The sequence below is a fragment of the Streptomyces sp. NPDC058534 genome, from assembly GCF_042717365.1.
Lineage (GTDB): Bacteria > Actinomycetota > Actinomycetes > Streptomycetales > Streptomycetaceae > Streptomyces.
This window is the reverse complement of the sequence record NZ_JBHXNW010000002.1, coordinates 69,541-127,211: the sequence shown is the minus strand read 5'-3', so window position 1 is coordinate 127,211 and position 57,671 is coordinate 69,541. Positions and strand designations below refer to the sequence as shown.

General features: G+C 72.0%; 45 protein-coding genes and 2 pseudogenes (1 of these 47 running past the window's edge). 23 read left to right on the top strand and 24 right to left on the bottom strand.

The window, feature by feature from the left end; genetic code table 11:
* From ACFWR9_RS01590 to ACFWR9_RS01580, 3 genes are all read right to left on the bottom strand, one after another.
* Window positions 1-119: the beginning of a (2Fe-2S)-binding protein gene (locus tag ACFWR9_RS01590; RefSeq protein ID WP_383833786.1), read on the bottom strand. 181 nt of this gene lie to the left of the window's left edge; only the first 119 of its 300 coding nucleotides appear in the window; it begins with the start codon at window positions 117-119; the stop codon falls past the left edge of the window.
* On the bottom strand, window positions 116-1,264 hold the full coding sequence (locus ACFWR9_RS01585) for an NAD(P)/FAD-dependent oxidoreductase (protein WP_383833783.1): 1,149 nt from the start codon (window positions 1,262-1,264) through the stop codon (window positions 116-118). The genes ACFWR9_RS01590 and ACFWR9_RS01585 overlap by 4 nt, the downstream gene beginning before the upstream one ends.
* A gap of 62 nt (window positions 1,265-1,326) precedes the next feature.
* Entirely contained in the window at window positions 1,327-1,989 is a 663-nt protein-coding gene (locus tag ACFWR9_RS01580; RefSeq protein ID WP_383833781.1) for a hypothetical protein, read from the bottom strand.
* Between the two features lie 231 nt (window positions 1,990-2,220).
* On the opposite strand from ACFWR9_RS01580, the gene ACFWR9_RS01575 reads away from it, so the two are divergent.
* The 3 genes from ACFWR9_RS01575 (at window position 2,221) to ACFWR9_RS01565 (ending at window position 3,827) form a co-directional block, all read left to right on the top strand.
* Complete coding sequence (locus tag ACFWR9_RS01575; protein ID WP_383833778.1) at window positions 2,221-2,877, top strand: helix-turn-helix domain-containing protein; 657 nt, start codon at window positions 2,221-2,223, stop codon at window positions 2,875-2,877.
* Window positions 2,878-2,920: 43 nt separating this feature from the next.
* The gene (locus ACFWR9_RS01570; RefSeq protein ID WP_383833996.1) at window positions 2,921-3,460 is read left to right on the top strand and encodes a toxin-antitoxin system, toxin component; all 540 of its coding nucleotides are present in this window, start codon (window positions 2,921-2,923) and stop codon (window positions 3,458-3,460) included.
* Between the two features lie 127 nt (window positions 3,461-3,587).
* The gene (locus ACFWR9_RS01565) at window positions 3,588-3,827 is read left to right on the top strand and encodes a hypothetical protein (protein WP_383833775.1); all 240 of its coding nucleotides are present in this window, start codon (window positions 3,588-3,590) and stop codon (window positions 3,825-3,827) included.
* 272 nt (window positions 3,828-4,099) lie between these two features.
* Here ACFWR9_RS01565 and ACFWR9_RS01560 read toward each other — a convergent pair whose 3' ends face one another.
* Together ACFWR9_RS01560 and ACFWR9_RS01555 are read right to left on the bottom strand one after the other, a co-directional pair.
* Complete coding sequence (locus tag ACFWR9_RS01560; RefSeq protein ID WP_383833994.1) at window positions 4,100-4,780, bottom strand: 4'-phosphopantetheinyl transferase; 681 nt, start codon at window positions 4,778-4,780, stop codon at window positions 4,100-4,102.
* Window positions 4,781-4,788: 8 nt separating this feature from the next.
* Window positions 4,789-5,658, bottom strand: a complete 870-nt coding sequence (locus tag ACFWR9_RS01555) for a metallophosphoesterase family protein (RefSeq protein ID WP_383833772.1) — start codon at window positions 5,656-5,658, stop codon at window positions 4,789-4,791.
* 272 nt (window positions 5,659-5,930) lie between these two features.
* On the opposite strand from ACFWR9_RS01555, the gene ACFWR9_RS01550 reads away from it, so the two are divergent.
* Window positions 5,931-7,094 carry an ATP-grasp domain-containing protein gene (locus ACFWR9_RS01550; protein WP_383833769.1) on the top strand — a complete coding sequence of 388 codons (1,164 nt, stop codon included), beginning with the start codon at window positions 5,931-5,933 and terminating at the stop codon, window positions 7,092-7,094.
* Between the two features lie 25 nt (window positions 7,095-7,119).
* Here the strand turns inward: ACFWR9_RS01550 and ACFWR9_RS01545 are convergent, their stop codons facing one another.
* The gene (locus tag ACFWR9_RS01545) at window positions 7,120-8,457 is read right to left on the bottom strand and encodes a 6-phospho-beta-glucosidase (RefSeq protein ID WP_383833766.1); all 1,338 of its coding nucleotides are present in this window, start codon (window positions 8,455-8,457) and stop codon (window positions 7,120-7,122) included.
* A 748-nt stretch (window positions 8,458-9,205) separates the two neighbouring features.
* Here ACFWR9_RS01545 and ACFWR9_RS01540 point away from each other — a divergent pair.
* Complete coding sequence (locus ACFWR9_RS01540; protein ID WP_383833763.1) at window positions 9,206-10,039, top strand: IclR family transcriptional regulator; 834 nt, start codon at window positions 9,206-9,208, stop codon at window positions 10,037-10,039.
* A gap of 289 nt (window positions 10,040-10,328) precedes the next feature.
* On the opposite strand, the gene ACFWR9_RS01535 is transcribed toward ACFWR9_RS01540, so the two are convergent.
* The gene (locus tag ACFWR9_RS01535; protein ID WP_383833760.1) at window positions 10,329-11,249 is read right to left on the bottom strand and encodes an AraC family transcriptional regulator; all 921 of its coding nucleotides are present in this window, start codon (window positions 11,247-11,249) and stop codon (window positions 10,329-10,331) included.
* A gap of 166 nt (window positions 11,250-11,415) precedes the next feature.
* Between ACFWR9_RS01535 and ACFWR9_RS01530 the strand changes: the two are divergent.
* From ACFWR9_RS01530 to ACFWR9_RS01500, 7 genes and pseudogenes are all read left to right on the top strand, one after another.
* Window positions 11,416-12,596: pseudogene (locus ACFWR9_RS01530) on the top strand (transketolase C-terminal domain-containing protein).
* Window positions 12,597-12,648: 52 nt separating this feature from the next.
* Window positions 12,649-13,818: a transaldolase gene (tal, locus tag ACFWR9_RS01525; RefSeq protein WP_383833757.1), complete on the top strand. Its 1,170-nt coding sequence runs from the start codon at window positions 12,649-12,651 to the stop codon at window positions 13,816-13,818.
* Window positions 13,815-15,593: a glucose-6-phosphate dehydrogenase gene (gene zwf, locus ACFWR9_RS01520; protein ID WP_383833754.1), complete on the top strand. Its 1,779-nt coding sequence runs from the start codon at window positions 13,815-13,817 to the stop codon at window positions 15,591-15,593. The genes tal and zwf overlap by 4 nt, the downstream gene beginning before the upstream one ends.
* A complete protein-coding gene (gene opcA / locus ACFWR9_RS01515) occupies window positions 15,590-16,525 on the top strand; it encodes a glucose-6-phosphate dehydrogenase assembly protein OpcA (protein ID WP_383833751.1) in 936 nt (311 codons plus the stop codon). The genes zwf and opcA overlap by 4 nt, the downstream gene beginning before the upstream one ends.
* The gene (gene pgi / locus ACFWR9_RS01510) at window positions 16,518-18,194 is read left to right on the top strand and encodes a glucose-6-phosphate isomerase (protein ID WP_383833748.1); all 1,677 of its coding nucleotides are present in this window, start codon (window positions 16,518-16,520) and stop codon (window positions 18,192-18,194) included. Before opcA ends, pgi begins: the two co-directional genes overlap by 8 nt.
* Window position 18,195: 1 nt before the next feature.
* Window positions 18,196-19,077, top strand: coding sequence for a phosphogluconate dehydrogenase (NAD(+)-dependent, decarboxylating) (gnd, locus tag ACFWR9_RS01505; protein ID WP_383833745.1), 882 nt, complete (start codon window positions 18,196-18,198; stop codon window positions 19,075-19,077).
* Between the two features lie 57 nt (window positions 19,078-19,134).
* The gene (locus ACFWR9_RS01500; RefSeq protein ID WP_383833742.1) at window positions 19,135-20,595 is read left to right on the top strand and encodes a membrane-associated oxidoreductase; all 1,461 of its coding nucleotides are present in this window, start codon (window positions 19,135-19,137) and stop codon (window positions 20,593-20,595) included.
* Here the strand turns inward: ACFWR9_RS01500 and ACFWR9_RS01495 are convergent.
* Window positions 20,582-22,423, bottom strand: a complete 1,842-nt coding sequence (locus tag ACFWR9_RS01495) for a TIM barrel protein (protein WP_383833739.1) — start codon at window positions 22,421-22,423, stop codon at window positions 20,582-20,584. The two genes, ACFWR9_RS01500 and ACFWR9_RS01495, sit on opposite strands and share 14 nt — an antisense overlap.
* Window positions 22,424-22,437: 14 nt before the next feature.
* On the bottom strand, window positions 22,438-23,316 hold the full coding sequence (locus tag ACFWR9_RS01490; protein WP_383833737.1) for a shikimate dehydrogenase: 879 nt from the start codon (window positions 23,314-23,316) through the stop codon (window positions 22,438-22,440).
* A 186-nt stretch (window positions 23,317-23,502) separates the two neighbouring features.
* Here ACFWR9_RS01490 and ACFWR9_RS01485 point away from each other — a divergent pair, with 186 nt between their 5' ends.
* The 3 genes from ACFWR9_RS01485 to ACFWR9_RS01475 all read left to right on the top strand — a co-directional run bounded on the left by ACFWR9_RS01485 (window position 23,503) and on the right by ACFWR9_RS01475 (window position 27,063).
* Complete coding sequence (locus ACFWR9_RS01485; RefSeq protein ID WP_383833734.1) at window positions 23,503-24,168, top strand: TetR/AcrR family transcriptional regulator; 666 nt, start codon at window positions 23,503-23,505, stop codon at window positions 24,166-24,168.
* Between the two features lie 216 nt (window positions 24,169-24,384).
* Window positions 24,385-25,743 carry an MFS transporter gene (locus ACFWR9_RS01480; RefSeq protein ID WP_383833731.1) on the top strand — a complete coding sequence of 453 codons (1,359 nt, stop codon included), beginning with the start codon at window positions 24,385-24,387 and terminating at the stop codon, window positions 25,741-25,743.
* Between the two features lie 90 nt (window positions 25,744-25,833).
* A complete protein-coding gene (locus tag ACFWR9_RS01475) occupies window positions 25,834-27,063 on the top strand; it encodes a serine hydrolase domain-containing protein (RefSeq protein WP_383833991.1) in 1,230 nt (409 codons plus the stop codon).
* A gap of 14 nt (window positions 27,064-27,077) precedes the next feature.
* Here the strand turns inward: ACFWR9_RS01475 and ribA are convergent, their stop codons facing one another.
* The gene (ribA, locus tag ACFWR9_RS01470) at window positions 27,078-27,740 is read right to left on the bottom strand and encodes a GTP cyclohydrolase II (RefSeq protein ID WP_376348120.1); all 663 of its coding nucleotides are present in this window, start codon (window positions 27,738-27,740) and stop codon (window positions 27,078-27,080) included.
* 65 nt (window positions 27,741-27,805) lie between these two features.
* Here ribA and ACFWR9_RS01465 point away from each other — a divergent pair, with 65 nt between their 5' ends.
* Window positions 27,806-28,561 (top strand): creatininase family protein, encoded by a 756-nt coding sequence (locus ACFWR9_RS01465; RefSeq protein WP_383833728.1) that lies wholly within the window; start codon window positions 27,806-27,808, stop codon window positions 28,559-28,561.
* 56 nt (window positions 28,562-28,617) lie between these two features.
* Here ACFWR9_RS01465 and ACFWR9_RS01460 read toward each other — a convergent pair.
* From ACFWR9_RS01460 to ACFWR9_RS01440, 5 genes and pseudogenes are all read right to left on the bottom strand, one after another.
* Window positions 28,618-29,568 (bottom strand): annotated as a pseudogene (locus ACFWR9_RS01460) (lysylphosphatidylglycerol synthase transmembrane domain-containing protein); the annotation flags it as partial.
* The gene (locus tag ACFWR9_RS01455; protein ID WP_383833726.1) at window positions 29,565-30,557 is read right to left on the bottom strand and encodes an SAM-dependent methyltransferase; all 993 of its coding nucleotides are present in this window, start codon (window positions 30,555-30,557) and stop codon (window positions 29,565-29,567) included. The gene ACFWR9_RS01455 and the pseudogene ACFWR9_RS01460, both read right to left, overlap by 4 nt.
* A complete protein-coding gene (locus ACFWR9_RS01450; protein WP_383833723.1) occupies window positions 30,554-31,771 on the bottom strand; it encodes a glycosyltransferase family 4 protein in 1,218 nt (405 codons plus the stop codon). The genes ACFWR9_RS01455 and ACFWR9_RS01450 overlap by 4 nt, the downstream gene beginning before the upstream one ends.
* Window positions 31,768-32,166, bottom strand: a complete 399-nt coding sequence (locus ACFWR9_RS01445) for a 6-pyruvoyl tetrahydropterin synthase family protein (protein WP_383833720.1) — start codon at window positions 32,164-32,166, stop codon at window positions 31,768-31,770. The genes ACFWR9_RS01450 and ACFWR9_RS01445 overlap by 4 nt, the downstream gene beginning before the upstream one ends.
* 145 nt (window positions 32,167-32,311) lie before the next feature.
* Window positions 32,312-33,304 carry a zinc-binding alcohol dehydrogenase gene (locus ACFWR9_RS01440; RefSeq protein WP_383833717.1) on the bottom strand — a complete coding sequence of 331 codons (993 nt, stop codon included), beginning with the start codon at window positions 33,302-33,304 and terminating at the stop codon, window positions 32,312-32,314.
* Between the two features lie 354 nt (window positions 33,305-33,658).
* Between ACFWR9_RS01440 and ACFWR9_RS01435 the strand changes: the two genes are divergently transcribed.
* The gene (locus ACFWR9_RS01435; protein ID WP_383833714.1) at window positions 33,659-34,369 is read left to right on the top strand and encodes a CDP-alcohol phosphatidyltransferase family protein; all 711 of its coding nucleotides are present in this window, start codon (window positions 33,659-33,661) and stop codon (window positions 34,367-34,369) included.
* Window positions 34,370-34,434: 65 nt separating this feature from the next.
* Here the strand turns inward: ACFWR9_RS01435 and ACFWR9_RS01430 are convergent, their stop codons facing one another.
* The 7 genes from ACFWR9_RS01430 to ACFWR9_RS01400 all read right to left on the bottom strand — a co-directional run bounded on the left by ACFWR9_RS01430 (window position 34,435) and on the right by ACFWR9_RS01400 (window position 42,039).
* Window positions 34,435-35,733: an MFS transporter gene (locus ACFWR9_RS01430; protein WP_383833711.1), complete on the bottom strand. Its 1,299-nt coding sequence runs from the start codon at window positions 35,731-35,733 to the stop codon at window positions 34,435-34,437.
* Window positions 35,730-37,523: an ABC transporter permease subunit gene (locus ACFWR9_RS01425; protein WP_383833709.1), complete on the bottom strand. Its 1,794-nt coding sequence runs from the start codon at window positions 37,521-37,523 to the stop codon at window positions 35,730-35,732. Before ACFWR9_RS01425 ends, ACFWR9_RS01430 begins: the two co-directional genes overlap by 4 nt.
* Window positions 37,524-37,526: 3 nt before the next feature.
* The gene (locus ACFWR9_RS01420) at window positions 37,527-39,035 is read right to left on the bottom strand and encodes an ABC transporter substrate-binding protein (protein WP_383833706.1); all 1,509 of its coding nucleotides are present in this window, start codon (window positions 39,033-39,035) and stop codon (window positions 37,527-37,529) included.
* Between the two features lie 85 nt (window positions 39,036-39,120).
* Window positions 39,121-39,681 (bottom strand): GNAT family N-acetyltransferase, encoded by a 561-nt coding sequence (locus ACFWR9_RS01415; protein WP_383833703.1) that lies wholly within the window; start codon window positions 39,679-39,681, stop codon window positions 39,121-39,123.
* A 47-nt stretch (window positions 39,682-39,728) separates the two neighbouring features.
* On the bottom strand, window positions 39,729-40,004 hold the full coding sequence (locus ACFWR9_RS01410; protein WP_383833700.1) for a hypothetical protein: 276 nt from the start codon (window positions 40,002-40,004) through the stop codon (window positions 39,729-39,731).
* A gap of 49 nt (window positions 40,005-40,053) precedes the next feature.
* Window positions 40,054-40,689: a hypothetical protein gene (locus ACFWR9_RS01405; RefSeq protein WP_383833697.1), complete on the bottom strand. Its 636-nt coding sequence runs from the start codon at window positions 40,687-40,689 to the stop codon at window positions 40,054-40,056.
* Window positions 40,690-40,812: 123 nt separating this feature from the next.
* Window positions 40,813-42,039, bottom strand: coding sequence for a hypothetical protein (locus ACFWR9_RS01400; RefSeq protein WP_383833694.1), 1,227 nt, complete (start codon window positions 42,037-42,039; stop codon window positions 40,813-40,815).
* 175 nt (window positions 42,040-42,214) lie between these two features.
* Between ACFWR9_RS01400 and ACFWR9_RS01395 the strand changes: the two genes are divergently transcribed.
* The 4 genes from ACFWR9_RS01395 to ACFWR9_RS01380 all read left to right on the top strand — a co-directional run bounded on the left by ACFWR9_RS01395 (window position 42,215) and on the right by ACFWR9_RS01380 (window position 54,007).
* A complete protein-coding gene (locus ACFWR9_RS01395) occupies window positions 42,215-44,428 on the top strand; it encodes an N-6 DNA methylase (RefSeq protein WP_383833691.1) in 2,214 nt (737 codons plus the stop codon).
* A gap of 206 nt (window positions 44,429-44,634) precedes the next feature.
* On the top strand, window positions 44,635-45,876 hold the full coding sequence (locus ACFWR9_RS01390; RefSeq protein WP_383833688.1) for a protein kinase: 1,242 nt from the start codon (window positions 44,635-44,637) through the stop codon (window positions 45,874-45,876).
* Between the two features lie 141 nt (window positions 45,877-46,017).
* The gene (locus ACFWR9_RS01385; RefSeq protein WP_383833685.1) at window positions 46,018-48,909 is read left to right on the top strand and encodes a DEAD/DEAH box helicase; all 2,892 of its coding nucleotides are present in this window, start codon (window positions 46,018-46,020) and stop codon (window positions 48,907-48,909) included.
* 22 nt (window positions 48,910-48,931) lie between these two features.
* The gene (locus tag ACFWR9_RS01380; protein WP_383833682.1) at window positions 48,932-54,007 is read left to right on the top strand and encodes a class I SAM-dependent DNA methyltransferase; all 5,076 of its coding nucleotides are present in this window, start codon (window positions 48,932-48,934) and stop codon (window positions 54,005-54,007) included.
* Window positions 54,008-54,104: 97 nt separating this feature from the next.
* Here the strand turns inward: ACFWR9_RS01380 and ACFWR9_RS01375 are convergent, their stop codons facing one another.
* Both ACFWR9_RS01375 and ACFWR9_RS01370 read right to left on the bottom strand, forming a co-directional pair.
* Entirely contained in the window at window positions 54,105-54,311 is a 207-nt protein-coding gene (locus ACFWR9_RS01375) for a DUF397 domain-containing protein (RefSeq protein ID WP_383833679.1), read from the bottom strand.
* On the bottom strand, window positions 54,308-55,123 hold the full coding sequence (locus tag ACFWR9_RS01370) for a Scr1 family TA system antitoxin-like transcriptional regulator (protein WP_383833676.1): 816 nt from the start codon (window positions 55,121-55,123) through the stop codon (window positions 54,308-54,310). Before ACFWR9_RS01370 ends, ACFWR9_RS01375 begins: the two co-directional genes overlap by 4 nt.
* A gap of 567 nt (window positions 55,124-55,690) precedes the next feature.
* On the opposite strand from ACFWR9_RS01370, the gene ACFWR9_RS01365 reads away from it, so the two are divergent.
* Both ACFWR9_RS01365 and ACFWR9_RS01360 read left to right on the top strand, forming a co-directional pair.
* Window positions 55,691-56,812, top strand: coding sequence for a hypothetical protein (locus ACFWR9_RS01365; protein WP_383833673.1), 1,122 nt, complete (start codon window positions 55,691-55,693; stop codon window positions 56,810-56,812).
* A 220-nt stretch (window positions 56,813-57,032) separates the two neighbouring features.
* The gene (locus ACFWR9_RS01360; protein WP_383833670.1) at window positions 57,033-57,509 is read left to right on the top strand and encodes an ATP-binding protein; all 477 of its coding nucleotides are present in this window, start codon (window positions 57,033-57,035) and stop codon (window positions 57,507-57,509) included.
* Window positions 57,510-57,671: the final 162 nt, after the last annotated feature.

Here is a 57,671-nt window from a genome sequence, read left to right as displayed (position 1 = left end):
CCGGCCGCCCACAGCGCGGCGGCGACCGTCCGGCCGGGCAGCGCCTCGGTCCGCCTGCCGTCGACGGTGACCGTGAAGGGGGGCGCGGGCCGCGCCCGGACCAGCCGCAGCGGATTCACCGGACCTCCTCGGGAAAACGGTCGGGACGGAACGGGGCGAGATCGAAGGCGGGCCGCACGCCGCTCAGCAGCCCGGCGATCAGGTGCCCGGTGCCGGTGGACAGGCCGATTCCGGCGCCCTCGTGCCCGCACGCGTGGTAGAGGCCGGGCACCCTGGGGTCCGGGCCGATCGCCGGCAGGTGGTCGGGCAGGTACGGCCGGAACCCGGCGTACGCGCGCAGGGCCCGTACCTGTGCGAGGAAGGGGAACAGCCGGGTCGCGCCGGAGGCCAGGGCCCGCAGCGCCGGGAGGGAGAGGGAGCGGTCGAAGCCGACCCGTTCCCGGCTGGCGCCGACAAGGACCGGCCCGGCGGCGGTCCCCTCGACCACCGGCGAGGTCTGCAGCGCCGCCGAGTCGCTGGCGACGTCGGCGACGTAGTCCGCGGCGTACACCTTGTGCCGTACGCGGGGCGGCAGCGGTTCGGTGACGAGGACGTAGCCGCGCCGGGGCAGGACCGGAAGCCGTACGCCCGCCAGCGCGGCCACTTCGCCGCCCCACGGCCCGGCCGCGTTGACGACCGCCGGGGCGTGCAGCTCGCCCCGGTCGGTGCGCACCCCGCGCACCGCGCCGCCCGGGGCGCGCAGGAAGCCGGTCACCGTAAGGCCGGTGTGCAGCCGGGCACCGGACGCGCGCAGCAGGTGGGCGGCGGCCAGGGCGGGCATGACCTGGGCGTCCTGCGGATAGTGCACGGCGCCGGCCAGGCCGGGGGCGAGATGGGGTTCGAGGTCGTGCAGCCGGTCGGCGGGCACGGACACCGCCTCCACCCCGGCCGCCCGCTGGCCCGCGGCGAACGTCTCCAGGCCGGTCAGCGCCTCGGGAGTGGCGACGACGACACCGCCCTTGGGCTCGTACTCGACCTCCCGGCCCAGGTCCCCGGCGAGCGCGGTCCACAGGCGGGCGGAGAGCAGGGCGAGGTCCAGCTCGGGGCCGGGCTCCTTGTCGGAGACGAGGAGGTTGCCCTCCCCCGCTCCGGTGGTGCCGCCGGCCACATGGCCACGGTCCACCACGATCACGTCGAGCCCTTCACGGGCGGCGTACAGGGCGCAGGCCGCGCCCACCATCCCGGCTCCGACCACTACGACATCGCAGGTCAGCGACTCCTTCACGGCAGTACTATGTCACACACCACAGCGTCTGGGAACAGTGCCGCGGGCAGCCGTGCCGCCGTTCACTCGGCGACGGGGACGACCCTCAGGTGGGAGACGGCGGCGCGGCGGGCACGCGGCGGGCGGTGCGGGGTGCGGCGCGGCTCGCGCAGGACGAGCGTCAGCCGGGTGTAGCCCAACTCCTCCAGCGCCGGGGGCGTCTCGACGACGACCCGGCACTCGGTGGTGCCGCGGCGCGGGTCGGGGTGGTGCAGCGGGCGTACGGCACCGTCGTGTTCGACGGCCCGGGCGCCGACGGCGCGGATCCAGTGGGGCAGCCCCTGGCGGTAGGCGGCCTCCATGATCGGGTCCTGGGCGATGTCGCGGCGCACCGCCTGGAGGCCCGGGTCGTGGCCGTACCGCTCCAGGGCGGCGGCGAAGTGCGCCAGCATGGGCAGGCACCAGCTCGACTCGTGCTCGCCGAGGACCTCGGCGGCGTCCGGATGGAACAGTACGAAGCGCAGGAAGTTGTCGTCCGGCATGGCCGTCGGGTGCGGTCCGGCGCCCCGGAAGAGTGTCCGGAAGGCGCCGTTCGCCAGCACCACGTCCCAGCGGTGGTCGACGACGAGAGAAGGGAAGGGCACGGCCTCCAGGAGGGCGGTGTAGTCCTGGAGATACGCCTGGGTCTCGGGGGTCGCGGGGCCGGGCGGCGGCGCCGGCCGCTGCCCTCCTGCCTGAAATGCCATCGGGAGGTCACCCCTCTTGCCTATGCGGCCTTCTCGCGGCGTCCCGATCCTGGCGCCCCGACGCGAGGCGTGTCAACTATCGTGGCATTTCGTGCCTGTTGACGACTGAAATAGGCCACAGTTGTGGCGAGACCTGGATGTGAGTTCGAGCGGCAGGCTACTCTCCGGGAGTTCACGGCAACCGCTTGTGAGAAGCCTGTGAGGCCTGTGAGAGACATAGGGGAGCTGTCGGTGACGGATGGCTTCGAGGATCCGGGCGCCATGTCGGCCACCGCGCCGGCCGCCGTCGTCGCCCGGGTCGCCGCGCTCGCGGAGCGGCTCGGTGTGCCGCACGCCGAGGTCTTCGACGTCAGCCGGCTGTCCGCGGCCTCCGGCGTCCCCGAGCCCGTGGTCGGCGCCCTGCTCGGCGGGCGGCCGGCGGGCGAGCCCGATGTGCAGACGCGGTTCCTGCAGCGCGTCGACCTGCTGCGCCGCACCCGGCTGAAGCCGAACGGCCGCAAGTACACCCAGCAGGAGATCGCCGACGGCGCCGGCATGTCGCGGCAGCAGGCGGGCGCGCTCATCAACGGCGACCGGCGGCCGACCATGGAGCACTGCGACGCCATCCAGCGCTTCTTCCGGGTGCACGCCGGGTTCCTCACGGCCGAGGACCCCGAGGCGCTCGTGGGCGCCCTTCAGCGCACCGAGCAGGAGTTGCTCCAGCAGCTCGCCGACCGGGAGCGGAGGGCGGCGGCCGTCGCCGGCGACCCGCTGGAGCGGCTGCTGCAGGACCACGGGGTGCGCGGCATCGCCTGGCGCGCCGCCCAACTGCCCACCGACCAGCACCGCGACAAGGTCGCCGAGTGGCTGGACATGCTCCTGGAGAGCGTCAAACGGCCCGAGTCGTGAGCCTGTCGTGAGCGTGGGGAGAACCGTGGGGATCGGCAAGGAGATGCGCCGTCTGTGCGGCGAGTTGGTCGAGGAGCTGGCCCTCCCCGCACCGGCGCGGCCCACCGAGCTGTACGCGGCCCTGTGCGAGGCGATGAGCCGGCGGCGGGGCCGTCCCGTGGTGTTCCGCATGGCCGCCTTTCCCCCCGGGACCGCCAGCGGACTGTGGCTCGACATGGCCGACCGGGACCTGGTCGTCGTCGAGGAACGCACGGCGCCGGGACACCAGTTGGTGATCCTGGGACACGAGCTGTGGCACATGAAGGCCGGGCACGGCGGACACCACGTCGAGGGGGCCACGGTGGCGGCCCGGCTGCTGGACGGGGACGGCGCGGACCGGGGCGAGGACGCGCTGCGCGCCACCGTGCGCGCGGTCGCCGCGCGCTCCCACTTCGACCTCGCCGAGGAGAAGGAGGCGGAGGCCTTCGGTCTGCTGCTGGCCAGCAAGTGCCGGACGTGGCTGGCGGGTTCGGCGCTGCGCGGTCCGGTGCAGCGGGACCATCTGGCGGGGCGGATCGGCGCGTCACTCGGCTACCTGGGCTGACGGCCCCCAGCGGCCGGTGCCGGGGGCGCGGGGCGCGGGATTGTCAGTGGTGGACGGCAAGCTGGAAGGGTGCCGCCGCCGTGCGGGGGCGCCTGACCGCTGACGTCGTTGTGGGGAGAGCCGGCCGATGACCACCGCCACCGTACTGACCGACCGCGAGCGCACCGCCGTTCAGGCCTATCTGCGCCTCCTGCACACGGTGCGGGCCGGCTTCGACACCGCGTCGGGACCGCCCGGCGCCGGCCGCCCGCCGATCGTCCCGCCCTCGGTACTCGCCGAGGCGGACCGGGCGCTGGAGGCGGCGGGACTGACGGGGAACGAGGAGGAGTTCCTCCGGCTGGTGCGCGGCTGGCGCCCGCGCTCATGACGACCCTGGGGCCCTTGGGCGCCCTCCCGGATCTCGGCAGTCTGGACACGCCGGGCGCGCGGGCCCCGGACGTGCGGGGCCTCGGGCGCGGGGCCTCGGACACGCGGACTCGGGCGCCTCTGAAGCCCCGGGCCCCACGGCGGGTGGAGCCTTGACGCCTCGGAGCCTGGGCGAGAGGAGCCTGGACGCCTCGGGGCCCAAGCGGGCTGAGCCTCGGGCCCCAGTGGCCCCGGCATCCGGGCCTCGGCCCGGGATCCCGGGCGGCCCGCGCCTCAGGCGTGTGGCACCGTGACCGCCGTGGCGACCAAGCCGTCGCGGGCGTTCCAGCGGCCGTCGAAGTGGGTCACGCGCCGTCCGCCCACGGTCGGGCCCGGCACGAGGAGGGCGGCACGCAGGGTGCCGCGGCGCGGATCGACCGGGTCCACCGTGAGCTCGATGTCCGCCTCCGAGAAGTCCAGCCACCGCCCGGTGAGGGGGAACCACGCCTTGTAGACCGACTCCTTGGCGCTGAACAGCAGCCGGTCCCAGTGGACGCCGGGCCGCCGCTCGGCAAGCAGCCGCAGCCGCTCCAGTTCGGCGGGCAGCGCCACGCTCTCCAGGACGCCCTCCGGGAGCGGTCCGTCGGGTTCGGCGTCGATGCCGAGGGAGGCCAGGTCGGTGAGACGGACGAGGGCGGCGGCGCAGTAGCCGTCGCAGTGGGTCATGCTCCCGGTCAGCCCGGCCGGCCAGCGCGGCGCGCCGCGTTCCCCGGTCAGCACGGGCTGCGGGGGCACGCCCAGCTTCTCCATGGCCCGGCGCGCACAGGACCGGACCACGGTGAACTCGCGGCGCCGCTTGGCGACCGCCCGCGCGACCAGCGGCTCCTCCTCCGCGTGGAGGGGGAGGTGCCCGGTGTCGTCGAGGCCGTGCGCCTCCACGACGACGACCGTGTCGGGCAGCAGTTCCTCGATCAGGGGGGCGGTCAAGGGGACACCTCCCCGGACGCCGGCGGCGGCAGGATGCGGCGCAGCTGCCCCGGCGGACCGGTCCGCCCCCGCCACTCGCGCGGATAGCCCACCGAGACCTCCTCGAAGCGGACACCCTCGTGCCACGTGGTCCGCGGGATGTGCAGGTGCCCGTAGACCATGGTGGCGACCCGGAACATGCGGTGCCAGTCGGCGGTCCGGCGGGTGCCGCACCACATGGCGAACTCGGGGTACCACAGGACGTCGGTGGGGTGACGGTCCAACGGGTAGTGGTTGACGAGGACCGTCGGCAGTTCCGCGGGAAGCGCGGCCAGTCTGCGCTCGGTGTCCGCGACCCGCGCCCGGCACCAGGCCTCGCGGCTCGGGTACGGGTCGGGGTGCAGCAGGAACTCGTCGTTGCAGACGACGCCGGTGCCGTGCGCGTACGCCAGCCCCTCGTCCTTGGTGGCGCACCCGCCGGGCAGGAACGAGTAGTCGTAGAGCAGGAACAGCGGTGCGACGACCGCCGGGCCGCCCGCGCCCTCCCACACCGGGTAGGGATCCTCGGGTGTGGTCACGCCCAGCTCACGGCACATCTCGACCAGGTGCTCGTAGCGGGCGACGCCGCGCAGGGTGACCTGGTCCTTGGGATGCGTCCACAGTTCGTGGTTGCCGGGGGCCCAGACGACCCGGCGGAAGCGGTCCGCGAGGGTGCCCAGGGCCCAGCGGATGTCGGCGACGGTCTCCGCGACGTCGCCGGCGACCAGGAGCCAGTCGTCGTCGGAGTCGGGCCGCATCTTCTCGACCAGCGCCCGGTTCTCCGCGTATCCGACGTGCAGGTCGCTGATGGCCCACAGCTGCCCCTGGCCACCGGACGTCGACGTCATCCCCCACCCCTTCGGCGTGCGCGTTTCCACGCCACGAGATCACATCCCCCACCCCGTAACAAGAGCGGCCCGCCCCCGCAACAAGAGCGGCCCGCCCCCGCCCGGCGCATCCGTGTGACGCTCGTTGCGCTCGGGGGCGCGGGTACCCCTATGATCGCCCCAACACCACAGCCCCGACTCTGCCTCCACGCAGAGCGGCCCGGTGTCCCTCCAACCCCCTGGCCGGGCACGGCCCGCTTCGCCCTGCCCGCGAACCCCGAAAGGCGGCTTGCATGGTTTCTCCCGTACGCGTCTGGCTCAACCGTACGTACGCGGAGAACGTCTTCTTCATGGATCAGCTGCGCAGAAATCCCGCCGACCGGGCCGTCGAGATCCATGCCACGCACGGCGACCCGGACTCCCCGGTGCTGGCCGCCGCGGACACCGCCGACCTGGAGCCGGAGGGTCTGTCCCCGGCCGGTTACGTCGAGTACGCCCTGGACCAGTGCGCGCGACGCGGCATCGACGTGTTCGTGCCCCGGCTGCACCAGTCCGCGATCGTGGCCCACCGCGCCGAGTTCGAGGCGGCCGGTACGGCGCTGCTCGCGCCGCCCCCGGAGGCGGTGGCGGTCTTCCAGGACAAGGTGATCGCGTACGAGGCGGTCCGCGCGATCGGCGTGCCGGTGCCGCCGTGGTGGCGGGTCCGCACGGCCGACGAACTCGTCCTCGCGGTGGAGGAGCTGGAGGGGCACGGCCACCGGGCGTGCTTCAAGCCGGCGTCCGGCGCGGGCGGCGTGGGCTTCCGGATGGTCACCCGGGACTCCTTCTCCCTCGCGCACCTGAACGGGTTTCCGAGCCCGTCCGTTCCACTGCCGCTGGTCGTCGAGGCGCTGCGGGCGGCCGAGGAGCCGGTCGACTGGCTGGTGATGCCGCGGCTCGAACAGCCGGAGGTGTCGGTGGACTGCCTCACCGGCCCCGACAACCGGGTGCGGCTGGCGGTCGGCCGGACCAAGAACGGCCGCCGCCGCGGGTTCACCCTCCACGAGCAGTGGCTGGCGCCGGCGCGGCGGATCGCGGAGGCCTTCGGGCTGCACCACCTGTCCAACGTGCAGTTCCGGATGTACGGGGACCGTCCGGTCCTGATGGACGTCAACACCCGCCCGGCCGGCGGGCTGCACCAGCTGGCGCTGTGCGGGGTCAACGTGCCGTGGGCGGCCGTCCGGCTGGCCCTGGGCGACGACCCGGGCGAGCTGGAGCCGCCGTTCCTCGGCCAGGACTACACGGTGGTGTCCGGCCCGCGTCCGCTGCGGCCGGTGTCGCTGCCCCAGCAGCGCACGGACCTCGCCGCCGGGCCGGTCCAGGCTCCCGCGCCGGTCGCGCAGGTCCCGCTCGCCGCGCGGTCCGCCCGTCCGCTGGGCGTCCCCGCACCGGACCCGGCCGCGGGGGCTCCCGCGTAGGCGGGCGGCCTCCCCGCCCGGCGTCCTACCTCAGGTACGCCAGCCCCGGGTGGACCGCGGTGTAGCCGTCGACGAGGCGGTGGGCGACGTTCACCGAGTCGACGAGGGGGTGCAGGGCGAAGGCGCGTACCGCCGCCGTACGGGAGCCGGCGTCGGCCGCCGCCAGGACCTCGCGCTCGACGGCCTTGACCGCGCAGACCAGGCCGGTGGCGTGCCCGGGCAGCGGGTCGACGGCCACCGGGTGGGCGCCGTCCGCGTCGACCAGGCAGGGGACCTCGATCACGGCGTCGGGGTCGAGGACGGCCAGGGTGCCGCGGTTGCGGACGTTGAGGATCAGCGTGGTGCGTTCGTTGCGGGCGACGGCCCGCATCAGCGCGAGGGCCACCTTCTCGTAGCCGCCGGACAGGTCGTCGGCCTCGCGTTCACCCGCGCCGGCCGTCTCCCGGTTCTCCGCCATGTAGGTGGCCTCGCGTTCGGCGCGGGTGCGGTCCCAGGTGGCCAGGGCCGGGGCGGCGGGGCGGCGCATCTCGTCGTAGAAGCGGGCCTGCTGGTCGCGCAGGAAGGCACCGCGGGTACGGTCGGCCTCCTGGTAGGCGCGGACGGTCTCGCGGTTGAAGTAGTAGTAGTGCAGGTACTCGTTGGGGATCGCGCCGAGCGACCGGAGCCAGTCGGGGCCGAAGAGCCGGCCCTCCTCGAAGGAGCCGAGCAGCGCCGGGTCGGCGAGCAGCCGCGGGAGTTCGTCGCGGCCGGCCACGCGCAGGCCGCGCACCCAGCCGAGGTGGTTGAGGCCGACGTAGTCGATCCAGGCCCGGTCCGGGTCGGCGCCCAGCACGCGGGCGACGCGGCGGCCGAGGCCGACCGGCGAGTCGCAGATGCCGATGACGCGGTCGCCGAGGTGCCAGGACATGGCCTCGGTGACCAGGCCGGCCGGGTTGGTGAAGTTGATGACCCAGGCGTCCGGTGCCAGCCGGGCCACGCGGCGGGCGATGTCGACGGCGACCGGGACGGTCCGCAGGCCGTAGGCGATACCGCCCGCACCGACCGTCTCCTGCCCGAGCACGCCCTCGGCGAGCGCCACCCGTTCGTCCTCGGCGCGCCCCTCCAGGCCGCCGACGCGGATCGCGGAGAACACGAAGTCGGCGCCGCGCAGCGCCTCGTCCAGGTCGGTCGTCGCGGTCACCTCGGGCGCGTCCGGCACCCCCGCGGCCTGCTCGGCCAGCACCCGGCTGACCGCCGACAGCCGGGCCGCGTCCAGGTCGTGCAGCACGACCCGGGTCACGCGTCCCTCGGCCCGGTCTCCGAGGAGCGCCCCGTACACGAGCGGCACCCGGAACCCACCGCCGCCCAGAATCGTCAGCCTCACACCCGCACCCTTCCCTCACCCGGCCGAACCTCCACCTGCCGCGCCGATCATGGCACGCCGGCCCCGGCGCCACACCGAACGCCGGGTACGGACGAGCACCGCCGATCCCCGCACAGCGCACGACCGCACCCGCGCACCCCGCACCGCCTCACCGACCGCCGGGCACCGACGACGGCCGGCCCGGTCCCGCACGGTGTACGACGGCGCACCCCGCACAGGCTCACCAAACGCCCGGCACCGACGAGCGGCGGCCAGGCCCCCGCACTGCGTACGACCGCACCCGCGCACCCCGCACCGCCTCACCGACCGCCGGGCACCGGCGCGCACCGGCGCGCACCGGCCGGTCCCGCACGACCTACGACCGCGCCCGCGCACCCCGCGCACCCCGCGCCCGCGCACCCCGCACCCCACACCCCGCACCCCGCACCCCACACCCCGCACCCCGCACCCCGCACCCCGCACCCCGCACCGGCTCACCGAACGCCCGGCACCAGCGAGAGACGGCCCGCCCCCACACCGCCTACAGCGGCGACCGCGCACCCCCTCCACCTTGTCCCCGTCCCGCCCCCGGCAGCCCACTGGACACCGGGTGCCGGCGAAGGCCGGCCGGTCCCGGCACGAGGTACGAGGAGCGATCATGCGCCCCGCACCCACCTCCACCTTCCGCTGTCCCGTTCCCCGGAGGGCCCCGTACGCTCGGCCCCACACCCCCCGCCCCTCCCCCTCCCCTCCGGAGGACGCCCGCCCAATGACCGCCCTCCCCCGCTCCCGGCCCCGCCCGGGCGAGCACACCCCCACCGCGCCCGAACGGCTGCTCTCCGTGCTCGCCGCGTTCGACCACGAGCACCCGGCGCTGTCCCTGACGGAGATCAGCCGCCGGGCCGATCTGAGTCTGACCACCGCGCACCGGCTGGTGCGTGCCCTGACCCGGTGGGGCGCGCTGGAGCGGGACGCGTCGGGCGTCTACCACGTGGGCCTGCGGCTGTGGGAGGTCGCGGCGCTCGCCCCGCGCGGTCTCGCGCTGCGGCAGGTCGCGCTGCCGTACCTGGAGGACCTGTACGAGGCGACGCACGAGAACGTGCAGCTGGCGGTGCGGGACGGCGGCGAGGTCGTGTACATCGAGTGGCTGGCGGGCCGTTCGTCGGTCGGCGTGCACATCCGCGTCGGCGCCCGCTGGCCGCTGCACGCCACGGGGGTCGGGCTCGCCCTGCTCGCGCACGGCGAACCGGAGTTCCAGGAGGCGTACCGCGCGGGACCGCTCGCCTCCTTCACGCCGTACACGATCACCGACCCGGGGCTGCTGCGCCGGGTGCTGGCGGAGGTGCGGCGCACCGGCGCGGCGGTGAGCGACCGTCAGGTCACCGACGACGCGCTGTCGGTGGCCGCTCCCCTGTACGGCCCGGACGGGACGGTGACCGCGGCCGTCTCGGTCGTCGTACCGCACGCCGGCGCCCGGGTGCCGACGCTGGTCCCGGCGGTGCGGGTGGCGGCGCGCGGGATCTCCCGGGCGCTGGGGTGGCGGCCCGAGGGCGCGGTGCGGCCGGGAGGCCGCGGTGAGAGCGGGACCGCTCAGACCTCGTGACACCGCCGGGCATACGCGGTCGGGCGCATTCGCGACGTTCATGACGTTCACGGGCTGCACTCTCCTGCCCGGCGGGGACTCTCTCGGCTTCACCGACGCCGCTCGGCGATGGGCACCCACGACGTGTATCCGACGTTCACCAGCGGCCGGCCGGCCGACTTCGTGAACGTGAACTGGTTCAGCTTCGGCCGCTGAGCAGCGAGCGGCCCGAACACAGCCCCCGCAGGAGGGCAAAGGGGCTCCACGCACGCGTGGGGCCCCTTCGTCGTGCGTCCGCCGACCGCCCGGCTCAGCGCAGTTCCGCCCGGAAGGCCGCCGGCGTCTGATCGGTGTGCTGCTGGAAGAACTTGGAGAAGTTCGCCGCGTCCGGGAAGCCGACCGCCGCGCCGACCCGGCCGATCGGCATCTCGGTGTGGGCGAGGAGCCGTCTGGCCTCCAGGACCACGCGCTTGTCGATGAATCCCTTGGGCGTCTCGCCGGTGGCGGCACGCACCGCGCGGACGAGGGTGCGGCGGGAGTAACCGAGCGCGTCGGCGTAGGCGCTGACGCTGTGATTGGTGGCGAAGCCCCGCTCGACCGCCTCGCGGAACAGGGTGAAGGTCGTGTCCCACGGCGTGTCCGCCCGCCCCTGACGCGCCGCTTGGGCGGAGCTGACCGCGAGATGGGCCAGTCGCAGCAGGAACGCGGAGAGCGTGTGGCGCAGCACCGCGGTGTGCAGGCTGAGCGGCAGGGTCGTCGCGTCCTCGTACTCGCGCCGCAGTTGGCCGAGCGCGGCGGTCAGGCCGGCGAGCCGCGCCTCGTCGGGGCGGAGCAGCGGCGGCAGGTCGTAGCGGTAGAGGCCGGTGGCCTCCACGGTGGCGCGCGGCAGGAAGCCGGGCTGCATGGTCAGCACGGTTCCGCGGTACTCGCTGTCCGGCGAGAAGCGGTGGACCTGTCCGGGCCGGATCCACAGCAGATCGCCGGCCGTGGCCTCGTACTCGGTGAAGTCGATCATGTGGCGGACCGGGCCGCCGGTGAAGAGCATGACGACGTGGAAGTCGATGCGGTGGACGCGGTGCAGCGGGGCGTGTGCGTGCCAGGTGCGGCCCGAGCCCATGGGGCCGACCTGCATACCGACGCCGAGGAGGCTGAGATCGACCGGGAAGGGGAACGTTCTGATCCCGTCGCCGCCGCTGCCGTCGCCGCCGTCTTGGCTGTTTTCGTCCGCCATGTCCTTCTCGTGCCGTCCCGCCCGTGCGCCCCGGGGCCGGGGCGTGTCCCAGTTTCACCACAGGCTGGCACAGGACGACCTTCACTCTCAAAAGTCAGACTTTTAAGTTTGAACGCGTCAGACCAGTTCGACCAGTTCTCTCGCTCCGATCGAGGATTTCTTGAAGATGAGCACGCAGACAGTGGACAGCGCGGACCGCTTCACATGGACCGAACTCGACCGGCGTGCCGTCGACACCGCCCGCGTCCTGGCGGCCGATGCGGTGGAGAAGGCCGGGAACGGCCACCCGGGCACGGCGATGGCCCTGGCCCCAGCGGCGTACACGATCTTTCAGAAGGTGATGCGGCACGACCCCGCCGACCCGGAGTGGACCGGCCGTGACCGCTTCGTCCTCTCCCCCGGCCACACGTCGCTGACCCTCTACACCCAGCTCTACCTCGCCGGGTACGAGGTGGAGCTGGACGACCTCAGGGCCTTCCGCACGCACGGCTCCAAGACGCCCGGCCACCCCGAGTACGGGCACACCGCGGGCGTGGAGACGACGACCGGACCGCTCGGCCAGGGCGTGGCCAACGCCGTCGGCATGGCGATGGCCGCCCGCTACGAGCGCGGCCTGTTCGATCCCGCGGCGCCCACGGGCGAGTCCCCGTTCGACCACACCGTCTGGGCGATCGTCTCCGACGGCGACCTCCAGGAAGGCGTCTCCGCCGAGGCCTCCTCCCTCGCGGGACACCAGCGGGCGAGGACGGCCCCACCCACCAGCCGGTCGAGCACCTGGCCGCGCTGCGCGCCATCCCCGGCCTGAACGTCGTCCGCCCCGCCGACGCCAACGAGACCGCCACCGCCTGGGCCGAGATCCTCCGGCGGCACTCCACCCACCCCGCCCCGCACGGCCTGTCCCTGACCCGCCAGGGCGTACCCACGTACGAGCCCAACCCGGACGCGGCGCGCGGCGGCTACGTCCTCGCCGAGGCGTCCACCGGCGCCCCGGACGTCGTCCTGATCGCCACCGGCTCCGAGGTCCAGCTCGCCGTGGCCGCGCGGGAGGCGCTGGAGGCGGAGGGCACGGCCACCCGGGTGGTGTCGATGCCGTCCGTCGAGTGGTTCGAGGAGCAGCCGCGCGAGTACCGCGAGGGCGTGCTGCCGCCGTCCGTGCGGGCCCGGGCGGCCGTGGAGGCCGGGATCGGCCTGACCTGGCACAAGTACGTGGGGGACGCCGGCCGCATCGTCTCCCTGGAGCACTTCGGCGCCTCCGCCGACGCCAGGACCCTGTTCGCCGGGTTCGGCTTCACCGCCGAGCACGTGGCCGCCGCCGCCAGGGCATCCCTGGCCGCCGCCCGCGGCTGAGCCGACCGGATCCCACTCCGATCCGCAGCCGACCCGACCGCAGAAAGAGAAGATGATCACTGTGACCGAAGCGACCGCGACCGCGGGAGCACTGAAGCGCCTGGCCGACCAGGGCGTCTCCGTCTGGCTGGACGACCTGTCGCGGCGGCGGATCGAGTCCGGCAACCTCGCCGAGCTGATCAGGACGAAGAACGTCGTCGGCGTGACCACCAACCCGTCGATCTTCCAGGCCGCCATCGGCTCCGGCGAGGGGTACGAGGAGCAGTTGGCCGACCTGGCGACCCGGGGCGTCACCGTGGACGAGGCGGTCCGCATGATGACCACCGCCGACGTCCGCGCCGCCGCCGACGTGCTGCGCGAGGTGTACGACGCGACCGGCGGCCGGGACGGCCGGGTCTCCATCGAGGTCGACCCGCGCCTCGCCCACGACACGCGGGCCACGATCGCCGAGGCCCGCCAGCTGGCCTGGCTGGTCGACCGCCCCAACGTGATGATCAAGATCCCGGCGACCAGGGCCGGTCTCCCGGCGATCACCGAGGTCATCGGCGCCGGCATCAGCGTCAACGTCACGCTGATCTTCTCCCTGGAGCGGTACGGCGAGGTCATGGACGCCTACCTCGCCGGTCTGGAGAAGGCGCGGGCGGCAGGTCTCGGCCTGGCGGGCATCCACTCCGTCGCCTCCTTCTTCGTCTCCCGCGTCGACAGCGAGATCGACAAGCGCCTGACGCTGCTGGGCACGGAGGAGGCCCTCGCCCTGCGCGGGAAGGCGGCGCCGGCCAACGCGCGACTGGCCTACGAGGCGTACGAGAACGTGTTCGGCTCTGCCGACGATTCGACACAGCCGGGCGCCCGCTTCACCGCCCTGGCCGGGGCCCGCGCCAACCCCCAGCGTCCCCTGTGGGCGTCGACCGGGGTGAAGGACCCGGCATTCCGGGACACCCTGTACGTGGAGGAGCTGGTCGCTCCCGGCACCGTGAACACGATGCCGGAGGCCACCCTGCACGCCGCCGCCGATCACGGCGACGTACGGGGCGACACGGTCACCGGCGGGTACGCCCAGGCCCGGGCGGACCTCGCGGCCGTGGAGCGGCTCGGTATCTCGTACGACGAGGTGGTGGAGCAGTTGGAGCAGGAGGGCGTGGCCAAGTTCGAGGACGCCTGGCAGGACCTGCTCGGTGCCGTGACGAAGTCCCTCGACAGCAAGGGAGTTGACGGGGAATGAGCGAGGACCTTCCCGCTACGACGGTCCACGAGACCAAGGCGACGAAGGAGGCCAAGGAGGCCCGCACGGCCCGGGAGGCCGCGGGACCGCTGCACGCCGAGGAGGTCGAGGAGTCACGGGCCGCCGAGGCGGCGAAGACGGCCGGTCCTGCCAAGGCGCCGCGGAGCGCGAAGAAGACCGGGCCGGCCCGCGCCGCCAAGGGGGCGAAGGCGGAAGCGGCGGACGGGAAGGCCGTCACGCCCGTGACACCGCTCGACTGGAGCAACCCCCTGCGCGATCCGCAGGACCGCCGTCTCCCCCGTATCGCGGGCCCCTCCGGGCTGGTCATCTTCGGCGTCACCGGCGACCTCTCCCGCCGCAAGCTCATGCCGGCCGTGTACGACCTGGCCAACCGCGGCCTGCTGCCGCCCGGCTTCTCGCTGGTCGGCTTCGCCCGCCGGGACTGGGAGGACCAGGACTTCGCCGAGGTCGTGCACGACGCCGTCAAGGAGCACGCCCGTACGCCGTTCCGCGAGGAGGTCTGGCAGCAGCTCTCCGAGGGCATGCGGTTCATCCCCGGCGACTTCGACGACGACGCCGCGTTCGAACAGCTGCGCAAGGCCGTGGCCGAGCTGGACGCCTCCCGCGGCACCAGCGGCAACTACGCCTTCTACCTCTCGGTGCCCCCGAAGTTCTTCCCGAAGGTCGTCCAGCAGCTCAAGAAGCACGGGCTGACCGACGCCCCGGAGGGCTCCTGGCGGCGCGCGGTGATCGAGAAGCCGTTCGGGCACGACCTGGACAGCGCCCGTGACCTGAACGCGCTGGTGCACGAGGTCTTCGACCCGGAGCAGGTCTTCCGCATCGACCACTACCTGGGCAAGGAGACCGTCCAGAACATCCTGGCGCTGCGCTTCGCCAACCAGATGTACGAGCCGATCTGGAACCGGTCCTACGTCGACCACGTGCAGATCACGATGGCGGAGGACATCGGCATCGGCGGCCGGGCCGGCTACTACGACGGCATCGGCGCGGCCCGTGACGTCATCCAGAACCATCTGCTCCAGCTGATGGCCCTGACCGCCATGGAGGAGCCCGCCTCCTTCGACGCGGCGTCGCTGCTCACCGAGAAGCTGAAGGTGCTGAAGGCGGTGCGGCTGCCTGACGACCTCGACGACCACACCGTGCGCGGGCAGTACGCGGGCGGCTGGCAGGGCGGCGCGCAGGTGCCGGGCTACCTGGAGGAGGAGGGCATCGACCCGGCCTCCACCACCGACACCTACGCGGCGATCAAGCTGGGCGTCGACAACCGCCGCTGGGCGGGCGTCCCCTTCTACCTGCGCACCGGCAAGCGGCTGGGCCGCCGGGTCACGGAGATCGCGGTCGTCTTCCAGCGGGCCCCGCACTCCCCCTTCGACTCCACCGCCACGGAGGAGCTGGGCGAGAACGCGATCGTCATCCGCGTCCAGCCGGACGAGGGCATGACGGTGCGCTTCGGCTCCAAGGTGCCGGGCACGTCGATGGAGATCCGGGACGTGTCCATGGACTTCGCGTACGGCGAGTCGTTCACGGAGTCCAGCCCGGAGGCGTACGAACGGCTGATCCTGGACGTCCTTCTGGGCGACGCCAACCTGTTCCCGCGCCACCAGGAAGTGGAAGAGTCCTGGCGGATCCTCGACCCGATCGAACAGTACTGGGGCGCGCACGGCAGGCCCGCCCAGTACGACTCGGGCGGCTGGGGACCGCGGGAAGCCGACGAGATGCTCGCACGAGACGGACGGAGCTGGCGCAGGCCATGAGGATCGACCTGACCGACACCACGGCAAGCAAGATCAACAAGGCGCTGGTGCAGGGCCGCCGGGCCATCGGCACCCCGGCCGTGGGCATGGTGCTCACGCTGGTGATCGTCACCGACGAGGAGAACGCCTACGACGCGATCAAGGCGGCCGAGGAGGCCTCGCACGAGCACCCCTCGCGCACCCTGGTCGTCATCAAGCGCCACCCCCGCAACCTGCGCGACCGCACCCGCTCGCACCTCGACGCGGAGGTCCGGGTCGGCTCCGAGGCCGGCACCGGCGAGACCGTCGTCCTGCGCATGTACGGGGAGGTGTCCGAGCACGCCGACTCGGTGGTGCTGCCGCTGCTGCTTCCGGACGCCCCGGTCGTCGTGTGGTGGCCGGTGGAGGCGCCCGACAACCCGGCGGGCGACCCGCTGGGCGCGCTGGCGCAGCGCAGGATCACCGACCTGTACGCGGTCGAGCGGCCGATGGAGGTACTCGCCCGCCGGGTCCGCTCCTACACGCCCGGCGACACCGACCTCGCCTGGACCCGGCTGACGCTGTGGCGGTCCATGCTGGCCGCGGCGCTGGACCAGGCGCGGGTGCCGGTGACCTCGGCGGTGGTGGAGGCCGAGGCGGACAACCCGGCGGCCGAGCTGCTGGCCCGCTGGCTGGAGGCGCGCCTCGGCGTCACCGTCGACCGGGTGGTCACCGACGGCCCGGTCGTCACGGCCGTCCGGCTCGGCACCGCGAACGGCGAGATCGTCATCGACCGGCCGGAGGGCCCGCTCGCCACGATGACCCTGCCCGGTCAGCCCCCGCGCTCCCTCGCGCTGAAGGTGCGCCCCACCTCCGAACTCATCGCCGAGGAGCTCAGGCGCCTCGACGCGGACGAGATGTACGCCATCGCCCTGCGCGGCGAGGCCGGCAAGGAGACCCCTGTCCATGTCTGACTCCCCGAAGCTCAACCGGCGGCCCGAGTGGACCGCGCTGGCGGACCACCGCACGGACGCCCTGCCGCAACCGGACCTGCGCGAGCTGTTCGCCGCCGACCCGGGGCGCGCGGAACGCTACGTCGTGCGCGTCGGCGACCTGCGCATCGACTACTCGAAGCACCTCGTCAACGACGAGACGCTGGCCCTGCTCCAGGACCTGGCCACCGCCACCGGCGTGTTCGGGCTGCGGGACGCCATGTTCCGCGGCGAGCGGATCAACATCACCGAGGACCGGGCGGTCCTGCACACCGCGCTGCGCGCCCCCAGGGACGCGGTGATCGAGGTCGACGGCGAGAACGTCGTGCCCAAGGTGCACGCCGTCCTGGACCGGATGGCCGCCTTCGCGGACCGGGTCCGTTCCGGCGAGTGGACCGGGCACACCGGCAGGCGCATCCGCAACGTCGTCAACATCGGCATCGGCGGCTCCGACCTCGGTCCGGCGATGGCGTACGAGGCGCTGCGCGCCTTCACCGACCGCTCGCTGACCTTCCGGTTCGTGTCCAACGTGGACGGCGCGGACCTGCACGAGGCGGTCCGGGACCTGGACCCGGCCGAGACGCTGTTCATCGTGGCGTCCAAGACGTTCACCACGATCGAGACGATCACGAACGCGACGTCGGCCCGCTCCTGGCTGCTGGAAGCCTTCGACGGTGATGACAAGGCGGTCGCGAAGCACTTCGTGGCGCTGTCGACGAACGCGGAGAAGGTCGCCGACTTCGGCATCGACACGGCCAACATGTTCGAGTTCTGGGACTGGGTCGGCGGCCGGTACTCGTACGACTCGGCGATCGGGCTGTCCCTGATGATCGCCATCGGCCCGGACCGCTTCCGGGAGATGCTCGACGGCTTCCGCATCGTCGACGAGCACTTCCGCAACGCCGAGGCGCCGGTCAACGCCCCGCTGCTCCTCGGTCTGCTGGGCGTCTGGTACGGCAACTTCCTCGACGCGCAGTCGCACGCGGTGCTGCCGTACTCGCACTACCTGTCGAAGTTCACCGCCTATCTCCAGCAGCTCGACATGGAGTCCAACGGCAAGTCCGTCGACCGTGAGGGCCGTGCGGTGGAGTGGCAGACCGGGCCGGTGGTCTGGGGCACGCCCGGCACCAACGGGCAGCACGCCTACTACCAGCTGATCCACCAGGGCACGAAGCTGATCCCGGCGGACTTCATCGGCTTCGCCCGGCCGGTCGCCGAGCTGAGCGACGGACTCAAGGACCAGCACGACCTGCTGATGGCCAACTTCTTCGCCCAGACCCAGGCCCTCGCCTTCGGCAAGACGGCGGACGAGGTGCGCGCCGAGGGGGTGCCGGAGGAACTGGTCCCGCACAAGACGTTCCGGGGCAACCACCCCACCACCACCGTCCTGGCCACCGAGCTGACCCCGTCCGTCCTCGGCCAGCTGATCGCGCTGTACGAGCACAAGGTGTTCGTGCAGGGCGCGATCTGGAACATCGACTCCTTCGACCAGTGGGGCGTCGAACTCGGCAAGGTGCTCGCCAAGCGCGTCGAACCCGCCCTGACCGAGACGTTTACATCAGCCGCTACCGCGGCGGGGTCCGTACCCGGCCTCGATCCGTCCACGGCCGCGCTGGTGGCCGCCTACCGTGAACTGAAGGAAGTGCACTGACATGCAGATCGGTCTTGTGGGTCTCGGCAAGATGGGCGGCAGCATGCGCGAGCGGCTGCGCAACGCCGGCCACACCGTCGTCGGTTATGACACCAATCCCGAGCGGGCCGACGTGAACAGCCTGGTCGACATGGTCGAGCGGCTGGACCGGCCGCGAGCGGTCTGGGTGATGGTCCCGGCCGGTGCCGCCACCCAGCACGTCATCGACCAGCTGGGGACCCTGCTCCGGCACGGCGACACCGTCATCGACGGCGGCAACTCCCGCTGGACGGACGACGAGAGGCACGCCGAGGAACTGGGCCATCACGGCGTCAATTTCGTCGACGCCGGTGTCTCGGGCGGTGTGTGGGGCCTGCAGAACGGCTACGCCCTGATGGTCGGCGGCGACAAGGAGCACGTCGACGACCTCAAGCCGATCTTCGACGCGCTCAAGCCGGACGGCCCGTACGGGTTCGTGCACGCCGGCAAGGTCGGTGCCGGGCACTTCTCCAAGATGGTCCACAACGGCATCGAGTACGCCATGATGCAGGCCTACGCCGAGGGCTGGGAGCTGCTGGAGAAGGTCGACTCCGTGGACAACGTCCGCGAGGTCTTCCGCTCCTGGCAGGACGGCACCGTGATCCGCTCCTGGCTGCTCGACCTGGCCGTCAACGCCCTCGACGAGGACCACCACCTGGAGATGCTGCGCGGGTACGCGGACGACTCCGGCGAGGGCCGCTGGACCGTCGAGGCGGCCATCGACAACGCGGTGCCGCTGCCGGCGATCACGGCCTCCCTCTTCGCGCGGTTCGCGTCCCGGCAGGACGACTCGCCGCAGATGAAGATGATCGCCGCGCTGCGCAACCAGTTCGGCGGGCACGCCGTGGAGGCGTCGAAGAAGTAGCACGCCGCGCCGGCATCACGTTGACGCGACCGGCCGGTTCGGGTCAGAGTCCCCGCGATGGAGATCAACGACCTGACACCGGCCGAGGCGCGCGTCTGGCGGGCGTTCGCCACGGGCACGGCCGTGGACTTCCGCGCCGCGGACGACGAGGACCCCGCCGACGGGGCCTCCTGGGGGCCCGAACGGACCGTGCGGGCGGCCGTGTTACGCGCCCTGTTGCTGGACGGCCCCCGGGAGGACGGCGAGGTGGCCGCGCTGAGCCTGGCGGGTGCCCGCGTCACCGGAGTGCTGGAGTTGCAGTACGCGGAGGTCGACCACCCCGTACGGCTGCGGCACTGCCACTTCGACGAGACGCCGAGGCTCTACGCGGCGCGGCTGCGCGAGCTGAACCTGAGCGAGTCCGTACTGCCAGGACTGATCGGGCACGCCGTGCGGGTGGACGGCGTACTGCGGCTGACCCGCGCCCGGTTCGGCGGGATGGTGCGGCTCGGCGGGGCGGAGATCACCGGCAGCCTGTACCTGGAGAGCACGCGGATCCACGCCCCGGACGCCGAGGGGCCCGTGCTCCAGCTGAACCAGGCGGTACTCGGGGCCGACCTGTGGGCGCCCGGCCTGCACGCCCGGGGCGAGGTACGCCTCAACGGGGCCCGGGTGACCGGGACGGTCAACCTCACCGACGCGGTGCTCGACCGGCCGGGCGGCACCGCCCTCCAGGCCGAGACGCTCGCGGCCGAGGCCGACATGGTGATGCGGCACGCGGACGTCCGGGGCCGGCTGGAGCTGCGCGGCGCGCGGATACCCGGCCGGCTGGACCTGTCGCACGCCCGGCTGGCCAACCTCGGGGGTACCGCGCTGCGCGCCAGCAGTTGCGTGATCGGTGAACTCTGGCTGCGCGAGGGTCCGGTGGTGGAGGGCACGCTCAATCTGCGCCGCGCCCAGGTGGACGTGCTGTTCGTCCAGCCGGACGTGGTGGCGGACTGGGTCCAGCTCAACGACCTCACCTACACGTCGCTCATCCCGCACGAGCCCGCCGAGCGGCGGCTGCCGATGCTGGAGATGGGCGACAGCTACCTCCCCTTCACCTACGAGCAGTTGACCGCCGCCTACCGCCGGATCGGCGACGACGACGCGGCCCGGCTGGTGCAGCTCGCCAAGCAGCGACGCCGGCGCCGCACCCTGCCCTGGTACGGCCGCCTGTGGGGGCACCTCCAGGACGTCACCGTCGGCTACGGCTTCCGGCCGCTGCGCGCGGGCGGCTGGCTGCTGTCGCTGCTGGCGGTCGGCTCGGTGGCGTACGGGCTGCACCACCCGCCGCCGCTCAAACCGCAGGAGGCCCCCGACTTCAACCCGGTGTTCTACACGCTCGACCTGCTGCTGCCGGTGATCTCCTTCGGCCAGGAGAACGCCTTCTCGCCCGAGAGCTGGTACCAGAGCCTGTCCTACGTCCTGATCATCACGGGCTGGATCCTGGCCACGACGGTGATCACCGGCCTGACCCGCACCGTCAGCCGCCAGTGAGGCCCCGCGCCGCGTGCTGGGCGGCCAGCCGCACCGGCGCGTTGGCCGCGCCGTAGCCGCGGTGGCCGCCGTCGCGCTGGACGAGTTCGAAGAAGAGGCGGCCGACGGTGTGGGTGTAGCAGTGCCGGAACTCCCCGTACCCGTCGCGGTCGTAGAGGATGCCCAGCTCCCGGTACGTCTCCAGCTCACCGTCGGCGAACTCGAAGCGGGCCGCGAGGTCGTCGTAGTAGTTGGCGGGGATCGGCAGCAGCGTGCCGCCGGCGGCACGGTAGGCGCGGGCGGCGGCGACCACGTCGTCGGTGGCCAGGGCGATGTGCTGGGCGTGCGCGGTGTCGTCGGTGGGTGCCGCGCCGACCGTCAGGACGATCCGGACGGCGCCGTCGTCCGTGCTGACGGCGCGGCTGCGCAGCAGTCCGTAGGGATCGGCGACGTCCACGCTCTCCTGCGGGCGCAGTCCGAGGACGCCGCGGTGGAAGAGCGCCGCCTCGTCGAACTGGTGCCAGGGCTGGGTGAGGGAGAGGTGGTCGACGCGCCAGGCGGCGTCGGCCTCGGCCTCGGCGACGGCGTCGGCGTCGGCGTCGGCGTCGGCGACGACCCCCGTGTCCTCGAAGTCCGCCCGCCAGTCGGGCAGTCCCGGGCGCCCGGTGGCACAGAAGAACAGCTCCGTGCCGTCGGGCGCGGCCACCGCCTCCAGCGGGGCGTCGCCCGGGGCGCGGCGGCGCGGCAGCACGGGGGCGAGCAGGGCCTCGGCACGGCGGGCCGCGCCCCGCGGGTCCGGCGACTCCAGGCCGACGGCGGCCAGCCGGGTGCCTTCGCGGCGTTCGGCAGGACCGGTGTTGACCAGGACCCGGGCCTCGCCGCGCTCCCAGAGGTCGACGGGTTTGCCCCGGTGCCGTGCGGTGCGGGCGAAGCCCAGCGCGCCGAGCACCGCCGAGACGGGCGCGGCGTCGGGGGTGACCAGTTCGGCGAACGCGACCCCGGTGGGTGCGGCGGGCGCGGGCGGTGCCGCGAGCCCGACGCTCTCCTGGAGGGTCAGCAGGGAGCGCCGGGCGTCGACGGCGGTGGGTCCGGCCTCGGACTGCCGGAAGACGTCGTTGAAGACCTCCAGCGACAGGGGGCCGGTGTAGCCGGCGCGCAGCACGTGCCGCAGCAGTCCGGCGACGTCGAAGCCGCCCTGGCCGGGGAAGCAGCGGTAGTGACGGCTCCACTGGAGGACGTCCATCGCGAGCAGCGGGGCGTCGGCGAGCTGGAGGAAGAAGATCTTCTCGCCGGGGATGTCCGCGATTCCTCCGAGGTCCTTGGGTTCGCTCCCGCGCGAGAGGATGTGGAAGCTGTCCAGGCAGGTACCGAGCGCGGGGTGGTCCGCGCTCTCGACGACGCGCCAGGCGTGGTCCCAGGTGCTGATGTGACGGCCCCAGGCGAGCGCCTCGTAGGCGACGCGGACCCCGTGCTCCCGGGCCAGGTCGGCGAGGCGGCTGAGCTGCCCGGCGGCCAGGTCGTCGTCATCCACGGCGTGCGGGGAGACGCTGGAGCAGACCAGGACGGTGTCCGTGCCGAGCCTGCGCATCAGCTCGAACTTGTGCCGGGCGCGGCGCAGCGCGCGGGCGAACTCCTCCTCGGGCAGCGCCTCGACGTCCCGCATGGGCTGGTAGAGGTCGATGGTGAGGCCGAGGTCGGCGCAGCGGGCGCGGATCTCCTCGGGGGTCAGCGGGCTGGCCAGCAGGTCGTTCTCGAAGATCTCCACGCCGTCGAAGCCGGCCCGGGAGGCGGCCGTGAGCTTCTCGGTCAGGGATCCGCTGAGGGAGACGGTGGCGATGGACGTCCGCACGTCGGTACCTCTTCCTACTCGGGGGCGGCCACGGCACCGGCGAGGCCCGTGATGTCGGCGAGCATCCGCACGGCGTCGGGTTCCCGCCCGGTGAACAGCCGGAACGCGTCCACGGCCTGGAAGACGGCCATGCCGCCGCCGTCGAGGGTGGCGCAGCCCAGCGCGCGGGCGGTGCGCAGCAGCTCGGTCTCCAGCGGGCGGTAGACGACCTCGGCGACCCACAGCCCGGGGTGCAGCAGCCCGGCGGGCAGCGGCAGGCCGGGGTGGGCGGCCATGCCGGTGGGGGTCGCGTGCACGATGCCGTCGGCGCCGGTCAGCAGCCCGGGCAGCCCGTCCGGGCCGGCGCAGGCCGCGCGCCCGTCGCCGAAGTGCCCGTTCAGCTGGGCGGCGAGGGCGGCGGCCCGCTCGGGCAGCGCGTCGACGACGGTCACGCGACCGGCGCCCAGGGTGAGCGTGGCGTGGGCGACGGCCGCGCCCGCCCCGCCGGCGCCGAGCTGCACGATCCGCTCCAGCGGCGCGTCGGACAGTCCGCGGGCGAAGGACGCGGCGAAGCCGGTGACGTCGGTGTTGTGGCCGGTCGCCCGGCCGGCGTCGTCGAAGACGACGGTGTTCACCGCGCCGAGCGCCTCGGCCTGCGGGGCGAGCGCGTCCAGGTGGTCGATGACGAGCTGCTTGCACGGGTGGGTGATGTTCAGCCCGTCGAAGCCCAGGTCCCGGGCCGCGCGCACCAGGTCGCCCACCGCCTCGGGCGGGACACCGAGGCGGTCGATGTCGATCAGCCGGTACAGGTAGCGCAGACCCTGCCGGCCGGCCTCCCGCTCGTGCAGTGCCGGACTGAGCGACGGGCCGATGCCGGAACCGATCAGTCCGACGAGAAACGAGTCCTTGGCCACCGGGGACGACCTCCTGAGCGGCTCGGGCTGCTGCCCGAGGAAGCAATGTACGAACCAGTACGTTAGTCATAGCAGGAGGGCGGGGCGTGAGGGAAGGCGGAGGCTTCTACAATCACCGGCACGCCCCCCAGCACGCAGTCCCGCCCCGCAGCCGCCCCGCAGCCGCCCCGCAGCCGAAGGAACCCGATGACCAGCGTCGACGAACCGGCACGAACCGGCACGCGCACCCGCGACGCCGCCCGCACCCGGGCCGAGATCCTCGACGTGGCGACGCGGGAGTTCGCCCGGGCCGGCTACGACGGGGCCCGCGTCGACGAGATCGCCGCCCGCACCCGCACCACCAAGCGGATGATCTACTACTACTTCGGCGGCAAGGAGCAGCTGTTCACGGCCGTGCTGGAGCGGGCGTACGGCGTGATCCGGGAGGCCGAGCAGCAGCTCGACGTCGACCACCTGGACCCGGTGGCGGCCATCCGGCGCCTCGCCGAGGTGACCTTCGACCACCACGAGCGGCACCCCGACTTCATCCGCCTGGTCAGCATCGAGAACATCCACGACGCCGAGCACATCGCGTCCTCGGAGATGCTGGCCAGCATCGGCTCCCCGGCGCTCGACGTGATCCGCCGGATCCTGGAGGAGGGGCAGCACTCCGGCCTCTTCACGGCCGACGTCGACGCCGTCGACCTGCACGCGATGATCAGCTCCTTCTGCTTCTTCCGGGTCGCCAACCGGCACACCTTCGGCGCCCTGTTCGGGCGCGACCTGGTCGCGCCGGACCAGCGCGAGCACTACCGGGCGATGCTGGGCGACATGGTGATCGCCTATCTGACGGCGGAGCGCGCGGCGGACTGAACGCCGGCGCCTCGGGACGACCGGACCCCTTGACAGGTGGGAAACCTGCGCGCAACATCCCTTCCCAACCGCGACTAACTACCCAGTGGGTTAATTAGCCGAGCGCGTCCCCCGGGTCGTCCGAGTCGTCTGGGTCGTCTGGGTCGTCTGGTTCGTCTGGTTCGTCGTCCCCTCCGCTCACTCCGCCTACGGTGGAGTCCCCCGAAGGAGCAAGCCGTGTCCGTCCCCGCCCCCGCGTCCCAGGGCGCCGCCCCGCCCGGCCAGCCGAAGAAGGCCGCGACCGCCGCCTGGATCGGCAGCGCGCTGGAGTACTACGACTTCTTCATCTACGGCAGCGCCGCCGCGCTGATCTTCCCCGAGGTCTTCTTCGACGAGTCCGACCCGGCCACCGCGACCCTGCTGTCGCTGGCCACGTTCGGCGTCGCGTACGCCGCCCGCCCGGTCGGCGCGTTCTTCCTGGGCCACATCGGCGACCGCATGGGCCGCAAGAAGATCATGGTGTTCACGCTGATCCTGATGGGCGTCTCGACGTTCCTCATCGGCTGTCTGCCCACGCGCGACCAGGTCGGCACCCTCGCCCCGGTCCTGCTGGTGCTGTGCCGGGTCCTGCAGGGCATATCGGCGGCGGGCGAGCAGGCCAGCGCCAACTCGATGACCCTGGAACACGCGCCGGGGCACAAACGCGGCTTCTTCACCAGCTTCACCCTCAGCGGCACCCAGGGCGGGCAACTGCTCGCCACCCTGGTCTTCCTGCCCGTCGCCGCGCTCCCCGAGGAACACCTGCTGGCCTGGGGCTGGCGGGTGCCGTTCTGGCTGAGCGTGGCGGTCGCGGTCGTCGGCTACGTCATCCGCCGCAACCTGGACGAGACCCCGGCCTTCGAGCAGCAGGCGGCCACGGAGGGCGTCGTGAAGATGCCGCTCGCGGTGCTGGCACGCGACCACTGGGCGGACGTCCTGCGGGTGGTCGCGGGCGCGCTCATCGCCTCGGTCAGCACCATCTTCACGGTGTGGGCGCTCGCGTACGCCACGAGTGACGCGGTCGGCATGTCCCGTACCGCGATGCTGTGGGTGGGCGCCCTCGCCAACGTCGTCGCGCTCGCCGCGATCCCGCTGTGGGCGACGCTGTCCGACCGGATCGGACGGCGTCCGGTGTACCTGATCGGCGCGGTCGGCAGCGCGGTGACGATGTTCCTGTACCTGTGGGCGATCTCCACCGGCTCCTACCCGCTGACGTTCCTGCTGGGCATCGTCGCCTTCGGCGTGGTCTACAGCGCCGCGAACGGCGTGTGGCCGGCCTTCTACGGCGAGATGTTCTCCACCCGGGTCCGCCTGTCGGGCGTGGCGATCGGCACGCAGATCGGCTTCGCGGTGGCCGGGTTCGCGGTGACCTTCGCGGCGCAGATCGCCGGTCCGGACGGCGACGACTGGTTCGCGGTGGCACTGTTCACGGCCGCGCTGTGCGTCCCGCCGGTGATCGCCGCGCTCACGGCCCGCGAGACCCACAAGGTGCCGACAGAGCGGCTCGGCGAGCGCGCGGACCGCGAGGCGGCCGAACCGGAGAAGGTCACGGCCTGACGGCCGTCCCGGTGGATCATGAGTTCCGAAGGGGGGTACGCGGGGTATGCCGGACGGGTCTTCGACGAACGACCGAGGAGAACGATGGCGATGCCACCCCTGCGGCAGGAGACCGACGCGGGCGCGGCCGGGCTGGACGCCGAGGCGCTGGACCGGCTCGACCTGCACTTCGCCCGGCAGGTCGACGAGGGACGGCTGCCCGGGTTCCTGGTGGCCGTCGCCCGCGGCGGGCGCGTAGCGCATCTGACCGTGCACGGCCGGCGGGACCTCGCGGCCGGCCTGCCGGTGACCGCCGACACCCTGTGGCGGATCTACTCCATGACCAAGCCGGTCACGTCCGTCGCCGTGCTGACGCTGGTGGAGGAGGGCCGGCTGTCCCTGGACGACCCGGTGGCCCGGTACCTGCCGGCCTTCGCCGAGCCGCGGGTGTACGTCCGGGGGTCCGGTGACGACACCGTCACCCGCCCCGCCGACGGCCCGGTCCTCGTCCGGCACCTGATGACCCACACCGCCGGGCTGACCTTCGGCTTCTACCACTCCCACCCCGTGGACGGGCTGTACCGGGCGGCCGGTCTGGAGTCGTCGGTGCGGCCGAGCGCGGACCTGGCCGAGACCGTCGACCTGTACGCGAGCCTGCCGCTCCAGTTCGAGCCGGGCACCGAGTGGAACTACTCGGTGGCCAGCAACGTCCTGGGGCGGCTCGTCGAGGTGGTGTCGGGACAGCCGCTCGACGCGTTCTGCGAGGACCGGATCTTCGGCCCGCTCGGCATGACGGACACCGGCTTCCACGTCACCGACGAGCAGGCGGAGCGGCTGGCCGAGCTGTACGGCGAGACGGACGACGGCGGCATCGAGCCGGTGCCCGGCCTGCCGCTGCGGGGCCGGCCGCGGCTGCTGTCGGGCAGCGGCGGCCTGGTCTCCTCCGCCTACGACGTGCACCGCTTCGCCGAGTTGCTGCGGCGCCGCGGCGCACTCGACGGCGTCCGGCTGCTCGCCCCCGGGACGGTGGACCTGATGACCCGCAACCACCTCCCCGGCGGCGCCGACCTGCGCGCCCTCGGCAGCCGCCCCGCGCACGACCAGCCCGGCAACGACGGCGTCGGCTTCGGCCTCGGCGTCTCCGTGGTCACCGACCCGAGCCGCACGCAGTCGCCCTCCGGACTCGGCACGTACGGCTGGAGCGGGGTCGCCACGACCACCTTCTGGGTCGACCCGGGCCGAGATCTGACGGTGCAGTTCATGACCCAGGTGCGGCCCCGGTCCTCGCACACCGTCTATCCGGACCTGAAGCGGCTGGTGCACGAGGCCGTCACGGACTGAGCCGGCCGCCGGGCTCAGGACGTCAGGTGGGCCAGCGCGTCCAGGTGGGGCAGGTGGTGGTCGAGGCGCTCCCGCTTGGTCCGCAGATAGGTGATGTTGCTCTCGCACGGCGGAATCAGCAGCGGCACCTGTTCGGCGACCTGGATGCCGTGCCGCACCAACGCCTCGCGCTTGCGCGGGTTGTTGGACATCAGGCGCACCGACCGCACCCCGAGGTCGCCCAGGATGCGGGCGGCGACGCCGTAGTCCCGGGCGTCCACCGGCAGGCCGAGGGCGAGGTTCGCCTCCACCGTGTCCAGGCCCTCCGCCTGCAACGCCATCGCGCGGAGCTTGGCGAGCAGCCCGATGCCGCGTCCCTCGTGGCCGCGCAGGTAGACGACGACACCGCTGCCCGCGGCGGCCACCGACCGCAGCGCGGAGGCCAGTTGGTCACCGCACTCGCAGTGCTGGGAGCCGAAGGCGTCGCCCGTCAGGCACTCCGAGTGCAGCCGGGTGAGCACACCCTCGGCGCCCAGGTCGCCGTACACGAGCGCCACTTGCTCGTCGCCGCGCTCGTGGTCGAAATAGCCGAATGCCCTAAATTCCCCGTACACGGTGGGCAGCGGCGTCACCACTACGCGTTCCACGTCCGTGCGCTGCGATGCCTTCTTGCCGAGTACACCAATTTTTTCTGTCATGATTCTCGCGTTCCTCAACAGATCTCTCAACAGGTTGCCCAACAGAGACGAAAGGCCGTGCGGGAATGGATGCTTCACTTGTGCCGGCGGACACCTCGGAGGACGTGCGCAGGCGGGGCGCCGAACTCCCGCGGCAGGTCGCGGTGCTGCCGGTGGGCAGCTTCGAGCAGCACGGCCCGTACCTGCCGCTGGCGACCGACACGCTCGTCGCCTGCGCCGTCGCCCGGGAGATCGCCGCCGCGTACCCGGTGCACCTGCTCCCGCCGGTGACCATCGGCTGCTCGCACGAGCACGCGGACTGGCCGGGAACCGTCAGCATCTCCTCGGCGACCCTCCACGCGGTGGTCGGGGACATAGCCTCCTCGCTGCGCCGCTCGGGTGTCGAGGCCCTGGTCGTGGTCAACGGGCACGGCGGGAACTACGTACTGGGCAACGTCGTCCAGGAGTCCTCCGCACGCGGCGAGCGGATGGCGCTGTTCCCGGCCGCGGAGGACTGGGAGGGGGCGCGCCGGCGGGCGGGGGTGGCCACCTCGCTGCTCACCGACATGCACGCGGGAGAAATCGAGACCTCCATTCTTCTGCACACGCACCCCGAATCGGTCCGGCCCGGCTACGAGACCGCCGACTTCGTCGCGGACGACCGGCGTCATCTGCTCTCCCTCGGTATGTCCGCCTATACCGATTCCGGTGTCATCGGGCGTCCTTCGCTGGGTTCGGCGGAAAAGGGGAAGGAACTGCTGGCGAGCCTCGCGGATTCCTTCGGGACGTATTTCTCTTTCCTGACGGCCGAGAAGAGGCCGGAGCGGCCGGGGCGGCCGTAGGAGCCGTCGGGGCCCGCGAACCGGCGGACGACGAGGACGACGACACCGGGCAGGCTCGCCACGAAGCTGAGCACCCCGTACACCACGGCCACGCCCAGCCCGGTGCCCGCGCCCAGCCCGGCCGCGCCGAACGCCCAGGCCGTGACGCCCTCCCGGGGGCCCCAGCCGCCGACGTTCAGCGGCAGTCCCATGGCGAGCAGCGCCAGCACGGCCAGCGGGGTCAGTTGGGCGACGGTGGCGCCACTGCCGGCCACCCGGGCGGCGAGCCCGAACATCACCAGGTGCCCGGCGAGTACGACCACGGACGACACCGCGACGCCCGGCAGGTTCCGCCGGGACAGCAGCCCCTGACGTGCCTCGCCGAGTGTCGCCCGCAGGGCCCGCCCGCCGCGCGCCGGCGCCCGGTTCATGCGCAGGGCGAGGAGCACGGCGAGCGCGCCGAGCGCGCCCAGCACGGCGAGCGGGGCGGCACGCCGGGCCTCGCCCAGCACCGGGGACGGCAGCGTGAGCAGGACGACGACGCCGACGCCGATCAGCGCGAGCTGTCCGGCGACCCGTTCGAGGACGACGGCCCGCACACCGCGCCCCAGGTCGCCGGCGCTCCGCCCGTGGTGCACCGCGCGGTGCACGTCGCCGAGGACGCCGCCGGGGAGGGCGGCGTTGAGGAACAGGGCGCGGTAGTAGTCCGCGACGGCCGGTCCGAGGGGCAGCCGGATGCGCAGTCCCCGGGCCACCAGGGCCCAGCGCCAGGCGCTGAACACCGTGGTGACCAGCCCGATACCGAGCGCCGCGAGCACGGTCGGCGCGTCGATCCGGCGCAGCCCGTCCAGGAAGACGCCGGTTCCCATCCGCCACAGGAGTACGGCGAGGATGGCGGTGCCCGCCAGGGTCCCGAGGTGGGTGCGCAGGGCGCGGCGGGCCGGGGGCGGGGGCGCGGTGTCGCCGGTGGAGGTTTCCGCTCGGGGCGGTGCGGTACGGAGGTCCGCCGGTACGGTCGGTGCGCTCACGACGCCCCGCCCGTCGGCCGGGGCAGCGCCAGCAGGTCGGTGTGGTGGACCACGACGCGCAGGGTGCCGTCGGCGCAGGCCGCGAGGCGCTCGGCCAGGTACGCCTCAGCCCGCTCGCGCAGTTGGGGGCGCTGTTCGACGGCAGCACCGACCCAGCCCCGCAGCCACTGCGCGGTGAGTCCGGCCTCGTCGGGGCCCAGCCGCCAGGGGCTGGGGTGGGCCCGCACCGTGGCGCCGTGCGCGGCGAAGGCGTCCCCCGCCGCGGTGACCGCGTCGGGGCCGAGCAGGCCGGTACGGCGCTGGTGGTCGTTGAACGCCTCGGCGATCTCGGCGTCCAGGGGGTGTGTGGGGGTGAGGTCGACGCGTCCGGCGACGGACAGGGTCAGCAGGGCCGCACAGCCGGCCGCGGCACAGGCGGCGGCGAGGGTGCCGACCTCGTCGGTGGTCAGGACGTCGAGGAGCGCGGCCGCCGTCACCAGGCCGGCGCCGGACAGCGCGTCCGGGGTGAGGCGGGCGAGGTCCCCGCGCAGCGTCTCGACGGTGACGCGGCTGCCGTCGGCGGCCGAGCGCGGGGCGCCGACGGCGGCGAAGTGCAGGAGGTAGGGGTCGCGGTCGTGCAGCACCCAGTGCTGGGCGCCGTCGAGGCGCGGGGCGAGCCAGCGTCCCATCGAGCCGGTGCCGCAGCCCAGGTCGTGCACGACCAGTCCGCCCGTCCACCCCGGCGGTCCCGCGAGGTGGGTCCGCAGCGGATCGAGCAGGTCGTGCGCCCGCGCGGCGGCATCGGCGGGCTCGCGCAGCCGCAGCCATTCGGGGGCGTAGCGCGGCGGGTCGTCGGGGTCTGGGGCGTCGGGCGCGGAGGCCTCGCGCAGGCGCAGGGTGGCGCGTTCGGCCGAGGCGGGGGCGGACGCGGTGGGCCGGGCCGTGGACCCTGCCGTGGGCGGCCCGGTCGGGCCCGCGCCGGGGATCACGCCCGTCGTGGACTCGCTCATGCCGTCCCCCCGGGCTCGCCGGGCAGCCGGTGCAGTACGCCGGCCAGGCTCTGGGCCGTACTCGCCCAGCCGTTCAGCGCGGCGCGGCGGCCCCGGGCGGCGCTCTTCAGCCGGCGTCGTACGTCCGCCTCCCCGAACCAGCCGCGCAGCTCGGCGGCGAGCGCGGCCGGGTCCTCCGGCGGGACGAGGATGCCGGGCACCCCTCCGTCGGGCGCGCGTCCGACCGCCTCCGGGAGGCCGCCGACGTCTGTGGCCAGCACGGGGATACCGCGTGCGAGGGCCTCGGTCACCGCCATGCCGTACGTCTCGGCGTACGAGGTGAGGACCATCAGGTCGGCGGTGGCGTAGGTGGCGTCCAGTTCGGCGGCGGCCCTCGGCCCGGCGAGTACCAGCCGGTCCTCCAGGCCGTGCCGCGCGACGAGGGCCCGCAACTGTTCGACGTACTCGGGGTCGTGGCCGAGCCCGCCGACGCACACGCAGCTCCACGGCAGGTCGGACACCGCCGCCAGCGCCTCCACCAGCCGGTGCTGGCCCTTGCGCGGAGTGACGGCGGCGACGCACACCAGCCGGGAGACGCCGTCGGTGCCGGGTGCGAGGGGCGCGATGTCGGCGCCGGGCGCGGCGACGTGGACGCGGCCCGGGTCGAGGCCGTGGTGGGAGACGAGCCGGCGCACCGCCCAGTCGCTGGTGGCGACGACGGCCGGCACGGCCCGCAGCACCGCGCGCTCACGGGCGTCCAGTTCGGCGGCGACGGCGGGGTCGAGGCCGGTCTCGTCGCCGAGCGGGAGGTGGACGAGGACGGCCATGCGCAGCCTCTCGGCCTCCGGGACGACGATCTCCGGCGCCCCGCACGCGACGAGACCGTCGAGCAGGACGACCGCGCCGTCCGGCAACCGGCGCAGAACGCGCGCGAGTTCCGCGCGGGCGGTGTCGTCCGGCCGGGGCCAGTCACCGTCGACGGGCAGCCCCCGTACCCGCCAGCCGAAGCCGGGCAGGTCGAGCCGCACCCGCCGGTCGTAGGCGTTGCCGCCGCTCGGGGCGGCCGGATCGTCGATCCCGCCCGGCACGACGAAGTGCACGGAGCGCAGGGACATGGGGATGATCCCGTCGTTCCTCACGGACGCGGCCCGCGTGGCGATGTGGGTGGGGATCTGGGTGGGGACGTAGGTGAGCCGGGTGCGTCCGGCCGCCGCCTCGACGGACGTGTCGGTCACAGCGCACGCTCGTAACTCGCCCAGGCGACGTGCGACTCGTGCAGCGTCACGGTGAGGCCGGCCAGGCCCCTGGCCCCCTCACCGAGGGCGCCCTTGTGGACGCGTTCGGCGAGCCGGTCGGCGACGACCTTGGCCAGGAACTCGGTGGAGGTGTTGACGTCGGCGAAGTCGGGTTCGTTGTCGAGGTTGCGGTAGTTCAGCTCGCTGACGACGGCGCCCAGTTCGCGCGTGGCCAGTCCGATGTCGACGACGATGTTGTCCTCGTCCAGCTGCTCGCGCCGGAAGGCGGCGTCCACCAGGAACGTCGCTCCGTGCAGACGCTGTGCGGGCCCGAAGACGTCGCCGCGGAAGCTGTGGGCGATCATGATGTGATCGCGGACGGTGATGCTGAACAACGGACGACCCTCCAGGTGTGGCACGTCTGATCCCCCGCCGATCGCTGCGCGGGGTGCCGTCTATTACGGCTGGAGGTCTTCCCTTGTTCAGCGGCCCGTACGTCTTTTCTCAAGGTCAGCCAAGGTCAGGCAAGGTCAGGCAAGGTCAGGCGCCGACGCCCTCCCGGTCGTACCGGATGCGGTGGCACAGGGCGGGGATCTCGCCGGAGGCCAGCCGCGGGAGCACGTCCGGCAGTTCGGCGAACGCGGACTCGCCGGTGACGAGGGCGTCCAGCGCCGGGTCGGCGAGCAGGTCGAGGGCGAGGGCGAGCCGGTCGGCGTAGGTGCGGGTGGCGCCGCGGGCCGGGGAGACGGTGCCGACCTGGCTGCTGCGCAGGGTCAGGCGCCGGGAGTGGAATGCCTCGCCGAGCGGGAGGGTGACGGGCCGGTCGCCGTACCAGCTCAGTTCGAGGACGGTGCCCTCGGGCCGCAGCAGCTCCAGTGACCGGGCGAGCCCGGCTTCGGTCGCGCTGGCATGCACGACCAGGTCCCGGTCGCCGCGCGCGTCGGCGGGGGACGCGAAGCCCACGCCGAGTGCTTCGGCGACCTTCGCGCGGGCCGGGTCGGCGTCGACCAGCTCGACCCGGACGCCGGGGAAGCGGGCCAGCAGGGCGGCCACCGAGCAGCCGACCATGCCGCCGCCGACCACCGCGACGCGGTCGCCGACCAGGGGCGCGGCGTCCCACAGGGCGTTGACGGCGGTCTCCACCGTGCCGGCGAGCACGGCCCGCGCGGCGGGCACCGTCGGCGGCACCGGGGTGACGGCGGCGGCCGGGACGACGTAGCGCGTCTGGTGCGGGTAGAGGCAGAAGACGGTACGCCCGACGAGAGCGTCCGGTCCCTCCTCCACCACGCCGACGCTGAGGTAGCCGTACTTCACCGGGCCGGGGAAGTCGCCCTCCTGGAACGGCGCGCGCATCGCCGCGTACTGGTTCTCGGGCACCCGGCCGGCGAAGACGAGCGTCTCGGTGCCCCGGCTCACGCCGCTGTGGAGCGTGCGCACCAGTACGTCGTCCGCACCGGGTTCCGGCAGCTCCACCTCGCGGATCGTGCCCCGGCCGGGCGAGTCGAGCCAGAACGCGTGTGCCCTGCGTGTCATCGGATGTCCTCCTGAACGATCGGGAAGCCGCCCACGTACCGAGGGATGCACAGCCGCGCACAAGGTAGCGGCGATGATCGACTCTGTCACACGGCCGGAGGGTGTTCGGTGGCCCTGAACAACACGTACGACGCTTACGACGCTAGGGGGTGTCGTTTGGATCTGGCCGGCTCCAGGCAACGGCGCCTTGCAACCGGCCCGAGCGGGGTCTGGCGCGTGCAGCTGCAAGGCGGAGGAGGGCGACAGGGCGGAGCCCTGGCAACCGACGACAACGCCGCAGATGTGCGTGCCAGACCCCGCGACCCCGGCAAGATCCAAACGACACCCCCTAGGCCCGTTCAGCAGGAGACCGCTGTGGGCGCGGGCGCGCAGATCCTGCTGCTGGCGCTGCTCGGCACGGCGATCGGGATGGGCACGGCGGGCTGGCTGACCGGCCTCGCCTTCGCGTTCGCGACCTGGGCGGTGCTGGCACGGGCCCTGCACCGGTCCCGGCCGGCGTCGTTCGGCCCGGCCAACCGGGTCACCCTCGGCCGGGCCACCCTGGTCGGCGGGGTGACGGCGCTGGTCGCGGACTCCTTCCGCAGCGCGCCGCCCGTCTCCCTCCTCGTCGGCCTCACGGCCGTGGCCCTGATCCTGGACGGCGTGGACGGCAAGGTCGCCCGCCGCACCGGCACGTCCTCGCAGCTCGGCGCCCGCTTCGACATGGAGGTCGACGCGTTCCTCATCCTGGTCCTCAGCGTGTACGTCGCGATGGACCTGGGTCCGTGGGTGCTGCTGATCGGCGGCATGCGCTACGTGTTCGTCGCCGCGGCCCGGCTGTGGCCGTGGCTGACCGCCCCACTGCCCCCGAGCACGGCCCGCAAGACGGTGGCCGCGCTCCAGGGCGTACTGCTGCTCCTGGCCGGCGCGGACCTGCTGCCGCGCGTGGCGAACGCCGGGGTGGTGGCGCTGGCACTGGGGCTCCTGGTGTGGTCCTTCGGCCGCGACGTCCTGTGGCTGTGGCGGAGCACGCGCCCGACGCGGACACCTGCGCGGCGGGCGGTACGGGAGCTTGCGGCGCGGTGAGGGGCGGGGGCCGGCCGGTAGGTGAGCAGGTGTTGTGGCCGCCCCACGGCCCCCCGGGTCGGAACTCAGTCCCGCCGAGGCAGCAACCCCGCCGCCGCCAGCGGTACGGCGGCCAGCACCAGCCACGGCACCGCGGCCGACAGGCCGGTGTCCAGCCCCGTCTCCAGCCCCGTCTCCAGCCCCGTCTCCAGCCCCGTGTCCAGCCCCGTGTCCAGCAGGAGGCCGGTCGCGGAGCTGCCCGCGAGGACGATGAGCCCGGAGACCGAGGACAGTGCTCCCGTGTACAGCCCGAGCCGCCCGTCCTCGGCGAGGTCCGGCACCCAGGCGCGGGCGACGGGCGCGACGAGCATCTGCCCGAGGGTGAGCAGCACGACGAACCCGGCGGCGGGCGCCAGACCGCCCACCCCCGTCCACCCGGCCGGCCGGGCGAGCGCGACGGCGGCGAACCCGGCCGCGATCAGCCCGAGCCCCGCCACCATCGACCGGCGCGGCGCCAGCCGCTTCCCCGCCCACCGGGTCACCGGCAGCTGCGCGCCCACCACGAGCAGCGAGGACAGCGCGAACAGCCAGGCCAGCGGCGCCTGCGAACCGGCGGCCCGCTCGACCTCGGCCGGCAGCGCGAGGTAGAGCTGGTTGTAGGCGAGCAGATAGGCGCCGTACGCGCAGCACAGCGCGAGGAAGCGGCGGTTGCGCAGGAGCAGCCGCGCCCCGCCGCCGAACCGTACGCGCGCCCGCCCGGGAATGTGCTGCGGCAGCAGCCACGCGTGCCCGGCGAGGACGAGCACGAAGACACCGGCCCCGGCCAGACACGCCGTACGGAAGTCGACCGCCAGCAACAGGGCACCCAGCAGCGGCCCGACGAACGCCCCCGCCTGCCCGGCGACGGTGAACAGCGCGAGCACCCGCGTCCGGTCCCCGTTCCCCTCCGCCTCCCACACCACGGCCTGGCGGGCGACCTCGGACTCGACGGCCGGTGAGAACAGCGCGGCGGCGAACCCGATGAGCAGCACGGCGCCGACCACGGCCCAGGTCCGCTCGGCGAACCCGAGCCACGCGAACCCGGCGATCCGCAGCACGCACCCGGCGAGCACCACGGGCCGGATGCCGTACCGGTCGGCGAGCGCCCCGCCGACCACGAACAGCCCCTGCTGGCTGAAGGTCCGCAGCCCGAGCACGAACCCGACCAGCCACCCCGCCATGCCGACGGACCGCCCCAGATGCTCGGCGAGAAAGGGCAGGACGGCGAAGAACCCGATGTTGAAGGCGAGTTGGGTGAGGATGAGCAGCCGCAGCAACGAGGAGAGCGGGGCGCCCCGGCCGGTGGCCTTCGCCTTCGCGGTCCGGCCGGTGGAGGCGGAGGTCATCGGACGCCGACCGGTTCCTTCTCGGGGGCGGGCTGTACGTCGACGATCCCGGCGGCGGTACGGGGAGCCCGCCGCCGGGGCCCGCGCAGCACCCCGGCCGCGGTGACGGCCAGCGCGCCGAGCAGGGCGAGGACGGCGGCGGGGGCGAGGACCGCCCAGGGGGCGCGCTCGGCGTAGGGCTGGTTCTCGGCGAGGAGGAGTCCCCACTCGGGCGACGGCGGCTGGGCGCCGAGGCCGAGGAAACCGAGCGAGGCGAGCGCGAGGGCGACGCCGGGCAGCCGCAGCAGGGCGTGCCGCAGGACCGGCGGCAGCACGGCGGGCAGCAACTCGTGCCGCAGCAGGTACGACCGCCCCGCGCCCAGCCCCCTGGTGGCGGTGAGGTGCAGCGTGGCGCGTTCCTGCCGCAGCAGCGCGGCGGTGTGGGTGGCGAGCGGCGCCCAGGCGACGGCGCCCACGGCGAGCGCGGGCGTGGCCGCCCCGCTGCCCGCGACGGCGGTGACGAGGAGGGCGACGAGTACCGGCGGTACGGCGTTGACGGTGTCGACGAGCGGCGCGGACACGCGGGGTACGAGCCCGAGGAGGACGCCCGCGAGCAGCGCGGCGGCGGTGATGGCGGAGGCGAGGAGCAGGGTGTCCAGCGCCCCGTGGCCGACGCGGGCGAGCAGGTCGCGGCCGAGGGCGTCGGTGCCGAAGGGGTGGTCGAGGGAGGGAGCCCGCAGCTTCTGCCCGGTGTCGAGGGCCAGCGGGTCCCGGGCCGGCCCGAGCCCGACGACGGCCGCCAGGACGGCGCCGTAGAGAAGGGGTGGCAGTGCGCGGGCCGGCGGGGCGGGCCGGTGCAGGGAGGACAGGGCGCCGTCGCGCAGGGCGGGCCCGGTGAGCAGGCGGGCGGCGAGCCGCGTGGCACCGGTGGCGAGCGCGGCGAGGAGCACGAGGGCGAGGGTGCCGGCCTGGAGGACGGGAAGGTCCTGGGCGAGGGCGGCCTGCAGCGTGGTGCGCCCAAGGCCAGGGATGTCGAAGACCTGCTCGACGGCGACGGCACCGCCGGTCAGTCCGACGACGAACAGCCCGAGGTTGGGCAGCAGCGCGGGCACGCAGCGCCGTACGGCCTGGCGGGCGATCGACCGTCCGGTCAGCCCGCGGGCCGCCGCGGCCAACGCCCACGGTTCGCCGAACGCGCCGGGCAGCAGATCGTCGAGCAGCCGCCCGAGCACGGCCCCGGCGGGCACCCCGAGGGCGAGCGCGGGCAGCACGGTCCACTGGAACCCGTACCACCCCAGCGCGGGCAGCCACCCCAGCTGCACCCCGACGACGGTGGCGAGCACGGAGGCGACGAGGAACTCGGGCAGCGAGGCGAGGACCGCGGACACGGTCCCGCCGGCGCGCCGCCCGTCGAGCCGTCGCCGGGCGCCCAGCCGGAGCGTACGGGCGCAGACGAGCCCGGCGGTGACGGCGGCGACGAGCAGCGCGACGGCCATCAGCAGGAGCGACGCCCCGAGCGCCTGGAGCACACCGGGCAGGACGTCCCCGCCGGAGATCCACGACTCCCCCGCGTCACCGCGCACCAACCCCCCGAGCCACTCGCCGAGTAGGTGCAGCGGCCCGCCGTCGAGCCCGAGCTGGTGCCGGATGTCGGCGAGCACCTCGGGCGTCGGCTCCCGCTCGGCGGACCGCGCCTTGAGGACGGTGTACGCCGGGTCGGTGTGCGTGAGCCAGGGCAGCAGCCCGATCCCGCAGACGAGCCCGCCCGCGAGCACGACCCGCCACACCAGGGTGGCCACCCGCTGCCGCACGGTTCAGCGCCGGGTGCCGGTGCCGACGAGGGTGCGCTCGTACGGGTCGAGGATCACGCCCTGTACGGAGTCGGCGACGCCGGTGATGATCCGCTGGTGCACGAGCGGCACGACGGCGTCGCTGCCGAGGATGCGCGCCTCGGCGGCCATGGCGGCGTCCTGCCGCTTCGCGGTGTCGGCGATCTTCTCGGCGTCGGCGACGGCGCGGTCGACGCCCTTGTCGCAGAGCTGGGCGATGTTGTAACCGCCGTCGCAGGTGTAGTCACTCGCCAGGACGGCGACGGGGTCACCGGTGTCGAGCAGGGTGTTGCGGGCGAGCACGAAGGCGTCGAACTTCCCGTCGAGGGCGTCGGCTTCGAGCCGCGAGTACTCCCGCACGGTGAGCTCGACCTTGAACCCGGCCTTCTCCAGCTGCTGCTTGACGACCTGGGCGACCTCGGGCAGCTCGGGCCGGTTGTCGTAGGTGGCGAGGTTGATGGTCTCGCCGGCCGGCTTCTTGGCGTCCGCCCTTCCGACAGGCTCGGTCCGCTTGCCCTCGGCCCAGGTCACGGCGGGCCCGTAGACGCCGGCACCGGGGTCGCCGTACCCCTCGTAGACGTCCTTGGCGAACACGGAGGTGTCGAGAGCACCCCGGGCGGCGGCCCGGAGCCCGGCGTCCTTGAAGGGGCCGGACGAAGCGTTGAACAGGAGGCTGGTGGTCCGGGTGGTGGCGGTGTCGCGCCGGGTGTCCTTGTCGAGGGAGGCGGCCTGCGCGACCGGGACGGCCTCGGCGATGTCCAGCTCGCCGGTCCGCAGGGCGTTGGCACGGGCGGTGCCGTCGGCGATGAAACGGGCGTCGATACCGGAGGCCTGGGCGCGCCCGCCCCAGTAGTCGTCGAACCGGTCGAGGGAGGCGGAGGTGGCGCCGTTCACCTTGGTCAGCTCGAAGGGCCCGGTGGCGTGGCCGACGGCATCGACGCGGCCGCTCTTCTCGTACGCGTCCTTGGACAGGACGGCGAGGCTGGGGCTGGAAAGCCGCAGCGGCAGTACGGGATCGGGCTCGTCGGTGGTGATCCGCACGACCCGCTCACCGCTCCCCTTGGCGGTGAGGGTGACACCGGCGAGGGCGGCGGGGGCGGGCTTGGCGTCGGTGGCCTTGGCGAGGGAGTCGGCGACGGCGGCGGGGGTGACGTCGGTCCCGTCCTGGAAGGTGGCATCCCGAAGGGTGAACTCCCATGCCTTGTCCCCGTCCCTGCGCCAGGACTCGGCGAGCGCGGGAGCGGCGGAGCCGTTGGCGTCCAGCGCGGTGAGCCCCTCGGTCACGCCGAGCCGGCTGAGGAGGGTGGCGTCGGCGCCGTAGGGGGACAGGTTCTCGGCGGGCGGGAAGGCGAGCGCGACGCGGAGACGGGCGCCGTCACCGTCCTTCCCGCCGCCGGACCCGGAGTCGTCGCCGCCTCCGGAGGCGAAGCAGCTGGATATCAGCGGGACGAGCAGGAGCGGAGCGAGCAGCCGGGGGCGGCGGTGGGAGCGCATGGTCCTCGGATCGATCAGGTTCGGGGGGCGGGGAGGCGGAAGGCGGGCACGCGGAAGCGAACTGGAGACTACCTGAAAACGATTTTCACACCTCCCTCACCCCGGCCAGCCCGGCCAGCGGAACATCGAAGTGCACGATCCCCTGCCCACCCCCCGCATCCTCCCGCTCGTCGTGCACGACCTTGGCCAGCGACCGCCAGAACGGCTCGGCCCCGGTGACGGCGGGGTCGGTGTGCAGATACACGGCCCGATACCACCCGTCGGCGGCGGCGAACGCCAGCAACTCATCGACAAGTCGACGCGCCAGCCGACGCCGACGATGCTCGGGCCGCACGTACACCCGCCGCAGCTGCGCGGTCACGCCGGAGGGGTAGCGCTCGGCGACATGCGCGGGGTTCGGGGGGTGCGCGGGGCCCCGGGAGTCGAGGGCGCCGGTGGCCACGACCGCGCCCTCCGCGTCCACGGCGACGAGGAGCGTGTGCCGGTCAGGGGTCACGTACGCCCCGGCCAGGTCGATGACGTCACCGTGCCAGCGCGGGACATACCCGGTGCCGAAGTCCCGGTAGACGGTGTCGAGCATGACGGCTCGGGCGGCGTCCAGGTCGGCGGGGGTTGCTGTCCTGATGCTGTAGTCATCGCTGCGCACTTGCACATGGTACGCATTAGTGGAATCCCGCCTGATCAGCGCCCTCGTCAGTGCGCCACTTCGGCACGCATGAGGTGCTCGTTGACGCCGCCGACGAACGCGTACAGGGTGCCGTCGGTAACATTGCTTTCGCCTTGTTCCTGGCGCCACGGGTCCACACCGATGACCGTGACGAGCGCGTTGCCGAGACCGACGACCACCCACCAGTCGCATGTGCCCACCCGCACATGCCACGTGGACGCGACCAACTTCCCGGTGTCGGTCCGCACTTCGGCGGGCGGCACGTCATCTTCGACTTCGCAGGGTCGGTCCCGGTTGTGCACGAGTCCGTCACATTTGAGGGCGCACCGCCTCGTGCCCCGGCCACCCCGCTCAGCCGACCCGCTTCCACTCCTGGCACCGGTTGGTCTTGAAGTACTCGCCGTTGTTGAGGGTTACCCGGCCAGTGCCTTCCAGGTTGTTGTTGGCGATGATCGAGCCGAATTCGCCGCTGGCGTCCTTGGCCCGCTCCCAGTAGCAGCCCCACTCGCCCTCGGGCCCGGCCGTCTTGTACGTGCCGGCCTTGATGTCCTCGCCGACGAGGTACTCGCCGTCTCCCGAGAAGGTGGTCGCCGGCCCCGGCTCCTCGGTCTTCTTCGGCTTGGCGGTCACCGTCTCCTTGACGGTCTCGGTCACCGTGGGGGCGGGTTCGGCCTCGGCGGCCGGTGCCGTCTCGGTGACGGTGACCGTCGGGTGAGGGGCGGCCTTCGCGTCGGTGCTCGCCTTGGCCTCGCCGCCCGTGTCGCCGCTCGCACCGATGCCGACTCCGACGAAGAGGGCGACGACGGTGACGGCGCCGTACCTCAGCCATGTCCTGCGGCGTGGGTCGGGTCGCCCGGCCGGGCCGTGCGGCGGCACCGGCGGTACGGGCGGGAACGTGCCCTGGCCGCCGCCGTACGGTCCGGGACCCTGCTGAGCGGCACCGGCTCTCTCGGAACCGGGCTCGGGGACGGGCTGTTGGTGGGTCATGAGGTGCTCCACTTCGTAGGCTTCCTGGGCGCGAGCGTGGGCTGCCGGTGGCCTTGATGGTCCGGCGCGCCGCCCACGTCTTGCCGTTGAGGGGTTCCTTGCTACGGCGTCGCTCGGGGCGGCTCACAGACCTCGGATCCGGCGCCCCGTCTCGGTCGCCGGGTAGAGGATCGCGTCGGCGACGCGACCGCCGGAGTCCTTGACCCCGCCGCTGAAGTTCAGGCGACCGGACGCCCCGGTCTTCGCGGCGACTCCGTCCCAGTACTTCGCCTCGCGCTCCCAGCGGACGCCGTCGAGAAGGCGCAGCAGGTCGTCGGTGCGGAACACCGACCCCGACTCACTCCACGGCATGGTGGGGTGGACCGCGATGCCGAGCCCCGCGAGGACGGCGGGCGCGGTGATGGCGCTGCGCTCGGTGAAGTCGCGGGCGTGGCGGACGATCAGCTCGCCGAGGACGGGCACGACGGCGGCTTCCACCTGTTCGGGCCGGACGCCCGCCGGCAGCTCGTCCTCGTGCACGGACTCGGCAGAACGCGCGAGCCCGCCCCGCCCGTAGAGCGTGGTGACGACGAGTGCGCGCAGCGCGGACAGGGTGACGACCTCACGGTCCCCGGCCGAGAGCTGCCGCTTGCTGACGTTGACGAGCCGGGCGAACGGCACCCGCTGCCCGTCGACGTCGACCCGCACGGAGTCGGCGACCATGTGCGCCAGGCGGGTCCCGAAGTCCCTCTGGTCCATGGACATGGCGAGGTTCTTCGCCACGGCGACGCCCTGCACGTTGCGGTCGTAGAAGATCTGCCGTGCGTCCGCCGGGGCCAGGCCGACGTACAGCTCAAAGGGGATCCGCACCTGTGCGAGTCCCGGATACGTCAGGCCGTACGTCTCGGGGTCGTCGTAGAGGTCGTGCCAGGCGGTGGTCTGCGTCTCGCCGTCGATGGCGACGACCATCGTGCCCGGCGCGACGGTGAGGGTCCGCAGGCCGGTGCCGGGGACGAGTTCGTCGCTGAGCGCGGCGAGCGGCCCGGCGTGCCACAGCGTAATGGGCGGCGTGGACCAGGCGGCGCCGAGTTCGCCCTTGAGGCCGGCGGCGATGTAGTCGGCGTACGGGCCGACGTTCTTGCCCTTCTGCGAGGACTTCAGCGTGCGTTGCACGGTCGCCCGCAGTTCGGCGTGCCGGCGCACCAGACCCGACGCCGCCTTCAGCCTCCTCGGGTCCTCCTCGGCACGCGGCGACGGCACCATCTGCACGAGCGCCGGTACGGCCATCGTCCCGACGACGGCATCGTCGCGGAACGGCATCACAGTGAGCTGGGTGCCTTCGACGACGGCTGTCGGCATGGTCAGGCGCATGGGACTCCCCCCGGAGTGGTCGGACAGGCGAGGCACATGACTGCGCCGGGCCGGGCTTCCAATCGGAAGCACTAAGAGAAAAGCACAGCAATGAAAGCGCCGTCAATCACGTAGACAGACTTGACGGACGCTGTACGTTGTTGACCGTCCGCTACCGAGAGGTTCAGGAACCGCCATGCCCCAGCAGCCCACCGCACAGGTGACCGCCGCTGAGATCTCCCGCATCGCCGGAGTCACGCGCGCCACCGTCAGCAACTGGCGCCGCCGGCACGACGACTTCCCCGAGCCGTCCGGAGGGACGGAGAGCAGCCCGCTGTACGACTTGGAGGCCGTACGCGCCTGGCTGGCCACACGCGGACACGCCTCTGCCGCCAACCCGGCCGAGGAACTGCGGACGATGCTCCGCCTGCACGGCCGCGGCGGTAGTGGTGCGGGCGGGGACTCGACCGAGCTGCTGCTCCTCGTCCTCGCGGCGGCCCGCCACTCCCCCGGCGAGGTCCGCGCCATCGTCGCCCTCTCGGACGCGGACCTCGCGTCCCGGGCCGAGCGTGACAGGGCGTCCGTCGCCGACGCCGTCCCCGACAGCGGGGCGAGCCCGGTCCGTTTCTCGACCGAGGACGCCCCCGTCCTCCGCGCGCTGTACGCGTGCGTATGTGAGGAAGGCGGCCAGGTCACCCTGGCCGTACTCGCGGAGTGGGAACTGGAGGACAGTGCGGCGAGCGGCGCCTACCGGACGCCCGAGCCACTGACCGATCTCCTCGCCGAACTGGTCCCCGGCACTCCGGCCCGCGTCCTGGACCCGGCCTGCGGCAGCGGTTCCCTGCTCGCCGCCGCGGCCCGGCGAGGCACGGGCGAGCTGTACGGCCAGGAACTGCTGCCCGTCCAGGCCCGCCGCAGCGCCGTGAGCCTGGCGCTCGCCGCACCGACGGCCGAGGTCACCATCCGCTCCGCCGACAGCCTCCGCGCGGACGCCTTCCCGGATCTGCTCGCCGAAGCGGTGCTGTGCAACCCGCCGTACGGCATTCGGGACTGGGGCCACGACGAACTCGCCTACGACCCTCGATGGGCGTACGGCGTCCCGGCTCGCGCCGAGTCGGAGCTGGCCTGGGTGCAGCATGCGCTCGCCCACCTGACGCCGGGCGGATACGCGGTCATGCTTCTCCCCCCGGCCACGGCCGGACGCGCGTCGGGGCGGCGTGTGCGGGCGGAGCTGGTACGCAGCGGCGCCCTGCGCGCGGTCGTGGCACTGCCGGTCGGCGCGGCGATGCCGCTACACGTGGGCCTGCAGGTCTGGGTGCTGCAACGGCCGGAGCCGGGGGGCGCCGAGAGGAAGTCCGTGCTCTTCGTCGACGCGGCGGAGACCTCCGAGGACAGTGGCGGAGCGACGGCCGGCAACCGAGCGCGGGGTGGCGGCCGTTCCGCCGCCCTGGACTGGGCCGAGATCCGTGGCCGGGTGATGGGGGCGTGGCAGGCGTTCGTGGAGAACCCGGACACGTTCGAGGGCGAGCCCGGGCTGGCCCGCGCGGTGGGGGTCGTCGACCTGCTCGACGAGGTGGTGGACCTGACCCCGGCCCGACTCGTACGGGCATCGCGCGCGGGGGCCGACCCGGCCGAACTGTCCGCCGAGGTGGACGCCACGCGCCGGAACCTGGTGCGGGCCGCCAAGTCTCTCGTCCGGGCCGCCGGTTACGAGGGGTGGGGTACGGCCGAGGGGACGGCACGCGAGTGGCGTACGGCGACGGCGTCGGACCTCGCGCGTGGCGGTGCGCTGACGCTGCTGCGGACGGTTCCGGAGGCGGCGCGGGGGCGTGGCGACGGTGAGGGCTCCAGGGGTACGGACGGTACGGGTGCTGACGTCGAGGCCCGGCCCGTTCTCACCGGGTCGGACATCGCGAGCGGTTCCGGCCCGACGGGTAATGCGGTGAAGCTGGGGGGCGGCGGCTCGGCTCCGGAGATCGCAGCCGGTGACGTGCTCGTACGCGGCATCGCGGGCGGGAGCGGGCCGATGGTCCGGGTGGCGGGCGAGGAGGAGGCCGGCGCGCTGCTCGGCACACAGGTCCACCTGTTCCGGGCGGACCCGGCCCGCCTGGACCCCTGGTTCCTGGCCGGGTTCCTGGGAGCGGACGACAACATCGCGGGCGCCTCGACGGGAAGCACGGCGCTCAACGTCAGCCCGGGGCGGCTGCGCGTGCCGCTACTGCCGTTGGAGGAGCAGAGGCGGTACGGGGAGGCGTTCCGGCGGGTGCACGAGTTGCGGCAGGAGGCCGGGCGGGCGACACGGCTGGCGGAGGAGACGGCACGCTTGCTCGCGGGCGGGCTGACGGGAGGACAGCTGCTTCCGTCCGGGAGCGCGACCCCAGGCAACCGGAAGGACAATTCCTCCCACTAGGGCACAAGTCCGTTGCCGCCGCCACGCAGACACATGCACATCCGCTCCCCTACAGAACCCAACCCTCCACAACTTCTTCACTCACGGAGGTTGATATCTCCATTCCGCGATACGCGTTCCGGATGCCCGTCACTTCCACTACCGTGTCTCCAGGCGCGCATCGCTGCTGATCAGACGCTCGCCATGACCGAATTTCGAGGACACACGTGCAGATCACGCCCCTGAATCCCGAGGACCCGCTCGAGCTGGGCGACTTCGAGCTCCTGGGCCGGATCGGCCATGGAGGCATGGGCCAGGTCTTCCTGGGTGAGTCGCTCGGCGGGGAGCCCGCCGCGGTGAAGGTGATCAAACCCTCCGTCGTGGACTCCGAGTCGCGCCTGCGGTTCGCGCAGGAGATCGAGGTGCTCAAGACGATCTGGGGTCCGCGCATGGCGGCGTTCCTGGGAGCGGACGCGGAGGCGGAACAGCCGTGGCTGGCCACCGAGTACGTCGACGGTCCCGACCTCGCGCGGCACGTCAAGACCCACGGACCGCTCCCGCCCGTCCTCACCGCCGCGCTCGGCGCCATCCTCGCCGAGGCGCTGTCGGCCGTGCACACACAGGGCCTCCTCCACCGAGACCTGAAGCCGGCCAACGTCCTGCTCGGTCCCAACGGTCCGAAGATCATCGACTTCGGCCTGGCCGCCTTCACCGAGTCGAGCGTCTCGCTCACCGCACCCCACCAGGTCGTCGGTACCCCGATCTGCATGGCCCCGGAACAGGCGGCCGGCGTGAAGCCGCTCACGGCGGCCGTGGACGTGTACGCACTCGGCGCGCTGCTGCTCTTCGCCGCGACCGGCCACTATCCGCACGAGGCGGCGACCCCGTACATGGTGTTCCACCTGGTCACCGACCCTGGCACAGCCCCGGACCTGTCCGGTACGCCGGGCGAACTGGTACCTCTGCTGAGCGGCATGCTCGCCCACGACGCCGAGACCCGGCCCTCGCTGACCGACGTGGTGCAGCAGTGCCGCTCGGTGATCGAGGCACAGGGCATGAAGATCGCCCAGGCGCGTCGCAGGCTCACCGCCCACACGGCGGAGCAACGGCACAGGTCGACGTCCGTCGCCCCCCACTCCCCCACCGTCCTGTGGCCGGCCCCCGCGAGTGACCCCTCCGGTACGGAGATCACCCCGGTCGACCTGGACACTCCGGCACCGATCGAGGAACCGGCCCACTCCCCCACCCTGGTCGCCCCCGGCCCGTCGGCCAAGGAAACGCCCAGCCCTGAGCCTCCCACCCGGCTGGACCCGTCCGACGGCTCCCGCCATGGACGGCCGGCATCGAACCGCCCGCCCACGGACTCCAGGCGGCCGACGGCAGGAACGCACACACTGCGGCACTCCGTACAGGCCCGCAGGACAGCGGAGCGCCTGCGTACCGCGTACGCGGCGACGGCTCCGTTCTGAGGCCTGCGGCAGGTCGGCGGGGCCGGGTCCCACGCCCTCTCCCCGCCTACACGTTCCGCAGCCCTGCCGAGCCCGCACAGCTCGCCCGCCCGCCCCACCACGCATCCACCCCAACGACATGAACTCCCAGGAGGCACCCGCGTGACCGCCGATTTGAGCACCGCTCCCGCGACGAGCGACGAGGACGCCCAGTTCCCGCCGGGCGCCCAGATCCTCGTACGGGACGAGGTGTGGCTGGTGCGCAACGCGACGCGGACCGAGCACGACGGCGCCCGGATCGAGGCGGTGGGCGCGTCGGACTTCGTGCGCGACCAGGAGGCGGTGTTCTTCACCGGCCTCGACCGGATCGAGCTGCTCGACCCCAGGCGGACCCGCCTGGTACGGGACGACTCCCCGAACTTCCGCCGCTCGCGCCTGTTCCTGGAAGCGGTCCTGCGCAAGACCCCGCTGCCGCAGGCCGAGCGCGGCCTGGCCCTCGCCGACTCCTTCCTCCTGGACGCCCTCCCCTACCAGCAACGCCCCGCCCAGCTCGCCCTGTCGGGCCGCAACCTGCGCCCGCGCCTGCTGATCGCGGACGTCGTCGGTCTCGGCAAGACGCTGGAGATCGGCCTCACTCTCGCCGAGCTGATCCGCCGGGGCCGGGGCGAGCGCATCCTGGTCGTCACCCCGCAACACGTCCTGGAGCAGTTCCAGCACGAACTGTGGACACGGTTCGCGATCCCGCTCGTGCGTCTGGACTCGGTGGGCATCGAGCGGATCCAGCGGGAGATCCCGGCGGGCCGCAACCCGTTCACGTACTTCAAGCGGGTCATCGTCTCCATCGACACCCTGAAGAACACCGACCAGTACAAGCATCATCTGGAGCGGATCACCTGGGACGCGGTCGTCATCGACGAGTCGCACAACCTCATCAACAAGGGCTCCCTGCGCAACCAGCTGGCCCGCACCCTCGCCCCGCACACGGACGCCCTGCTGCTGGCCTCGGCGACCCCGCACAACGGCGACGCCCGCTCCTTCGCCGAGCTGATCTCCCTGCTCGACCCGGCCGCGATCCGCGACCCGGAGCACTACCGCGCCGACGACATCAAGCACCTGTTCATCCGGCGTACGAAGGTCAGCCCCGAGGTGCGGGAGCAGATGAAGGGCCAGTGGGCGGACCGCGGCCCGTCCCGTTCGATCCGGGTGACGGCCACGCCCGCCGAGGAGAAGGTCTTCGAGGAGCTCGCGGCGGTGTGGCTGCCGGCCGACGGTTCGAAGTCGGTGAGCGACGTCCCCCTGTTCCCGTACACGCTGCTGAAGTCCTTCCTCTCCTCTCATACGGCACTCAAGGCCACGGTCGGTACGCGCATCAAGACCCTGGAGAAGAAGAACGCCCCGGAGTCGACGGCCGCCGAGCGCGCGGCCCTGCACCGGTTGCTCGAGCTGGCGTCGGGGATGGCGGAGGCAGACTCGGGCAAGTTCGGGGCGCTGCTGGAGCAGTTGCGGGAGATCGGGGTCGGGCCGAAGTCCGACACCCGGGTCGTGGTCTTCTCCGAGCGGGTGCAGACCCTGGAGTGGCTCGCGCGGACCATGCCGGTCGCCCTCGGCTTCAAGGGCAAGGCCGCTCAGCAGGCGGCCCGGGTCATGCACGGTGGCCTGTCCGACGAGCAGCAGATGCAGTGCGTGGAGGACTTCGGCCTCGCGGACACGCCAGTACGCATCCTCTTCACGGGCGACGTCGCCTCCGAGGGCGTCAACCTGCACCGCCAGTGCCACCAGCTCGTCCACTACGACGTGCCCTGGTCGCTCATCCGCATCGAGCAGCGCAACGGCCGCATCGACCGCTACGGGCAGCCGCACCAGCCGCAGTTCCGGGCACTGATCCTGACCAGTGCCGTGGAAGGCGCCAAGGACGACACGCTCGTCTCCGAACGCCTGCTGGAGCGCGAGGCGCAGGCCCACCAGTCACTGGGCACGGCGGAGGCGGTGTCCGGCCTCTACCGGGCGGAGGCCGAGGAGAAGTCCCTCATCCAGGATCTGCTGCGCGGCCGTGGCGTGGACGAGTCCCTGGACGCCGAGCGGAGTTCCGGCGGCGGTGACGACGGCGTGGACGACTTCCTCGCCGACTTCTTCGGGGCGGTGGGCGACGAGTCGGAGGAGGACGCCGGCGCCCCCTCCGACGCGGGTGGTGGCGAGGGCGGCGGGGCGGTGCCCCGGGCGGACGTGCCCCGGCTGTTCGGCTCGACCCGCGAGTTCCTCGACGAGGCGCTGCGCGAGGTGTACCCCGACGCGCACGACCGGCTGGACCTGTCCACCGACCCCGAGACCGGCCTGCTGTCCTTCGTCCCGCCCTCGGACCTGGTACACCGTCTCAGGGCGCTGCCCCCGGAGTACGTCCGCGAGCAGGGCCTGCGGGACCGCCTGAAGGTCACCTTCAACCGGCGCCTCGCCGACAGCAGCCTGACGCGCGCCCGCGCCTCGGCGACGTCCAGCTGGCCGGACATCTCGCTGCTGACCGATCTGCATCCGGTCATGGAGTGGCTCACGGACAAGGTTCTGGTCCGCCTGGACCGCCAGGAGGCGCCGGTCCTGACCGCCGACGTGACCCGACCCACGTATCTCGTGCAGGGCATCTACTCCAACGCCCTCGGCCGGCCGACCGTCGTCAAGTGGATGGCGGTCACCACGGACGGCGACGTCAACGACGACATGGTGGCGGTGCTGCACCGCGCCCAGGTCGGCCCGACGATGGCGAATCCGGGCCTCACCCACGACACGGACCACCTCGCCGAGGCGATTCCCGGCGTCCTGGACACCGCGGAGGCGTTCCTGGAGCAGCACCGCGAAGCATGGGACGAACCGTTGCGGGCGCCCATCGAGGAGTACAAGACGCGCCTGGGCACGTGGGAGCAGCCGACGCTGGCAGTGGGTGGCGGTTCCGCGCCCACCGCCACCCGAGACCGTCTCGCCTCGCTCGCGGACTCCCTCCTCACCACCGGCCGTCCGATGCTCCGCGTCCTCGCCGTCCTCGCCCCGGCCCACGCCGCCGCCTGACCCATCACCCCAGAGGTTCACGATGACGTTCGACTCCCTGGTCAACCGCGGCGACTACTTCTCCGCGCACTACCTCGCCGAGGTCCTGCCCAAGGACCTCAAGTCCGGCCTGCTCACCGAATGGAAGCAGCGCGAAGAGGACGCCGCCGGCCCCGACCGCCCCGAGGGCGCGCTGCCGGTCACCCCGCGCGCGGGCCTGCGTGCGTTGCGCCGTACCTACTTCGCGGCCCGCTCGTACTTCACGATGGACGAGGAGCGGGCTGCGACCGGCGACGAGGCCGTGACGTACGACGCCCCCGAGTGGCGCGACCGGGTCCGTGCGCTGAATGCGGAGGTACTGCGCGCCCTCGGCTTCGACGCCAAGCCCGGCACGCTCAACGTCGTCCGCGCCGACCAGTCCCACGAGGTGACGGTCGCGCACGCGGAGAAGGATCTCGTTGCCCTGGACTGCGGCTGGTCGGCGGAGCCGGACGACGCGCTTGATCCGGACGGTGCCGGACGTCTGCTGGACGAGCTGCGCTTGGACGGTCAGCACACCGTGGCCACGGGCTCCAAGCTGGCCTCCTTCCTGTTCGCGTGTGAGGACGCGCCGCGTTATGTGCTGCTACTGGTCGGCGGTGTTGTGGTGCTCGCGGACCGGGCGACATGGGGCGAGGGCCGCTACCTCGCGGTGTCGCTGGATGCGTCCCTGGAGCGCAACGACACCAAGGCGGGCGGCGAACTCGACACGGTGGCCGCCCTGTTCGGCGCGGACTCGCTGCGCACGCCGGAGGAGGGCGGGGAGAACCCCCTCGCCAGGCTCGTCGACAAGTCGACAAAGCACGCGGTGGGCGTCTCCAGCGAGCTGCGGGACGGGCTGCGGCTGAGTGTGGAGCTCATCGCCAACGAGGTGCTGGACCGGGTGCGGGAGGGTGGCGTCCGTCCGGAGGAGGTCAAGGAACTTCCCGAGCTGGGACGCCAGCTGACACGCGAGTCGCTGCGCTATCTGTACCGGATCCTGTTCCTGTTGTACGCGGAGGCCCGCCCGGAGCTGGGCATCCTGCCGTCGGACTACCCCGAGTACCAGATGGGGTACGGGCTGGGCCGGTTGGGCGAGTTGATCGCCGAGCGGGATCTCGTCGACGAGAAGTCCCGCAAGGGCTTCTACCTGTACGAGTCGCTGGACCTGTTGTTCAGCAAGGTCCAGGAGGGCTACCGGCCGCGTCGGACGCACGGGGTGGACGCGGAGTCGTCGGAGACCGTGACCGCGAAGATGTCGGAGGACGTGGGTCTGCGGTTCGAGCCGCTGCACTCCAAGCTGTTCGAGCCGGAGGCGATCCGGCTGATCGGTGCGCGTTCCGTTCCCGACCCGCGTGTCGACAGCGAGGCCGAGGGCGACGGCGGGGAGCGGTTCGTCGACACGCGGCTGCGCAACGAGACGCTGTACCGGGTGCTGCGGCTGCTGATGCTGACGCGCGGCAAGAGGCGCGAGCGCGGCGGCTTCATCTCCTACGCCCAGCTCGGCATTAACCAGCTCGGGGCCGTGTACGAGGGCCTGATGTCCTACTCGGGCTTCGTCGCGGGCGAGGAGCTGTACGAGGTCGCGAAGAACGGTGACCCGAAGGACGGTTCGTGGCTCGTTCCGGCGACCAAGGCCGACGAGTATCCCGACGAGGTGTTCGTCCGGCAGAAGGACGACGACACGGGTGAGGAGCGGCGGGTTCAGCATGCGCCGGGTGCGTTCGTGTACCGCCTGTCGGGGCGTGACCGTCAGACGTCGGCCTCTTACTACACGCCGGAGTCGCTGACTCGAGTGACGGTGCAGCTGGCTTTGCAGCACCGGCTGGACCAGGACGACACGGTGACGGAGGCGCGCGAACTCCTCGACTGGAAGATCTGCGAGCCGGCGCTCGGCTCGGGCGCGTTCCTCAACGAGGCGATCAACCAGGTCGCGGCGGAGTACCTGCGGCGCCGCCAGGACGAGCTGGGCATCGCCATCGACACGGAGAAGTACGCGGTCGAGTTCCAGAAGGCCAAGGCGTACATCGCGCTGCACAACTCCTACGGCGTGGACTTGAACGACACGGCGGTGGAGCTGGCGGAGGTGTCGCTGTGGCTCAACACGATGCATCCGGGGATGGAGGCACCGTGGTTCGGGCTGCATCTGCGGCGCGGCAACTCGTTGATCGGCGGGCGCAGGGAGGTGTACTCGGCCGAGCGCCTCAAGAAGGGCGGCTGGCTGGGGACGACTCCGGAACGCTTCCCGTTGGCGGAGGCGGCGGCGGGGGCCGCGCTGCCTGAAGGGGCGGTGCATCACTTCCTGCTTCCGGCGAAGGAGTGGGGCGCGGTGGCGTCCGAGAAGGAGGCCAAGGCGCTGGCTCCTGCGGAGGCGAAGGCGCTGGGTGCTTGGCGGAAGGCGATCACCAAGTCGCCGAACGCCACGCAGACGAAGCGGCTTCAGGGGCTGGCTCGGCGGGCTGAGTATCTGTGGGGGCTGGTCGTCCGGCGGTTGGAGATCTCCGAGCGGGAGATCTCGCGGCGGGTTGATGTGTGGGGCGCGGAGGACGGCTGGCTGCGGTCGCCTGAGGTGGCGGTGCCGAGGGAGAAGGTCAAGGCGGACCTGGAGGCGGTCGACACCCCGTACTGGCGACTGAAGACGTTGATGGACGCGTGGTGCGCTCTGTGGTTCTGGCCGGTGCAGGAGGCTGCGCTGCTGGATGGTTCACATGAGGCGTACGTGCGGGCGGCGGAGGTTGCTTCGCAGTCGGCGGGATGGACAGTGTCGGCGGCTCCGGTTCCGGCTCAGTCGGGGGTGCCTGAGCGGGAGACGTACGAGTCGGAGGACCTGTTCGGTGACGTTCAGGTCGTCGAGGTCAAGTCGAAGGGCGCGCGGGGCGGCAGCCGCAAGGAGCAGATCCGTGGTGAGCGCCGCCCAGTAATTGCGTTGGCCTCACTGGAAGACTGGCTGGACTTCGCCGAGTCGCTGCTGGGTACGCAGGATGTGGCTGCGGATTCGCTGGTGGCTCAGTTCGACACGCTGGATGAACTGGAGCGGTACGAGGACGAGTTGCCCGAGTGGATGGGAATGGAGCGGTTCTACTCGTTGGAGTCGCGGTATCCGTGGGCTGGGGTTGCTCGAGATGTGGCTGAACGGCAGGGATTCTTTCACTGGGAGTTGGAGTTCGGACAGGTATTTGGTGCAGGGGGCGGGTTTGACTTGCAGGTGGGGAATCCGCCATGGGTTCGGCCACGGTGGCAGGAAGACGGAGTTCTAGCCGAACTGGAGCCGTGGTTCATGCTGGCAGAGAAACCAAGCGTCAGCCACTGGCGGATCCGCAAGGATGACACGCTTGAGTCGGTGAAGTCCCGCAGCTACTTCCTGCGCGAATTGTCAGCCAACAGCGGCATCATGACCATGCTGGGCAGCATCGCCGCATACCCGCTGCTGGTAGGAACACAGCCTGACCTGTACCGAGCATTCATGTGCCAAATCTGGGACCACAGCAGTCCTCTCGGGATGACTGGGCTCATCCATCCAGATACCCATTTCAGTGGCGTGCGAGAAGGACTCTTGCGCGCCGCCGCATATCAACGACTCCGCGTACACGCACACTTCATGAACGCCCTACATGTTTTCTCTGAAATCAGGGACACAACACCATTTAGCCTTCACATCTACGGCCCCGATGGCCACGTCAACTTCACACACGTAAGTTGGCTATTCGACCCCACCACACTCATTAATTCACTAATCGACGACGGACGTGGACCTCTACCTGGACTCAAAAAGGATGGTAAATGGGATATTCGACCACACCTTCGTCGACTTGTGACTGTCGATGAAACCCGCCTGTCATCATGGAATCGGCTGGCGGGAGACCCTAAAACACCGGATACACAAGCCGCGCTACTTTCCCCCGTAACTGCCGACGAGCAAGGGGCCATCGAAACTCTTGGATCCTTCAACAGTCGCCTCACTCACTTCAACCCGAAAATCAGTAGCGGCTATCACGAGCTTGCAGCCAAGAAAGACGGGTTGATCCGCTGGGGTAATCAAGAAGTCGATGGCCTCTCAGAACTGATTCTGCAAGGGCCACACTTCGCGGGAGCAACACCCCTTTCAAAGCAACCAAAAATCCCTTGCCGCAGCAACAACGACTGGGTACCGCTCCCTTCTGAGCAAATTGCGAAAGATGAGATACCTCGATCAAATTACATCCGCGCCACCGATGTAGTCAGCTATCGTTCCGCTCAAGACGAATGGGATGGCCAGCCCTATACCGAGTACTTCCGGCTCGCATGGCGCGTGATGATTGCCTTCAACAGTGCTCGGAGTCTGCACGCTGCTCTCATTCCTCCGGGCCCTGCCCACACTCATGGGGTGCACTCCATGGCACTATCCAGCAACTATCTCACAGTCTTGAACGCTGGATTTTGGGCTTCGCTGCCGCTGGATTACTTGCTGCGCATTACAGGTCGAGCCAATTTGATGGCAGGCGAATCCAGGAAAATGCCCGCTCCTCAGCCGGACCATCCTCTCGCTCACCCCCTCATTCTCCGGACGCTGCGACTGAACACCCTTACCCGCGCCTACACCCCTCTCTGGGGGGATCTTTTTCATCCTTCCTGGCCCGCCTACGAGAATTGGGCCAATTCAAACTGGCCACACCTCAAGCCACTAGCAGACCACCTCAAGCCCACGTGGGAGTACGAGACTCCGCTTCGAACAGAGTATGAGCGCCGAGCAGCTCTTGTAGAAATCGATGCCCTCGTGTCGGTTTGGCTGGGAATTTCAGCCGACCAGCTGGTAGCGATTTACAAGTCCCGCTACCCGGTGCTCTTTGATTACGAGTCAGCTACATATTTCGACGCTCGCGGCCGAAAGATTTCCGCGAATCACAATACTTACGGCCACAGCCAGACTAAACAGGACTACATCGATCTGCTGGCCCACCTGGAGAGCTCAGAGACCACTCAGCCCCCCGCCGGCTATACCGCTCCCTTCTACAAGGCAGACCGCGAGGCCGAAATGCGCGCCGCGCACGCGCACTTCCAAGCTCGCTTGGACAAAGAGATCGCCGCTGGCCGCTGGACCCCGCCTGAGAGCCGCGTGAACTGAGTACCACTCCAAATAGCGCAGGTCGGCGCTTCACGAGAGAAGCGCCGACCTCGCGAGCCGCTGTCTGCGTCGCACGACCGACCGTGGAATGGCCAACTCACATAGCGCCGAGCAAGGCCGACCACGCCCCAGAGCTGACCTTCAGCACAGGCCCACCTTGGGCTACCCGCTTAGAGTCACGCACGTGAACAGCGGCTGCCTCCATTGCAACCTCAATGCACTCGCCACCCGCGCCGCTGCTGTAGCTGCTCGTGAACCACGCCAGTTCCGAACGGGGCTGGAGGCTTACGTTTTCCGTGTTCATAGATCTCCCAACAGCTTCTGAACGAAGGCCAGTGACTCCGAGGGCGTGAGGCCCTGTGCTCGCAGGATGCCGTACCGTTCCTCGAACCCCCGGACCACCGGTCGATCACTGTAGAGGTGGCTGTGCTCGTTCACCTCCACATAAGCGATCCTCTGCCCCTTACCCGTCTCCATCAAGGTGAACGGTCCGCCCATCCCCGCATGTTGGCGGCGGTCGGTCGGCATGACCTGGATCTCAACGTTGCGCTGCTGGCCGTAGAGGAGGATCTGCTCCAGCTGTGCCCGCATCACCGCACTCCCGCCCAGCGGCCGACACAGGGTGCTCTCCTCGATGACGAAGCTGATCGTCGGCATGGTCCTGCGCGAGAACATCTCCTGTCGAGCCAACCGGGCGGCTACGCGCTGGTTGACGGTCTCCTCATCCAGGAGGGGGCGCCACATCTCGAACACCACCCGCGCGTACTCCTCGACCTGCAACAACCCCGGAACGGCCTGGTTGGCATAAACATGCAGCTCAACCGCCTCCGCCTCCAACTTCGCCGCATCGCGAAAGAACGACGGATACCGCGCCCGAGCCACCTCCTCCTTCATCACCGTCAGCAGACCGCCGGCCTCCAACACCGCATCCGCCCGCTCGATGAACTCCGGCTTCGGAATCCGCCGCCCCAACTCCACCGACGCGACCATGTCCTCGCCGTAACTGAGCTTCGCACCCAACTCCGCCCGCGTCAGCCCCCTGCTCGTCCGCAGCAGCCGCAACTGCTGCCCGAAACACCGCAGGATGCCCGCCTCACCCTCACCATGAGCCGTCACCGGTGATCTCACCTCACCCACCCGCCCAGTGGCACCGACCGGCACCACACCCTTACGTCACTCACAGCTCACAGTAGAGATACGCACCGCATCCTTCCCACCGCTTCGCCCCGCTTCCCCCCGTACCGCGTACGAACTCCTCCTCACCCTCACGTACAGAGCCCGTCTGTACAGACACCCAAGCGCGGCACCGCCAGCAGCAGGAGGCCGGATTGGACTACTCACCGGACCCCTTCGTGCTTCGTCGGGGCTACAGGAACGATCCCGACCGCATCTCCAGGAGACTCGCGCCGTGGGAGACGACGAAGGGCGCCGACGCGGTGCTGTTTGCGATGCCGAGCCGGCTCGTGACTACTCCCCCGTGAAGCGCAGTTTGCCGCGGTGGAAGCGTTCCTCACGGCGAACGAATCACGCACCCCAGCCGCGTGAACGCGCTAGAATCGCAGCTCAACGGGGGATATTCAGCGGCCAATACGCCGCTCACCAAGGCAGTGTACTGAGACGTCAGCGGGGTCGTTCAGCCTCGCCATCTGGCTTTTCACTCAACCCGCGTGGGGGGAACTCGTCATGACCGATGCTCCGATGGACGCCGGCGACAACGACGCGGATGACGATGGCGCCCGAAGAATCGTCGAGCAGGAGCGGGCCGAGCTGAAGGACTTCGTCAAGGGACTGAGCGCGGACGACATCAAGTCGGGCAACTGGTTCACCAAGCTCAGCGCTCAGGCCATGAACTCCTACACCCAGAAGGTCGACTGGCAGTACTTCCAGGAGCGGTACGAGGGCGTACCCCCGGATGCCATCGTCGATCAGCGGATCAAGATGGCGTCTCGGTACGCCGCGCTCGAAGGCGCGCTCTCCGCCGGGGCCTACACGGCGGCCGTCGCCGCCACCATCGGGAGCCTCGGTGGTGCCTCGCCGGCGACCGTTCCCGCCGCCGTCGCGACCATGATGGTCGACGTCGCGTTCATCACTCGACTCCAGCTCCGCCTGGCCTACGACGTCTCAGTCCTTTACCAAGTGCCGCTCGACGTGTCCGACCCCGAGGACATGTGGAAGCTCATTCGTGTGGCCTTCACGATCAAGGGTGGGGAAGCGGTCCACAAGGGCGCGGTCAAGGCGGTCCCGGTCATGGTGCGGCCGCTGGTCAAGCGCTTCTATTCCGGACCGGTGCTGAGCGCCACGAGGGGCCTCCCCGTCGTCGGGAAGTATCTCCTGCAGCGCAACGTCATCAAGATCGGTATCCCTCTGGTCGGCGTGCCGCTCGCGGCGGTGTTGAACCGCTATACGACGCTGCTCGCGGGGCGGCACGCACGGGCCGTCTTCCGGAACGACGCGCGGGTGATCGAACTCGCCGAGCGTCTGAGCAAGGAGAGCCGGCACCCGCAGTTGATGCTGTGGGTCGCGTGGCTCGTCATCAGGGCGAACCAAAAGATCTCCGACGACGAGGCGCTGTTGATGCGTCACCTGGTGAGGGTGGTGCGGGACGAGCACCAGGTGGTCGACGAGCAGCTCGCGCGCCTTGTCGAGATCGACCGCGCAGAGGTGTGGCGGCGCATCGACGCCGAGCCGGGGGACCTGAGCGACCTCCTCGACGTGGCCGATCGGGTGGCCGCGGTGGACGGTGAGCTCAACGCGCGCGAGAAGGCCGTCATCTCCGAGCTTCGAGAACACTGCCTTCGGGACTGACCTCCTGGTACGCCGCCTCCCGTGAGGGCGCCCGCCTGTACAAGGCCCCGTACGGTTCACCACCACGCCAGAAACACCGTGCCGTTACTCAAGGAGGCATGAGAGATGGGTGTCGCGAGCCCCTCCCCCGAGGTCGACACCACCCTGAAGTCCGTACAGCGCACTCCCGTACAGGCGTCGCTGCTGGTGACACGCCCGCAGCAGCCACCACGCTGGCGGCATGCGCAGTCCTTCCCCACAGCGGCACCGGCCGCTCTCCCCCGTTCCCACGGCCCCCACCGAGTTCGCGATGGCCTTCACCTCGACCCCGCGAGGGGCGCGCCTGGCCCGGCTGTTCGTCGCGCACTGTCTGGACTCCTGGGGTCACCCCTACAGCGGCGACGTCAACGAGACGCTGACTCTCATCACGGCCGAGCTGTGCGCCAACGCCGTCCGGCACGGACGCGTGCCCGGCCGGGACTTCCACGTCCGGCTGGCCGTCGAGGCGGTCGGTGAGCGGCTGCGCCTGGAGGTGTCCGACACCCGCGCGGAACGCCGGCCAGTCATCGTCTCCTCGGCGGAGCCGGACTCGGAGTCCGGCCGCGGTCTTCTCCTCGTCGCCTCCCTGGCCGACGACTGGGGCGTCACCGACCGCCGCGGCGGTCCCGGCAAGACGGTGTGGGTTGCCCTGAGCGTGGGCCGGCCCTCGGCCGAATGACCACGTCGAACAGGCAAAGGATGTCCGCCGGCCCGGATACGCTGACCCACGATGTTCCGTGCGCCGGGGCGACCCACCCACACCCCGCGCGGGCCCCGCCGCCCCACCCCCCAACATCTGGTTGAGGCACCCGAGAGGTCAACATAAACGCCCGGAGATAAG

Coding starts and splice junctions, on each gene's coding strand:
- ACFWR9_RS01465 (WP_383833728.1), top strand. CDS start 27,806: ATGGATGCTTCACTTGTGCCGGCGGACACCTCGGAGGACGTGCGCAGG.
- ACFWR9_RS01500 (WP_383833742.1), top strand. CDS start 19,135: ATGGAGATCAACGACCTGACACCGGCCGAGGCGCGCGTCTGGCGGGCG.
- pgi (WP_383833748.1), top strand. CDS start 16,518: ATGTCTGACTCCCCGAAGCTCAACCGGCGGCCCGAGTGGACCGCGCTG.
- ribA (WP_376348120.1), bottom strand. CDS start 27,740: ATGACAGAAAAAATTGGTGTACTCGGCAAGAAGGCATCGCAGCGCACG.
- gnd (WP_383833745.1), top strand. CDS start 18,196: ATGCAGATCGGTCTTGTGGGTCTCGGCAAGATGGGCGGCAGCATGCGC.
- ACFWR9_RS01365 (WP_383833673.1), top strand. CDS start 55,691: ATGACCGATGCTCCGATGGACGCCGGCGACAACGACGCGGATGACGAT.
- ACFWR9_RS01570 (WP_383833996.1), top strand. CDS start 2,921: ATGCGCCGTCTGTGCGGCGAGTTGGTCGAGGAGCTGGCCCTCCCCGCA.
- ACFWR9_RS01395 (WP_383833691.1), top strand. CDS start 42,215: ATGCCCCAGCAGCCCACCGCACAGGTGACCGCCGCTGAGATCTCCCGC.
- ACFWR9_RS01535 (WP_383833760.1), bottom strand. CDS start 11,249: ATGGCGGACGAAAACAGCCAAGACGGCGGCGACGGCAGCGGCGGCGAC.
- ACFWR9_RS01455 (WP_383833726.1), bottom strand. CDS start 30,557: ATGAGCGAGTCCACGACGGGCGTGATCCCCGGCGCGGGCCCGACCGGG.
- tal (WP_383833757.1), top strand. CDS start 12,649: ATGATCACTGTGACCGAAGCGACCGCGACCGCGGGAGCACTGAAGCGC.
- ACFWR9_RS01565 (WP_383833775.1), top strand. CDS start 3,588: ATGACCACCGCCACCGTACTGACCGACCGCGAGCGCACCGCCGTTCAG.
- ACFWR9_RS01440 (WP_383833717.1), bottom strand. CDS start 33,304: ATGACACGCAGGGCACACGCGTTCTGGCTCGACTCGCCCGGCCGGGGC.
- ACFWR9_RS01540 (WP_383833763.1), top strand. CDS start 9,206: ATGACCGCCCTCCCCCGCTCCCGGCCCCGCCCGGGCGAGCACACCCCC.
- ACFWR9_RS01555 (WP_383833772.1), bottom strand. CDS start 5,658: ATGACGTCGACGTCCGGTGGCCAGGGGCAGCTGTGGGCCATCAGCGAC.
- ACFWR9_RS01360 (WP_383833670.1), top strand. CDS start 57,033: ATGCGCAGTCCTTCCCCACAGCGGCACCGGCCGCTCTCCCCCGTTCCC.
- ACFWR9_RS01400 (WP_383833694.1), bottom strand. CDS start 42,039: ATGCGCCTGACCATGCCGACAGCCGTCGTCGAAGGCACCCAGCTCACT.
- ACFWR9_RS01485 (WP_383833734.1), top strand. CDS start 23,503: ATGACCAGCGTCGACGAACCGGCACGAACCGGCACGCGCACCCGCGAC.
- ACFWR9_RS01550 (WP_383833769.1), top strand. CDS start 5,931: ATGGTTTCTCCCGTACGCGTCTGGCTCAACCGTACGTACGCGGAGAAC.
- opcA (WP_383833751.1), top strand. CDS start 15,590: ATGAGGATCGACCTGACCGACACCACGGCAAGCAAGATCAACAAGGCG.
- zwf (WP_383833754.1), top strand. CDS start 13,815: ATGAGCGAGGACCTTCCCGCTACGACGGTCCACGAGACCAAGGCGACG.
- ACFWR9_RS01430 (WP_383833711.1), bottom strand. CDS start 35,733: ATGACCTCCGCCTCCACCGGCCGGACCGCGAAGGCGAAGGCCACCGGC.
- ACFWR9_RS01380 (WP_383833682.1), top strand. CDS start 48,932: ATGACGTTCGACTCCCTGGTCAACCGCGGCGACTACTTCTCCGCGCAC.
- ACFWR9_RS01580 (WP_383833781.1), bottom strand. CDS start 1,989: ATGGCATTTCAGGCAGGAGGGCAGCGGCCGGCGCCGCCGCCCGGCCCC.
- ACFWR9_RS01375 (WP_383833679.1), bottom strand. CDS start 54,311: ATGAACACGGAAAACGTAAGCCTCCAGCCCCGTTCGGAACTGGCGTGG.
- ACFWR9_RS01405 (WP_383833697.1), bottom strand. CDS start 40,689: ATGACCCACCAACAGCCCGTCCCCGAGCCCGGTTCCGAGAGAGCCGGT.
- ACFWR9_RS01475 (WP_383833991.1), top strand. CDS start 25,834: ATGCCACCCCTGCGGCAGGAGACCGACGCGGGCGCGGCCGGGCTGGAC.
- ACFWR9_RS01420 (WP_383833706.1), bottom strand. CDS start 39,035: ATGCGCTCCCACCGCCGCCCCCGGCTGCTCGCTCCGCTCCTGCTCGTC.